Annotated in this window: 38 protein-coding genes and 1 other RNA gene (1 of these 39 running past the window's edge); 13 read left to right on the top strand and 26 right to left on the bottom strand. The window is 35.5% G+C overall.

Annotated elements, in window-relative coordinates; all coding sequences use genetic code 11:
* A partial coding sequence (locus E0946_RS02070) for a T9SS type A sorting domain-containing protein (RefSeq protein WP_133200814.1) occupies positions 1 to 1,489 on the top strand: 1,489 nt, incomplete at its 5' end.
* Positions 1,490 to 1,749: 260 nt separating this feature from the next.
* Here the strand turns inward: E0946_RS02070 and asnB are convergent.
* The gene (asnB, locus tag E0946_RS02075) at positions 1,750 to 3,822 is read right to left on the bottom strand and encodes an asparagine synthase (glutamine-hydrolyzing) (protein WP_133200815.1); all 2,073 of its coding nucleotides are present in this window, start codon (positions 3,820 to 3,822) and stop codon (positions 1,750 to 1,752) included.
* 72 nt (positions 3,823 to 3,894) lie between these two features.
* Entirely contained in the window at positions 3,895 to 6,150 is a 2,256-nt protein-coding gene (locus tag E0946_RS02080) for a hypothetical protein (RefSeq protein WP_207930810.1), read from the bottom strand.
* A gap of 434 nt (positions 6,151 to 6,584) precedes the next feature.
* On the opposite strand from E0946_RS02080, the gene E0946_RS07215 reads away from it, so the two are divergent.
* From E0946_RS07215 to lpxK, 10 genes are all read left to right on the top strand, one after another.
* Positions 6,585 to 6,761 carry a hypothetical protein gene (locus tag E0946_RS07215; RefSeq protein ID WP_165942058.1) on the top strand — a complete coding sequence of 59 codons (177 nt, stop codon included), beginning with the start codon at positions 6,585 to 6,587 and terminating at the stop codon, positions 6,759 to 6,761.
* Between the two features lie 165 nt (positions 6,762 to 6,926).
* Positions 6,927 to 8,009, top strand: a complete 1,083-nt coding sequence (locus E0946_RS02085; protein ID WP_133200817.1) for a hypothetical protein — start codon at positions 6,927 to 6,929, stop codon at positions 8,007 to 8,009.
* Positions 8,010 to 8,328: 319 nt separating this feature from the next.
* Positions 8,329 to 10,248, top strand: a complete 1,920-nt coding sequence (locus tag E0946_RS02090; RefSeq protein ID WP_133200818.1) for an ABC-F family ATP-binding cassette domain-containing protein — start codon at positions 8,329 to 8,331, stop codon at positions 10,246 to 10,248.
* Complete coding sequence (locus tag E0946_RS02095) at positions 10,238 to 11,215, top strand: 2-hydroxyacyl-CoA dehydratase family protein (RefSeq protein ID WP_133200819.1); 978 nt, start codon at positions 10,238 to 10,240, stop codon at positions 11,213 to 11,215. The genes E0946_RS02090 and E0946_RS02095 overlap by 11 nt, the downstream gene beginning before the upstream one ends.
* The gene (gene mnmA, locus E0946_RS02100) at positions 11,212 to 12,291 is read left to right on the top strand and encodes a tRNA 2-thiouridine(34) synthase MnmA (protein WP_133200820.1); all 1,080 of its coding nucleotides are present in this window, start codon (positions 11,212 to 11,214) and stop codon (positions 12,289 to 12,291) included. Before E0946_RS02095 ends, mnmA begins: the two co-directional genes overlap by 4 nt.
* Positions 12,291 to 12,626 (top strand): DUF3147 family protein, encoded by a 336-nt coding sequence (locus E0946_RS02105; RefSeq protein WP_320410561.1) that lies wholly within the window; start codon positions 12,291 to 12,293, stop codon positions 12,624 to 12,626. Before mnmA ends, E0946_RS02105 begins: the two co-directional genes overlap by 1 nt.
* Before the next feature lie 101 nt (positions 12,627 to 12,727).
* Positions 12,728 to 13,675 carry a hypothetical protein gene (locus tag E0946_RS02110; RefSeq protein WP_133200822.1) on the top strand — a complete coding sequence of 316 codons (948 nt, stop codon included), beginning with the start codon at positions 12,728 to 12,730 and terminating at the stop codon, positions 13,673 to 13,675.
* A gap of 3 nt (positions 13,676 to 13,678) precedes the next feature.
* Positions 13,679 to 14,566: a phosphoribosylaminoimidazolesuccinocarboxamide synthase gene (locus E0946_RS02115; RefSeq protein WP_133200823.1), complete on the top strand. Its 888-nt coding sequence runs from the start codon at positions 13,679 to 13,681 to the stop codon at positions 14,564 to 14,566.
* Positions 14,563 to 14,946 (top strand): response regulator, encoded by a 384-nt coding sequence (locus E0946_RS02120; RefSeq protein WP_243713706.1) that lies wholly within the window; start codon positions 14,563 to 14,565, stop codon positions 14,944 to 14,946. The genes E0946_RS02115 and E0946_RS02120 overlap by 4 nt, the downstream gene beginning before the upstream one ends.
* Positions 14,947 to 14,975: 29 nt before the next feature.
* On the top strand, positions 14,976 to 16,010 hold the full coding sequence (gene lpxK / locus E0946_RS02125; protein ID WP_133200825.1) for a tetraacyldisaccharide 4'-kinase: 1,035 nt from the start codon (positions 14,976 to 14,978) through the stop codon (positions 16,008 to 16,010).
* Between the two features lies 1 nt (position 16,011).
* Here the strand turns inward: lpxK and E0946_RS02130 are convergent, their stop codons facing one another.
* The 11 genes from E0946_RS02130 to E0946_RS02180 all read right to left on the bottom strand — a co-directional run bounded on the left by E0946_RS02130 (position 16,012) and on the right by E0946_RS02180 (position 32,894).
* Entirely contained in the window at positions 16,012 to 16,755 is a 744-nt protein-coding gene (locus E0946_RS02130; protein ID WP_133200826.1) for an RsmE family RNA methyltransferase, read from the bottom strand.
* A 12-nt stretch (positions 16,756 to 16,767) separates the two neighbouring features.
* Complete coding sequence (gene dnaJ / locus E0946_RS02135) at positions 16,768 to 17,925, bottom strand: molecular chaperone DnaJ (RefSeq protein ID WP_133200827.1); 1,158 nt, start codon at positions 17,923 to 17,925, stop codon at positions 16,768 to 16,770.
* A gap of 74 nt (positions 17,926 to 17,999) precedes the next feature.
* Positions 18,000 to 19,958 carry a molecular chaperone DnaK gene (gene dnaK / locus E0946_RS02140; protein WP_133200828.1) on the bottom strand — a complete coding sequence of 653 codons (1,959 nt, stop codon included), beginning with the start codon at positions 19,956 to 19,958 and terminating at the stop codon, positions 18,000 to 18,002.
* Positions 19,959 to 19,977: 19 nt separating this feature from the next.
* Positions 19,978 to 20,655, bottom strand: a complete 678-nt coding sequence (grpE, locus tag E0946_RS02145; RefSeq protein ID WP_243713707.1) for a nucleotide exchange factor GrpE — start codon at positions 20,653 to 20,655, stop codon at positions 19,978 to 19,980.
* The gene (gene hrcA, locus E0946_RS02150; RefSeq protein WP_133200829.1) at positions 20,615 to 21,712 is read right to left on the bottom strand and encodes a heat-inducible transcriptional repressor HrcA; all 1,098 of its coding nucleotides are present in this window, start codon (positions 21,710 to 21,712) and stop codon (positions 20,615 to 20,617) included. Before hrcA ends, grpE begins: the two co-directional genes overlap by 41 nt.
* A 73-nt stretch (positions 21,713 to 21,785) precedes the next feature.
* Positions 21,786 to 21,974 carry a DUF2344 domain-containing protein gene (locus tag E0946_RS02155; protein ID WP_133200830.1) on the bottom strand — a complete coding sequence of 63 codons (189 nt, stop codon included), beginning with the start codon at positions 21,972 to 21,974 and terminating at the stop codon, positions 21,786 to 21,788.
* 290 nt (positions 21,975 to 22,264) lie between these two features.
* Positions 22,265 to 26,830, bottom strand: a complete 4,566-nt coding sequence (locus tag E0946_RS02160) for a T9SS type A sorting domain-containing protein (RefSeq protein WP_133200831.1) — start codon at positions 26,828 to 26,830, stop codon at positions 22,265 to 22,267.
* A gap of 191 nt (positions 26,831 to 27,021) precedes the next feature.
* Positions 27,022 to 27,261, bottom strand: coding sequence for a DNA adenine methylase (locus E0946_RS07370; RefSeq protein ID WP_243713708.1), 240 nt, complete (start codon positions 27,259 to 27,261; stop codon positions 27,022 to 27,024).
* Positions 27,262 to 27,587: 326 nt separating this feature from the next.
* Positions 27,588 to 30,032: a TIGR03960 family B12-binding radical SAM protein gene (locus E0946_RS02170; protein WP_133200832.1), complete on the bottom strand. Its 2,445-nt coding sequence runs from the start codon at positions 30,030 to 30,032 to the stop codon at positions 27,588 to 27,590.
* Positions 30,033 to 30,036: 4 nt separating this feature from the next.
* Positions 30,037 to 30,756: an anaerobic ribonucleoside-triphosphate reductase activating protein gene (locus E0946_RS02175; protein WP_133200833.1), complete on the bottom strand. Its 720-nt coding sequence runs from the start codon at positions 30,754 to 30,756 to the stop codon at positions 30,037 to 30,039.
* Between the two features lie 11 nt (positions 30,757 to 30,767).
* Entirely contained in the window at positions 30,768 to 32,894 is a 2,127-nt protein-coding gene (locus E0946_RS02180; protein ID WP_133200834.1) for a ribonucleoside triphosphate reductase, read from the bottom strand.
* A gap of 1,042 nt (positions 32,895 to 33,936) precedes the next feature.
* Here E0946_RS02180 and E0946_RS02185 point away from each other — a divergent pair.
* Positions 33,937 to 34,347: a hypothetical protein gene (locus tag E0946_RS02185; protein ID WP_243713710.1), complete on the top strand. Its 411-nt coding sequence runs from the start codon at positions 33,937 to 33,939 to the stop codon at positions 34,345 to 34,347.
* Between the two features lie 6 nt (positions 34,348 to 34,353).
* The gene (locus E0946_RS02190; protein WP_133200836.1) at positions 34,354 to 34,533 is read left to right on the top strand and encodes a hypothetical protein; all 180 of its coding nucleotides are present in this window, start codon (positions 34,354 to 34,356) and stop codon (positions 34,531 to 34,533) included.
* A gap of 40 nt (positions 34,534 to 34,573) precedes the next feature.
* Here E0946_RS02190 and E0946_RS02195 read toward each other — a convergent pair whose 3' ends face one another.
* The 13 genes from E0946_RS02195 to E0946_RS02255 all read right to left on the bottom strand — a co-directional run.
* A complete protein-coding gene (locus E0946_RS02195; protein ID WP_133200837.1) occupies positions 34,574 to 35,314 on the bottom strand; it encodes a thermonuclease family protein in 741 nt (246 codons plus the stop codon).
* 48 nt (positions 35,315 to 35,362) lie between these two features.
* Positions 35,363 to 35,989 carry an OmpA family protein gene (locus E0946_RS02200; protein WP_133200838.1) on the bottom strand — a complete coding sequence of 209 codons (627 nt, stop codon included), beginning with the start codon at positions 35,987 to 35,989 and terminating at the stop codon, positions 35,363 to 35,365.
* Positions 35,990 to 35,991: 2 nt separating this feature from the next.
* Positions 35,992 to 37,404 (bottom strand): methyl-accepting chemotaxis protein, encoded by a 1,413-nt coding sequence (locus E0946_RS02205; RefSeq protein WP_133200839.1) that lies wholly within the window; start codon positions 37,402 to 37,404, stop codon positions 35,992 to 35,994.
* Positions 37,405 to 37,521: 117 nt separating this feature from the next.
* Positions 37,522 to 38,136 carry a hypothetical protein gene (locus E0946_RS02210; protein WP_133200840.1) on the bottom strand — a complete coding sequence of 205 codons (615 nt, stop codon included), beginning with the start codon at positions 38,134 to 38,136 and terminating at the stop codon, positions 37,522 to 37,524.
* A gap of 19 nt (positions 38,137 to 38,155) precedes the next feature.
* On the bottom strand, positions 38,156 to 41,434 hold the full coding sequence (locus E0946_RS02215) for a hypothetical protein (protein WP_133200841.1): 3,279 nt from the start codon (positions 41,432 to 41,434) through the stop codon (positions 38,156 to 38,158).
* 3 nt (positions 41,435 to 41,437) lie between these two features.
* On the bottom strand, positions 41,438 to 42,901 hold the full coding sequence (locus E0946_RS02220) for an FtsZ/tubulin family protein (RefSeq protein ID WP_133200842.1): 1,464 nt from the start codon (positions 42,899 to 42,901) through the stop codon (positions 41,438 to 41,440).
* 407 nt (positions 42,902 to 43,308) lie between these two features.
* Positions 43,309 to 44,550 carry a hypothetical protein gene (locus E0946_RS02225; protein ID WP_133200843.1) on the bottom strand — a complete coding sequence of 414 codons (1,242 nt, stop codon included), beginning with the start codon at positions 44,548 to 44,550 and terminating at the stop codon, positions 43,309 to 43,311.
* 178 nt (positions 44,551 to 44,728) lie between these two features.
* Positions 44,729 to 47,488, bottom strand: coding sequence for a M14 family zinc carboxypeptidase (locus E0946_RS02230; RefSeq protein WP_133200844.1), 2,760 nt, complete (start codon positions 47,486 to 47,488; stop codon positions 44,729 to 44,731).
* Positions 47,489 to 47,686: 198 nt separating this feature from the next.
* Complete coding sequence (locus E0946_RS02235) at positions 47,687 to 48,619, bottom strand: divergent polysaccharide deacetylase family protein (protein WP_133200845.1); 933 nt, start codon at positions 48,617 to 48,619, stop codon at positions 47,687 to 47,689.
* Entirely contained in the window at positions 48,610 to 49,095 is a 486-nt protein-coding gene (locus tag E0946_RS02240; RefSeq protein WP_133200846.1) for a DUF192 domain-containing protein, read from the bottom strand. The genes E0946_RS02235 and E0946_RS02240 overlap by 10 nt, the downstream gene beginning before the upstream one ends.
* Positions 49,096 to 49,098: 3 nt before the next feature.
* Positions 49,099 to 52,008, bottom strand: a complete 2,910-nt coding sequence (locus E0946_RS02245; RefSeq protein ID WP_133200847.1) for a M14 family zinc carboxypeptidase — start codon at positions 52,006 to 52,008, stop codon at positions 49,099 to 49,101.
* A 67-nt stretch (positions 52,009 to 52,075) separates the two neighbouring features.
* An RNA gene (ffs, locus tag E0946_RS02250) (signal recognition particle sRNA small type) lies at positions 52,076 to 52,174 on the bottom strand.
* A 514-nt stretch (positions 52,175 to 52,688) separates the two neighbouring features.
* Positions 52,689 to 57,671 carry the 3' portion of a hypothetical protein gene (locus E0946_RS02255; RefSeq protein WP_133200848.1) on the bottom strand. 1,116 nt of this gene lie beyond the right edge of the window, so only the last 4,983 of its 6,099 coding nucleotides appear in the window; the start codon falls outside the window, past its right edge — the gene reads right to left on this strand; the stop codon is at positions 52,689 to 52,691.

Here is a 57,671-nt window from a genome sequence, read left to right on the forward strand (position 1 = left end):
GGGGACCTATAATGAAGATGAGAGTTTTTATCTTTTCCCCATCCCTTTAAAATCTTATGTCAATATTATAGGTGCTGGTTCCGATAAGACTATTTTACATTCCGATATAGCTTCTCCTACCGGGAATACCCTTTTTTGGGGAGGACAAAATCTTCAGCATATTACTATTCATGGTTTTACTACCAGTGCGGAAATAAATCAGAACTGTCGTCCTATGATTAGCTTCTATATCAGTCATCTTACAATATCTGATATGATATTAGAAGATTTTCCTATTTATGATTATAGAGATGCTGCTATATTCTTATATGAACCTACTTCTTTGTCTATTGATTCTCTGGTAATCAGGAACATAACTGTCCCTGAACATGCTGTCTATATCGAAGATACTCTTCAAGATTGTAGCATAACTAATTCCACCTTTGAGAACATCCATTCTACTTATACCTCACCTGATACTCCAGGAGATGATAGCTGGGGTCCAACTGTTGTTGACATTATAACCTTAGATACTTTGACGGTAGATAATTGTATTTTCCGGAATATCTCTGTGCAGAATAATCAAGCGACGCTGTATATAAGTAATGAGGTTTATTTTCCTGGCAATGTAGGCAATATAAAGGTCACTAACTGTCTTTTTGATAATATAAGGACTAATTACCATAGTGCAGTATGTTTTGTCACTAATGTCTATGGCAGTTTTAAAGTATCTAACTGTACCTTCTACAACAATTTTGGGACTCTAGGGGCAGTTATGGCTGTAGGTAAGATAGATATACGAAATAATATCTTTTATAATCCTGATGCTCAGTATGAGCTTTATATGCCTGCCCCAGAGCTGGATTTATACTGCGTAACCCGACTGGATTTTGATTACAATGATATCCGCAACGGATACAATGGGATTAGAAATAGCAGTCCTACCAATGACCTTTACTATAGAGAGCATAACCTTAGCAGTGAACCCTTATTTGCCAGCCTCACTTATGGAGATTCTCTGTATCTGCGTCTGGGGGAGGGTTCACCCTGTATCAATGCTGGGACACCAGATACAACCGGTCTCGGACTTTTACCTTATGATCTGGCAGGAAACTGGAGAATATGGGATGGATGTATTGATATGGGATGTTATGAGTATGGTTCTGAGCCTTATGTAGGAGTAGAGGATCCGGTGCTACCTTCAGTTCCTGGATATAATATCTTAGCCTATCCCAATCCTTTCAATGCCCTTACCAATCTGAAGGTTAAACTTCCCTCTGACTCAAATAATACATTCAATAAGGTTAATTCTGCCAGTATAGAGGTCTATAATATCAGGGGCGAGAAAGTGAAGACTATCAATCTTGATGTTAGTAAAGGGACTGAACAATGGACTTACTGGGATGGTAGAGACCAGCATAGTAAGCTCTGTCCTTCAGGAATCTATCTTCTTAATCTCAAGTTAAATGGTAAATCAGTCCTGACCAGAAAGGTCACTCTAATTAGATAAGCATTATAAGCCTAAATAAATTCTCAGAAAAGAGAACATCTTTCCTGAAGATATTTGAATGTACGCGACAAAGGAGCTTAATTATGAGAAAGAGAATATGGTTAGTCTTGTGCATATTGGTTATGATAGTTACCTTTTCTATCCATACTTTTTCATAATTTTTATAATTTACTCATCCTAATGAAAATAGTCTATATCTCAAAATAGGTGAGAAATATAATAATTGAATTATCTTTTAAAATTCTGATATTTTAGGATTATTATATAACAGCCTTTTGACTGAATCTTCTGAACCACATCTCCAAAGCATATATATTATAGAGCATTTCTGCCTGAGAATTATTGCCTTTAAGATATTTTTGCCAGTTATCCATTATGAGAGGAAGGTTCCAGATTCCACGATTACGGAAGGTGCTGGAGGTTATGAGAGATTCATAGGAAGTTTTCATTGGACCTCTTAGCCAGAGAGAAATAAAGGGAGAGCCAAAGACAGATTTTTCTTTGCGGTTAAAGATGGCAGTGGGAACGAGAGGTTTTATAGCTTGGCGATGGATATATTTACCCTGAGCATTATGAATTTTATATTCGGAGGGAAGAGAGAAGGCAAGCTCTACCAAATTATGGTCCAGAAAAGGAACACGGCTTTCTATGGAAGCAGACATAGACATACGGTCTTCCCAGTGCAGTAAAGTTGGTAAAGAGGTGGTATAGACAGCATTATAGAGAAAGTTGGAAAGTTTATCGCAGGTTGGTTTAGAAAAGTTATCTGAGGTAAGAGTGCGGGTATTATTCAGTTTAATGGGATGTTGAGAAAAGAATTTTGAAACACTTTTACTGGAAAAATCGGAAATCTGAGCCAGAATAGGTTCGGAAAGAGATTTTTTACATTGTTGAAGGAAATCCTGATTGAATGGCTCAAAGCGAAGGAAGCGGAACTCAAAGTTATAGAGTTGAGGTTCAGATAAAAAGATAGAGAGTAGAGCTTTTGCCAGTCCAGAAAGACCTTTAATACAGCCATATTTCTTGAGCCAGGCAAGAGCTTCTTTCAAGGCTTTATGGAATTTAGTCTGAAGAATTAAATCTGCCAGAAAACGATAGAAAGAATGACGATAACCTGCTGTGAGTTCATCACTTCCTTGTCCATCCAGAAGAACTTTGATACCATTTTCCTGAGCAAGTTTCATAACTGCATATTGTGCAGTAAAACCAGAGCCAAGAGGAAGGTCATTGAACCAAGTAGCATCATTAAACCAAGCCATAGCATCTTCTGCTTGAGGGGCAGTTAGATAGGAAATACAGCCACTGTAATGGACTACCTCTGCAATCCATTTTCGTTCATCCAGTGGAGGATATTCCGGAAAATAGGCAGAGAAGGTCTGTAATGGTCTATCCGTTAACCGTGAAGCAGTGCAGACAATAGCGGAAGAATCCAGACCTCCACTGAGACAAGAACCTACTTCCACATCGGAACGCATCTGCAATTGAACCGCTTTTTCAAAAGTTTCTCTATAAATTTCTATTGCTTCCGGCAAAGAAAGAGAACTTTTTCCAAAGCTTGCAGGATTCAATTTATAATACTCTTTTAGCGTGATTCCGTGCTGATCAACGATAAGGTTATAGCCAGGTTGGAGAGCTTTGATTTCTTGCCAGAAAGTTTCCTCTCCATAGACCTCAAGAGAGTTAATCTTCATTGAGCGCCAGATCATCGGCAGATTAAGGCTTTTATCCACTGGAGTGAGAAGTAGCTGTTTGATTTCCGAAGCGAAATACAAAAAATCTCTATTCCTACAATAATAGAAAGGTTTAACGCCAAAGCGGTCACGGGAGCAGAAAAGCAGGCTTTTATTTGCGTCCCAGAGAGCAAAAGCCCAGATACCATTGAAATGCAGGACACAATTTTCCCCCCAGAAATCATAGGCTTTTAAAATAACTTCCGTATCAGATTCAGAATTAAAAGAATATCCCTGAGCGATGAGTTCTTGTCTAAGCTCAATATAGTTATATATTTCCCCATTAAAAACTATTAGCAGATTAAGCTGAGGGTCAAGCATAGGTTGATGCCCTTTCATGCTAAGGTCAAGGATAGCTAAACGACGAAATCCCAATCCAAGAGAAGCTCTGGCAGAAAGATTTAAGGATGGATAGAGCTGACGAATATCTTCTTTTGAACCATCACCACTGAAAGGAAGAATCTTATGACTATTTTTTTCTATCAAACAAAATCCTTCATCATCTGGACCGCGATGTTCAATGAGAGCATTCATAGCCTTCAATAGGTTGATATCTATAACCTTTTGGGAATCAAAAGAATATATACCACTTATACCACACATCTAAAACTCCACTTTGCAAGCTCGTTAAAGAGGATAAAAAGTCAAGTGATTTCTCCCTATAAGTGCCATAAATTAACGGTCATTTGAAGTCCTATTGACCAATTTTAGCAGTCTACCCTCTCCTGCAGGGAGTTCTATCTCAATGTTGCCATTATGATAGGGATAAAATTTATCCTCGTAGGGATCATAGAAAGCATAATTTTGATAGGGATTTTTTCTCCCACTATCTTTAAAAGTCAGAAGGAGTTTTTGGGGAGGAGCCTCAGGAAAGTAAATATCAAATTCTTCAGGGGGAACGAATTGTGGTTCTGTGATTATGCCAGGGAGAAAAAAATTGGCTCTACGATTAACCACCATTAACCAGAGATTTTCCTCTTTATCAAGGTAGGTGGCACATTGAATATAGCCCTCATATTCACCTATCCCCTGCTTCTGAACCTGAATATATTGAATGGGATTATCTTTCTCTGCTTTCTTAAATTTTTTGCGAGAAGTGCCAATGCACTCTGAATTTTGCCAGTTCAAATCCTTGATTATAACTCCGTAAGCTTTTATGCGGGGATTGGATAAACTAACCGCTCTCCAGGTTATAGGATCGGGCACCAGCAAAGGATAATCAGGCATTCCGACACGAGAAAAAGCAATAGACCTTTGTCCATAACCTTTAATATCCTGATAAGACCTCAGACAATAGTGAAAGATGCCGTCAGGTTTAAAACATAGAGGCAGATAGAGCAGCACCTTTTGAGCTGCAGTAGTGGGTTGTATCCAATCTACCCATTGTTCTTGCCCTTGATATAAAGTCCATTTACCGAGAACCTGGACGATGGGATAAAACTTCCCTTCCTCTTTTTTATCTCTATATTCCATACAATCTTGATATACACTCAAAAGTTTTTGGTCCAGTATATACTGAATAAATTTTCCTTTCTCTCCTTCAGTGGCATTCCATATTAAATCTGGCTTTAAAGGATAGATATCAGGAGCTATAATTTGCGGTTGGGCAATTTTGCTAAAGGCATCTATATGGTCGTAATATATTCCCTGTTCTTTATTTAAAGTAATATTGGTAACTTGAAAATCATAGACCGCAGTGAAAACAGGAATATCTTCCTGAGAAGCAATCTCCTGCATCAATTTAAAGGAATCAAATTGCCCTTGATAGGGCTCATCAAAGGTATAAAAACCTTTTACATTACCTTCACCTTGAGAAATAACATTATCCATCCGTTGGAGAATTTTATCTTGCCAATAATTTTTATCGTGACTGATTTTATGATGTAGCTCATCTTCTATTTCCACATAATCCAGTTCTACATCACAATTTCCATACCAATATACTCTGGGATTGAGATTAACCAAGCGGAGGAACTCTCTGGAATCAGGGGTTGCAGGATTATGGTCAATATCAGCAGTCAAGAGATTAGCGTCTATAAGGTCTTTATAAGGTATCTTTAGTTCCAGCTCTAAGAATTCATTACCTCTGCGATTTAATAGATAGTCATGCACTGTAAAAATAGTCTCACTTCTTTGCTGATTATCTATCCAGTGATTCAGAATCTTCATTTGGCTGGAAAATCCTGTTCCATAAAGTTCAAAACCGGTTACATAAAATCGCAAGAGAGGCGTATTAGAACTAATTCCTGATTGAAGATTGCTTATTTTAAAACGGAATTTCACCCAAATATAGTCATCTGGATAGTCTGGTGGATTAGTCTGATAGAGGATAAATTCACTGCCAAAACGAACATAGAATCCATTTCTATTTTGCCAGCGATAACGAAGGTCAGTAAAGATATGTCCAGGTTGGTCTTTACCTTTTTCTGCTTTCCAGACATAACCATATGAAGCGTCAGGAGCCATATCTTCTTTTCCTGTTCTATAAAGATTTTTTTCACTTTGGGCAGCATACCAGTATTGATTATCCATTCCATCTCCAATGCGGACATCCTTTTCACTGGAAAATTCTGCTTCAAAACGGAAATAGCTGGACGCAGAAAGTGGATAGGAAGCATAATGTAAATCACTTTCAGGGTCTTTATCCCAGCCCCAATCTAATACCCAGGCATCAATTTGAGAGTTATCCAGGTCCTTTAATAAACCAGGCAGGTCAGGATCTCCCTTTTGTGTCCCCATTATAGTGGCGTTATACCCCAAAGTTTTCATCAAATTGATAGTGGCATAACGAGAAGGATAATCCACCTTGTCTCCATTTCTCAAGTTTGCATAAATGCCATAAGGAAACTCATCTGAATATTTAGCATATAAAGAAGGTAGCATTAGCAATAGGAGGAAAAGAGTAAACAGACTTAATTTTTTCTCTTTCATTGAACTATCTTTTTTAAACTTAATCTTCATATATCTCTTTTTAGTCCAGATAAGTTCTGAGGTCAAGTAAATTATATAAATTTTAATAGATAATTAAATTAAAAAAGTAGAGTAGTTGTCTATTTAGTAACAAACTCTTTAATAATACTTTGTCCTCTGCTTTGTAGCATATAATAAAATCAGGTTTCCGACATACAGACTGATAGGCAAGCCATATTCCCATAAATAAAGATAAAATATTTTACTATATACTATTCCCTATCTCCTACTTGCCTCTCCCTTATCAACTTAGCTAAAAAAGAGCTAAGAGAGAGCTAAGGGAGAGGAAAAAAGGTTGTAAGAATAAAGATAATATATGCAAGTAAATATCTAAATTACACCTTTATAAATATAACTGAATAACAGATAGATAACATTAATCATAAGGAAAACTTATGGATATAATCTCTGATATCCTTAATATCAAGCAATCATTATTTTCTATGACGAGTAGTAATCTTACCAATCAATTAGCTTCTACCACTATTGTTCCCGTTATTGCACCCCTATGGAATGACAACAGCTTAATAGGAGGTTCTTGTCAATATCTGCTTTCAAGTACGGTGCTGTGAAATTGTCAATGGCAACTTGATGGTTTTGCTGATTTATTTAGTAAACCACCTCCCCTCGTTTAGCCTTAATAAATCCGTTAATATTGGTTAATTCTAAAAATTAGATGCGCTAGTTAAAATAATTTATATATTATATTATAGCATAATTATATAAGAGAAAAGAAGATGAATGAAATACATAAATCTGATTTATATATTGATGATTATCTGGATAAAATTTTTTTATTAGAAAAAAGTATTGGTGCAAAAACTACTTATAAAATTTTAGAACCTTTTCCTGTAGATACCGAAGACAGCTTATCCATTCAAAAAGCTGCTAAAACAATTGCTGATTTTGTGGGACTAAATAATTTAGTATTCATAGTTGCAAAAACTAAACAAAAATCCAATGTCGGTGGTTATATAGAACTTAATAATAATGAGAATGAAGTTTTTATTGAAATATCAGATAATATTTCAAAATCTCAAAATGCTGTTTTAGCAGTTTTAGCTCATGAAATTACTCATAAATATATGCAGATTAATGCTATTTCTTGCGGTACAGGACCCCTTCTTGAATACGAAAATGAAATACTAACTGATATTACATCCATCTTTCTTGGATTTGGAAAATTAATGTTAAATGGATATGAAATTGTTAAGGAATCAGTGAACATAGTTAATTATACCAGAGAGACTATCAAAATTGGATATCTTAATAAAAAACAAATTGCTTTTGTTTATCGTTTAATTTGCGCAATGAGAAAAATACCCAAAAATGATATGTTATCAGGTCTTTCTTCCGAAGCTATCTCTGAAATTAGTGATTGTTATTGTTATGAAGAGGATTATTTTAATCAAGAATTTCATAATAACAAGTTTCAAAATGAATTAGTTGAATCTTTAATTAATTATATTCAAACCTTGCAAGATGAACTAAATCAAATAAATAGACATTTAGAACTTATTAAGACCGAATATATAAATAAAACCGAAACTTTTCTGGATATAAAACAACAAAATCTTAAAAATTTTTATAATGATCTAAGGACCTTGAATCAATATGATACTTATGACCCCTGCCTTATTTATTTAATTACTATTAAGAACAGAAGAAAAATTGAACAAATGAAAATAAAATTATCTCAAGAGATTAGTGATGCAAAAGAGGTAAAACAAAATTTAAATACTATTACAAAATTAGATGAGAAAAAAAGAACAAAAAAGTCATTTTTAAAGAAAATCTTTAATAAAGTCCTTAGAAATTAACCGGTGATATTTGACGCATTAACTTAACTAATTCCTCATAATTATCTTTCTTTCTCTTGGATTGAGCTATGTCTCTTCTCCTTGTTTTATTTTATTAGTTCCCAACAAAACAATGAGTTGATTTTGGCTCAACCTTTTTTTCCTTCAGCCTTACCAATTTTACTCCACTAATGAAGGCATAACCTCCAAAATCAAATCGGGATTTAAATATAAATTGACAATGAGAGAATAGCTGGAAAATGGTTAAATAACATTATGATAAATAAAATAAATAGATTATATAATCATATTTTGATAATTTTAAAGCCGGGGAACAATTATGAGTCTTATTCGCGCTATAGATGTATCTGTAGAATTCAGTGGTAAATCTATTCTTAGGAACATTAATTGCAGCCTGGAGCATAATAGCAAGATAGGTTTGATTGGAGCGAATGGTTCCGGTAAAAGCACATTACTCAAAGTGTTATATGGAATGCAAACGCCCAATTCTGGAAAGGTGCAAAAAGCTAAATATTGTAATATTGCATACCTTCCTCAGGACTATCATCCCTTATCCAATCGGGTTCTTATAGAATATATTCGCTCTGCCCGTCCCGAACTTCTGAGATTGGAAAGAGAGATAGAAAGATTATCCGAGGAATTAAATAAGAATCCTGACGAAGAAATTGAAGCAGAATTAAATAAGGTAATAGAACAATATACCTATTATGGAGGCTATGATTTTGAGAATGAGATTAAATATGTGCTCACTTCACTTAATTTACCTCCGGAAAGCTGGAACCGAAAATGCGGAGAATTCAGTGGAGGAGAACAAACCAGAATTGCTTTAGCAAATGTATTATTGACTAACGGAGACCTGATTATGATGGATGAGCCAACCAATCATCTTGATTTAGAAATGATAACTTGGCTGGAGAAATATCTACAAAATCTGAAAAAACCTTTTATTGTTGTCTCTCACGACCGTCAGTTTCTGGATAATACGGTTAAAACTATATGGTGCTTACGTGATGGTCAATTGACTATCACCAAGGGAAATTATAGTACTTTTCGTAAAGCAGATGAGATTGCTCAACTTTCTCAAGCACGACAATATGAGCAGCAAAAGAAATATATTGAAGAAACAGAGAATTTCATCCGACAAAACATTGCGGGAAATCGTAGCAATTTAGCTAAATCCCGTTTAAAGCAATTAGAACGAATGGAAATAGTAAAAAAACCGTCTGACCAGAAATCTATAAAGCTCTCCATAGAAGCCAATAAGCGCAGCGGAAATGATATCTATATTCTGGAAAATGTCTCTTATGGCATTCCTCCTGATAAAGAACTGGCAAGAGATATCAATCTAACCGTCAACTATAAAGATAGAATCTGCATTTTAGGTCCTAATGGTTGCGGAAAAACTTCTTTATTAAAGGTCCTTTTGCAGGATAGCGACATCTTCAGTGGAACTCTTAAAGTAGGAGCAAGTTTGGATATAGGATATTTTGACCAGCAACAGAATGACTTAGACCCTGAGCTAACCGTGCTGGATACTATCTGGCAAATTATTCCTGAAGCAACTATAGGTTATGTGAGAAGCTGGTTAGCTCGTTTTGGATTTTACGACGATGATATTGATAAAAAGGTGAAGCAATTAAGTGGAGGTGAACAATCCCGGCTTTATCTTTGCCGATTAATTCACACGCAACCTAACCTATTACTTTTGGATGAACCTACCAATCATCTTGACCTGCAGATGACTGAATCATTAATGGAGGCTTTAAAAAACTATAATGGAACTATTATCTTTGTAACTCACGACCGCTGGTTTATGAAAGAACTGACTACCAAATTCTGGGTATTTCGCAAGCTCAAAGCAGAAAATGGTTTCTACACAACCATTCAAGAATACATTGGCAACTGGGAAGAAGCGATGAATCTGGCATTTGAAAAACCAGAAGCAACTAAGACTCCTCCCCCACCCCGTAAACGAAAAAACCGCATCAATCCTTGGCATATGCGCAGCATTCTTGGCGAAATTGAAGAAAGTAGCAGAGAATATGAACTGTTAATAGAAGAGATGCAGGAAATTCAATACGAACTATCTCAATCTACTACCTATTCCTCACCAGAAAAGGTAAAATTATTACAAAAACAACTGAAAGAACTGGAAGAAACAATGACCCAGTTGAAAGAACTGATTGATGAGATGGAAGAAAAATATTTAGAATTATACTATCAATATTATGACAAATAAAAGGATTGGCTTCACTTCTTCCTTCCCCGTAGAAGTTGTCTATGCAGCAGGTTATACACCTGTGGACTTAAATAATATCTTTGTGGAAGGAAATTCTACCGAATATATTCGTAAAGCTGAATTGAAAGGATTTCCCCGCACCATCTGCGCCTGGATTAAAGGCAATTTTGCTGCTGCACTTTCCGCTAATCTGGATGAAGTGATAGGAATTTCCCAGGGAGATTGCTCTAACGGCATTTCTTTAACCGCTATGTTAGCGGAAGAAGGACTTCCTATCTATCATTTTTCCTTCCCTCAAGAACGAACCTATGAAGCTCTAAATGTAGAAATCAGAAAACTGGAAGAACACTTTGAAGTCTCCAGAGATGAGGTGATGAAGGTTAAAAAAAGATTGGATGACATTAGAATTAAATTAATAACTTTGGATGAATGGACCTGGAAAGAAGGATTGATTACAGGAAAAGAAAATCATTACTGGCTGGTTAATTCTTCCGATTTTAGGGGTAATCCCGATAAGTTTGAAGAGGATTTGACCTTATTTATGGAAGAAGCATCCAAACGCAATCCTTCTATGCCTAAACATCGCTGTGCCTATCTGGGTGTTCCTCCCATCTATCGTGACCTCTATGACCGCATTGAAGAACTTGATGGTAGAGTTATCTTTAACGAGGTACAAAGACAATTTTCTATGCCCTACCTCTGTTCCGATATAGTAGAACAATATTTAGTCTACACCTATCCTTATGGAGTTTTTGCTCGCCTGGAAGATATACTCTCACAATTAAATTTAAGAAAAATAGATATGGTGATTAGCTACACTCAATCTTTTTGTCACCTGCAGATTGATAATATCCTTTTGAAAAAACACATAAAGATACCCTTCTTGAACCTGGAAGGTGACCGTCCAGAAGAACTTGATAGCAGAACTCTTTTACAACTGGAAAGCTTTTTTGAGGTTTATGGATGAAAAAGGTAGTGGTAGCACTTAGTGGAGGCATAGATTCTGCTGTCAGTGCTTTTTTATTAAAAGAACAAGGATATGAAGTTATCGGTGCTACAATGTCCTTCTGGGATGATATTGCTTTAGCATCCAGTTGGTGTTCACAAGGTTGCTACGGACCACAAGAAGAAGAAAATATAAAATCAGCTCGCCAGATTGCTTCTCAACTGAATATAGAACATACAGTCATAAACTTAATAAAAGAGTTTAAAGATATAGTGCTAAGTTATTTTATTTCCAGCTATATGAATGGAAAAACACCTAATCCCTGTGTAATCTGCAATGCTCATATAAAGTTTGCTGCTTTCTGTGAAGGAATAAAAAGACAGGGATTGGATTTTGATTATTTTGCTACGGGACATTATGCAAGAAAGAACTATGATAATGAACTCCATCGCTGGCAGCTTCTTAAAGGGAAAGATGCTCTTAAAGACCAATCTTATTTCCTTTGCTTATTAAATCAGGAACAAATAAGTAGAGCTCTTTTTCCTCTCGGTGAAAGAACAAAAGAAGAGATAAAACAAATTGCCACGGATATAGGTTTGGGATTTCTCCGAGAACGAGAAGAAAGTCAGGACTTTATAGATTCCTCTGTTTATCCTTATATCTTTCCCGCTCAGGCTTTTACCGCAGGAGAAATTATAGACAGCACTGGCAAAGTGTTAGGATATCATCAGGGATTGGTAAATTACACTATAGGACAACGGAAACATTTAGGAATCAGCGGAATGACTGAACCTTATTATGTGGTCGGAATTGATGCTAAACATAACAGATTGATTGTAGGACCTATTAAGGAACTTTACAAGGATAGACTTATTGCCCGGGATATAAACTGGGTTTCTATCCCTGATTTAAAAGAAGAAATAAGAGCAGAAACAAAGATAAGATTAGCTCATAATGCAGCTTTAGGAACTTTGCTACCTTTTTCAGAAAATAGAGTAGAAGTTCGGTTTGATGAACCTCAACTATCCATAACTCCAGGACAATTTGCCGTTTTTTATAAGGGTGATTTGCTTCTTGGAGGAGGAGTGATTGAATAATGTATTATTTATTAAAAGTTATTATATCTGCTGGTTTGATTGTTCTGATAAGTGAGGTCTCTAAAAGAAGTAGTTTTATAGGAGCGATTTTTGCCTCTATTCCATTGATCTCCTTTCTCGCTATACTCTGGATGTATTTTGAGACAAAAGATACAGGAAAGATTGCAGAACTTTCTATTGATATTTTCTGGTTGGTTCTGCCTTCTTTACTATTCTTCATTCTATTCCCCATTCTGCTAAAACGAAACTGGAATTTCTTTCTTTCTTTTTTCCTTTCCACTGCAGTAATGGTAGCTGGTTATTTTTTAATGACCTGGCTAATGAAATCTCGTTAAAAATGACAAAAGGGCTAATCCATTTTAGCTTATGAGAGAAGAAAGTCTTTTAAACAGAACTTTCTGATTGACACAAAGACTTTTGCCAAAACTATGTCCGTATGATAAAAGTCAAATGGGAAAATAATCAAATACCAGCGGATATTAAGCTGCCATCTGGATGGGTGTTTTTTTGCTTTAAAAAAGAAGACCTTGCTCTTTGGTGTGGTTTTACTCCAAATATTAGCCAGCGTTTACATAATATAAGCAGAAAAGCTGAACAGGATGAATCTTTTAGAACGGCTTCACTGGCTGCTGAATATATAGAGATAGAACCTTATTCTCGTTCGGTAGATGTCTTATTTCATTACAAAGTCTTTGTTCAGGAATATAATCCTCCTTTTCAAGATGTGACTGCACCCTGGAAAGAATATGTCTATCTCGCTCTTGATGCATACCATTTCCCTTTTGTATCCATCCAATCTGACACCAATGGTGATTGGACTTATGCAGGACCCTGGAGAAGTCGTTTTTTCTTGATGGATATAATGGATAGCATTTCTCGTATACTGAAACTTCCCTTTTGCGAAACTTCCTATTATCCTTGTGACAAATTGGATAAAGGAATCTGTAGAGGTTATTGTGAAGCTTTAGATGAAGAAGGTGAAGTGGAAGATGTGGAAGAATTAAATAAGTTAGAATCTCTCCTCTGGGAAGCCTATCTTCATCCTGACAATAGTATCCTGGAAATGCTTACTAAGGAAAAAGAAAAATATTTCAATGAACTGGAATTTGAAAAGGAAGATCTTATTGCCAGCGAAGTTGAAAACTTTGCAAAATATAGAGACTGGCTAAAATTTCTCTATTTAACCAAGACTTTATCATATCAAACGGAAGATTTTGGTGTGGAAAATGGTCTACTTAACTGGTGTAAATTTAAGGATAAAATCTATAAATTCCCAGTAGAACCAATAAATTATAGACCCAACGAGAGATTAGCCATCAATTTAAATAAAACCGATGAAGCAAGATTACTCTATGAATATTATATTCAAAATTATAAAGGATAAGCAATGTATGAGATATTAAGTGAGTTACCAATTGTAAAGCAAAGTCGTCAGGGAAAAGTGCGAGATATGTATGATCTTGGTGAGACAGTTTTAATGGTGACCAGTGACCGCATTTCTGCTTTTGATGTAGTTTTTCCAGACCCAATTCCTGGCAAAGGAATAATACTCAATCAGATTGCTGCTTATGTTTTTAAAACTACTTCCCATATTGTTCCCAATCATTTTATAAGTGATAAGACAGAAGATTATCCAGAAGAATTTCAACCTTATAAAGATTATCTGGAAGGTAGAAGTATGTTGGTGCAAAAGCTCCGAATGATACCTGTAGAATGCATAGTTAGAGGATACATCAGTGGTTCTGCCTGGAATGAATATTCCCATTCAGGAACTGTTGGAGGTGAAGTTATGCCATCTGGACTGAAAGAAAATCAAAAACTACCTCAACCTATTTTTACACCTTCCGTCAAAATCACTGAGGGCCACGACATAAATATAAGTTATCAAGAGATGCTCAATCATATGGATAAATTTATTGCTGAATTTTTGAGAGATAAATCTCTTGCTCTCTATGATTACGGCTACAACTTTTTACTACCCAAAGGAATCATTTTAGCTGACACCAAATTTGAGTTCGGAACCAAAGAAGGGGAAATACTTTTAGCTGATGAAGCACTTACACCTGATTCTTCTCGTTTTTGGGATTTGGAAGCATATAATTCGGGAAAAGGTCCCGTAAGCTTTGATAAACAGATAGTGCGCGATTATCTGGAAAGTATTGGTTGGAATAAAAAACCTCCTGCTCCGCATTTACCAGAAGAAATAATAGATAAGGCTTTAGCTAAGTATCGTCAAATCCGAGATATCTTTTTAGGAGAGCAATCCAAACAATGAAAAGTATTTGTATTGTTGATGATGAAGAAGATTTAGTAGAAAATTTAAAACTCCAATTGGAACAGATTAAACCCGAGTGGAAGATAATCGGATTCAGCAATGGTATGGATGCTCTGAAAGAAATTATCGCCGGAAATGTTGATTTAGTGATAACTGATATTGCAATGCCCGATATGGATGGCTATGAACTTTTCTGGAGGATTAAAGACCATAATCCCCAAATGCCCGTTATAATGATGACTGGTTTTGGATACGACCCTAATCATGTTTTAGTAAGAGCAAAATCTGATGGATTGCAGGAAATACTCTATAAGCCATTTGAACTTGATAAATTGATAGAACTTATAGATAAACACTTAAAACCTAATAAGAAAAATTGATAAGTCCTTCCTTTATTGATAAGCATTTAATGCAAAAAACCTGGCTCAGCAACCTGATGAATCCAGTAGGTAAATTGTATGAAATCTACCAATCTCAAAGAAGAAAAAAACTCAGTTCCCAAGCCTGGCATTCTGATTGTTTTGTTATCAGTATAGGTAATATAATGAGTGGTGGTAGTGGTAAAACTCCTTTTTGTCTGTATCTGGCTGAATTATTAAAGAAATCAGGGATAAAAATTGGAGTATCTCATAGAGGTTATAAAGGAACTTTAGAGGATACTCCAACAGTTATTTCTGATGGAAAACAGATTTTCTATAAGGCAATGACCTGTGGAGATGAAGCCTATCTTCTTGCCTCCCGCTTGCCTGAAATTCCAGTAGTGGTAGGAAAACAACGCTGTGCTGCTGTTTCACTCTTACTGGCAGCATTTCCAGATACTGAAATAGTTATCTTAGATGATGCTTTTCAACATCTCAGTATTGCACGAGACCTGGATTTTATTTGCTTTGATGCTAAATGGGGCATTGGAAATGGAAGAGTGATTCCGGCAGGATATTTAAGAGAACCAGTAAAAAATATACCTCTTTCCTCTATAATTATAATCAATCATAAAGAAGGTAAAGAGGAAGTTCCTGAGGAAAAAGAGTGGTGGTCTTCTTTTCCCCAAACTTCCTTTCATTGCTGGATAAGAGGAAAAGGTTATGTAGATACGAGGGATAATCTCTATACGGCTAAAGATATTAAAGGGAAAAGATGCATACTGGTAAGTGGAATCGCTCATCCTGAATCCTTTGAACATAATATTGAAAAAGATGGAATCTCCTGGCTACACCACTTTCGTTATCCAGACCATTATGCTTTTTCTGATATCAAAGAAATAAATAAACTTTCCAGTTTATGCAGTAAATATCAGATAGATTATATTCTTTGTACGGAAAAGGACCTGGTCAAATTACAGATTTATGCACCACTGAAGAATAAATTACGGGCACTTCGTCTGCAAACTGAATGTCAAGATGAAGAAACTTTGTTGGGTCTAATTAAAGAAAGAATGGAATATTAATTTAACCGGCTTTTGTATTTATTTTCAGTCTTTGAGCTAAAGCTAACCATTGCGCTGAAGCAACAATGGCAGCAGTCTCCGCTCTGGTAATCTGATGAGCTAAACAAATTTCCGGTAAATCCTGCATAAGATTAAATTCCTCTGCACTCCAACCACCCTCTGCTCCTATCATAAAACAAGGTTTTCCTGCCTGCTCAGCTGATAAATCAAACATCCATTGCTCTGGTTTGCGCTCTGAACAAAGAATAGGATTATAACTTTGAGCTTTAATGTTTGCTAAAGCACTTCTTAAATCCTGCGGAGAAAATATTTCCGGTAACCAGGGATTGTCACATTGTTTAATGGCTGAGATAGCTATTTTTTGAAAACGAGATAAGGTGTTTGCAGACGGTTTTCTTACAGATAAATCTGTAATTAAGGGGAAAAGAGCGCTCACTCCAAGTTCTGTGCACTTTTCTACAATAAGTTCATCATTACGGTTCTTCAGTAAGGCAAAAGCTATGGCAAAAGGATAGTCTGGATAGGGATAATCTATAATGTCAGTAAGTTCTAATAAAGCAGAAGCAGTCTCAATTTTAACCGCTTCAGCTTTAGCCATAATCCCCTTACCAGAATTTAATATAACAGTTTCCTTGATACGCCTATGAGCCACATAAGCCCAGTGATGAAACTCTTCGCCAGCCAAGCGAATTTGCTCACCTGGCTTCATATTGGCATCTAAGAAAGGATAAAATATTGAAGGCATCTTCGTTTTTAATTAGAAAAAGAAGCCTCTCAATTTCTCTTTAAAGCTCTTACCAGGCTTCAATTCTCGCTTCTTATCAAACTCTTTTAGACGGTTATAAAGTTCCATCTCTTCTCGGGAAAGCTTAGTGGGCACTACAACTTTGATTTTGACCAACAAATCTCCCCGACTGTAGGAATTTAGTCCTTTAATACCCTGTCCTCTTAAGCGAAAGATTCTTCCACTTTGAGTTCCAGGTGGAATCTTCATTTTTGCTGTGCCAGTTAAGGTTGGCACTATCACTTCATCACCCAGAACAGCTTGAGTAACAGTTATAGGAAGTTCCAGGATAATGTTATTTCCATCCCTTTCAAAAAGCTCATCCGGTTTTTCATGAATGACAACCAGGATATCACCATAACTTCCATTTCTGGGACCTACATTGCCCTGACCTCTAAGTCGGATAACCTGATTTTCTTCCACTCCTGCAGGAATCTTGACATTAATTTCCTTATTTTTACTAATTCTACCCTCTCCCATACACTTGGGACATTTATTGCGGATAATTTTACCTTCTCCCCTGCAAGAAGGACATTCTGATATGGACTGCATTTGACCGAAGAGCGATTGACGCACGGTTCGCACCTGTCCAGTTCCGTGACATTGAGGACAGGTCTCCGCTTTCCCATCAGCACTTCCAGTTCCTCTGCATTGGTCACAGATATCTTTGACTGTAATTCTTACCTTTTTCTCCGTCCCTAAAGCAATCTCCTTAAGGGTTAAAGCTAAATCTATCTGAATATTTTCACCCTGATTGGAATACCTTTGACTTTCTCTGTTACGAGAACTAAATCCACCACCAAAGAGGGTATCAAAAATAGAACTGAACCCTCCACCAAAAAGGTCACTGATATCATCAAAGTGGCTGAAATCATTCCAGCTAAATCCGCCGTTACCAAATTGCTGGTCTATTCCTGCATGACCATATTGGTCATATAATTGACGTTTTTCTTTGTCTGAGAGAACTTCATAGGCTTCGGAAGCTTCTTTGAACTTCTCTTCTGCTTCTTTATTATCCGGATTTTTATCCGGATGATATTTCATTGCCAGTTTGCGATAAGCTTTTTTTATCTCATCTTCACTGGCATCCCTTGAGACACCGAGCACTTCATAGTAATCTCTTTTTGCCATCTATTTAAACTCCAGAAAATATCAAATTAGTACTCCGACAGGATAAAAATCCTGCCGGAGTGCGATTATATCTATTATTTATCGTCCATTACCTCAAAATCAGCATCTATTGGTCCTTCGGATTGATTAGATCCCTGTTCTTCATTGGAACTTTGACCATAATCTTGCTGTTCATAGGTTCCAGTATCAGCATTATTAGCTCCAGCTCCTCTCTGTTGCTGAGCTTGAGAATAGATGATTTCACCTAAGCGTTGAGCCTTTTTTAAGAGTTCATCTTTAACTGCGTTAAGCTCATTAGCATCAGTTGCCTTTTCTAATACATCTTTAGCATGCTTTATTTCGGCTTCCAGTTCGCTTCTTTCCTCTGCAGGAAGTTTATCACCGTATTCATTCAGGTTCTTTTCTGTGCTGAATATCAAGTTGTCAAGCTCATTTCTGGCAGTGACATATTCCTGACGCTTTCTATCTTCTTCAGCATGCAATTCAGCATCTCTAATCATCCTATCAATATCATCTTTACTGATATCTCCCGTGCGGTCAATACGGATAGATTGTTCTTTACCCGTGGCTAAATCCTTAGCTGAAACATGAAGAATACCATTAGCATCAATATCAAAGGTAACTTCAATCTGGGGTACTCCTCTGGGAGCGGGTGGAATTCCAACGAGGTCAAAGCGACCAAGAGATTTATTATCAGCTGCCATTGGTCTTTCACCTTGCAATACATGGATAGTGACGGCAGTCTGATTATCTGCTGCAGTTGAGAATATCTGACTCTTTTTAGTAGGAATGGTTGTATTTCTGGGAATGAGAGGAGTCATAACACCACCGAGAGTTTCAATTCCTAAGGTTAAGGGTGTTACATCCAGCAACAGCACATCACTAACCTTCTCATCTCCAGAAAGAATAGCACCCTGAATAGCTGCACCTATAGCAACTACTTCATCAGGATTCAGACTGTGGTTCAGCTTTTTACCAAAGAATTTTTCAACTGCTTCTTGAACAGCTGGAATTCTTGTGCTTCCACCAACCATAAGAACTTCCTGAATATCATCTACCGTCAATTTTGCATCACTTAGAGCTTGTTTACAAGGACCAAGGGTACGCTCTACTAAATCAGATGTTAAACGGTTGAATTCCGCACGAGTTAAATCATAATTTAGATGTTTTGGACCGGTTGCATCTGCAGTGATGAAAGGCAAATTTATATTAGTAGTTGGAGTTCCAGATAGTTCCACTTTAGCTTTTTCTGCAGCTTCACGTAAACGCTGCATTGCCATAGGGTCCTTAGACAAATCTATTCCTTCTTCTTTTTTAAATCTATCCAGAATCCAATCTACGATTCTTTTGTCAAAATCATCTCCACCTAAATGAGTGTCCCCATTGGTGGAAAGAACTTCAACCACACCTTGAGAAATATCAAGAATAGAGATATCAAAGGTACCTCCACCCAGGTCATAGACTGCAACTTTCTCTTCCTTTTTAGTATCCATTCCGTAAGCTAAAGCTGCAGCAGTAGGTTCATTTATGATTCTCTTAACATCCAGACCTGCAATAGTGCCCGCATCTTTAGTTGCTTGACGCTGACTATCATTAAAATAGGCAGGAACGGTGATTACTGCTTCAGTCACCTTTTGACCTAAATAGGCTTCTGCTGTTTCCTTCATCTTAGTGAGAATCATTGCTGAAATCTCTTGAGGGGTGTAATCTCTATTTTCTACTTCAATATGGACAACTGCTTGCCCTTTCAAGCCTTCTTTAACAGTGAAAGGCACCTGTTTTATTTCATTTTGTACTTCACTAAAATGACGGCCCATAAAACGTTTTATGGAATACACTGTATTTTTAGGATTAGTGATTGCTTGTCTTTTGGCTAATTGTCCCACTAAACGTTGACCATCCTTAGTAAACGCTACGACGGAAGGTGTGGTGCGACTTCCTTCTGCATTGGTTATAACAACTGGTTTGCCGCCTTCTACGACAGCAACACAAGAGTTAGTTGTTCCCAAATCTATACCGATTATTTTTCCCATTTTTCCTCCTTAAGGTTATTTAATCTGTAATTTTTATATCAAGGTCATTAGAATCTTCACCCTTAGACTCTGTAGCTTCATTTATTTCTTTGGGTTCTGATTCTGCTGTTTTTTGTTCTAATTTCCCAGATGATACTGCTACTCGTGCAGGACGGAGTAACTTATCATACATCATATATCCGTTCTGGATAATAGCAGCAACCGTATTTTCCTCATATTCACTGGGAATATGAGCAAGGGCATCGTGAATGACAGGATCAAAAGGTTTGCCTAAAGCATCAATTTTAGTAATACCTTCCTTTTCCATCACTCTTTTCAATTGTTCTGCTATCATCATCATACCTTTTACAAAGCTATCATCCTTTTTATCCTCACTAACCTGCTTCAACGCCCTTTCAAAATTATCCGCCACTTCACAGATTTCCAGCGCAAATTTCTGGGTTGCCATCTTTATCCAGTCCGCTTTTTCCTCATTACTGCGACGACGATAATTTTCAAATTCCGCTATACTTCTAAGATACTTATCTTTCCATTCGGCACATTCTTTATCCAGTTCAGCAATTCTTTTCATCAATTCCTGCTCCTTAGTATTTAGTTCCTCATCCTTTTCTTCTCTATGGGTCTGTTGTGTATCTTGAGATTTTTTTTCTTTATTTTCATCTGAAATTATATCTGCTTTTTTCTTCTGTGTTGCCAATTTGTTCCTCCTTTGTTGATACTACTAATCCTTTATGAGTTGTTTCGGTTATAGTAACAGTTATATCACGGATTAAGGGAATAAGATGTCTATATGCAGTCCTGATGGGTGCTATCACACCTAAATAACCAGGAATTCCAAAAACTTCATAGCGCCCGTAAATCAAGCTAAAATTGCTCCATTCAGGAATATTAAAATCTTCTCCCATTAAAACCTTAACACCTGCGCCATCATCCGAACGACGCATCAGATTAATCAATATATCCTGACGCTGTATCATACTCATAAAGTTAAGTATATTTTGCTTTGAATCAAATTCTGGTTGTTCCAGAAAATTAATACTACCATCATAGTGAATATAAAAATCGCTAATTTCAATAAAAGCTTTATGTAACTGCTTCAAGAAAGTGCTGACCAGAACATTATCCTGATACATATCTTCCTGCATTTCCAATATAATGCGATTGGCAATATCGTAAATACGTTCACCAATCAATTCTTCATTCAGATATTGCACTAATTTCTTTAACTGACTTTCCGTAAAATCATAATCAATCTTCATTACAACCGTTTTGTCCAAGCCAGAATCCAGACTCATCACAAAGATATATTTCTGATTGCCAATAGGAAATACTTCCAGATTTTGCAGATAGCCACTGGAAACTTCTGGCTCAGCTACAAAACTAAGCTGGTCAGTCTCTTTAGCCAGCAGTTTCATTATATAATGCAAAGCTAATGGAGTATCTTTATAATGTCTGATTAGCAGATTACGTAATAAATCCATATCCTCAAACTTTACTTTTGCGTGATCCGGTTCTATAAGCTGAAGATAAGTTCTAAAACCCTTTATAGTAGGAATTCTGCCTGCAGAAGTATAGGGTTGTTGTATTTTGTTTTCTGCTTCCAGCTTCATCAAATCCAGACGCAAAGTAGCAGAACTTACCTCCTGAAGATACTTTTCATTCAGGATACGAGATGAGACCGGCTCACAGGTCTGGATATATTCATCTACTAAAGCCTTTAAGGTTTTTTGTAATCTAAGCTGGTTTTTCTTCATTGTTGAACTAAAAACTCCTTTTTGATTTTTTAGCACTCACTTAGTCAATCTGCTAATCTTAATGACATATTAATCAAAATCCAGAAATTGTCAATTGAAAAGTGAGACTGCTAATTATATCTTCCTGAGTGTAAGGGGAATATAAGGATATATCAAAATATTCGCAGATACTTTCTACACCAAGAGGAAGTGTATTCCAGATATAGCGTACTCTGATCCGAGCTTTGTTCTTGAAATAGAAGTCCAGATCAAAGGCATCCATTGGCTACAACTCCGGATAGTCGATAATTAGCCTTTTATCCTGCTCTGAAGTTGATTGGTATCCCCTGCCAGGACATCAACGGTCTTGATATCGGGTTTCTCCTTATTACCCCGCTTGCTGCTAAAGCTGATAACATCATCGTCTGCTATATCTATTATAGTAGAGGAATAGGCATCCTTGTTCTTGAGGATAATCCTGTAAGCGGTTTCAGTTTTGATAGATGCATGGTTGATTGAAAAGGAAAGGCTGCCAATTTTTTAGGCAGCCTTTTTATGCACTATCATTCGATACTATTTCATAAGCATCATTTTACTAATTTTGGTTACTCCACTTTGCTCTAATCGAACAAAATATATGCCAGATGCAACAGGTCGATTGCCATCATCCCGACCATTCCAGACTACGCTGTGACTACCACACTCTAGTGACTCGTTCAAGAGGTCTTTAACCTTTTGACCTCTGATATTGTAAATGACCAGTTTGACAGGTGCTGTTTTTGGCAAAGAGAAATTGATAGTAGTTGAAGGATTAAACGGATTTGGATAAATTGAATGCAGAGCAAGCACTGAGGGCATCAGTTGGTCGCTGGTCTTTAGTGTTAACACACGAAAGCCATATAATTCAGGCTCAATAGTTGGCTCATTAACGATGTAATTGCCAGGGTGAATAGTAGCCGGACTAACTGATACAGCGCTTTTACCTTCCGAGTACAGCATAAAGCTCAACGGTCCTCCACCTTCTTCTTCAGGAGTAGAATAGGCCAGTATCTGGATGGGATATGCTTCGTTAACTCTAGCTCCTATACACAAATCATCTTGAAAAACTCCTATCTCAGTATAATCCGGATTGCCTTCGATTGATTCAATCATAATTGTTTCGTAATTTGGTTTGTCTTCATAAACGAAGTATGAAGGTTTACGAGGATCAACAATTATTGGTGTAGTGAGTGGATTGTTCCAAACAAATTCGCAATCTCTAACGGTTCGTATCATGATAGAATCACCATATTTCAAATGAGGACGAGAAACCCCATCATAAACCCAGACATCGCCATCTTTCTTCATACTCCAATCTTCTGCCATGATGTAATCTATCCTATCTATGACTCCAGACAATGCCTCCCAGGGATAGACCGTCTCATAGCAAGGATATGTAACCCAGTTCCAATGCCCCTCGTATAATTGATGCACCATCAGAGTATCAATGATAGTGCCAAGCTCGAACAGCCTTATGTTGTCGATATCATTAATTCGCAATTTATAACCATCATTGCTATTAAGCGAATTCAATCCATAATAGCACCAGTGATTGTTACGATATTCTGCTATTCCATCTGATGAGACAATATCTGTAAGAAAAGGCAACAAAGAAACATTAGCATAATCAATTGATGTTCCTACCTCATCTCTTTGTAGACGAGGGTACCCAACCCAGTTCCACCCTTTATGTAGATTGCGTGTAACTTGAGGATATGGGTTTGGTTGAGTGGGACTTAAGTATAGATTCTGATTGACAACCCGTCGCCCATTTATCGAAGGAATATCTACAATAATTGACAAATCGAAGTCCCCATATTGCTGATAGGATGGGAATACATTAACTATCTCTGCGTAGGCATACAAATAATTTCCATACACGCCGTCACCAGCGATCCCATCATTGTGGCTGCCATCATCATAAAGATCAACCGAAAACTGCCATTCACCTCTCTTAAGTAGAGCACTAACTACAGCGCTAGTAATAGGTGTAATATAATCTGAAACTGAAACTTGCAATAACAAAGGACAATCTACCGGATACACTGCAGGGATTTCCTCAACCGAAACAGTTAAATCAGAATCAACCTCGCTTATTATGCTGTACGTTTGTGCTGTCGAGTAGTTGTTAGTAATGCTTGCACACCAGATTCCACTCTCTGGTGCATCAATGGCATATTTTTGTGTTGTAGTACCAAAACACTCTGGCTGATTATAAATAATCCCCGATGGTGAAGTCAAAGTAAACAAATTAGCGCTAGGGTTACCGGATGTACTCCAAATCAAAGTAGTTCTTAGATTATCAGCCAGATCATCAACAACGATTTGTAAGGTTTGGATGGAGTTTGGCGGAATGGAGTGATTATTCTCGTATGATGGGGGATTGCCTCTCAAACGATTGAGCAGACGGCTTACAATCAATGACATATTTGATAATTGTGGCACCTGATAAGCCACCCCATGCCCCCAAGATGCTATATTACTCATATTCACAATGCCACTGGATATATTACCGAACCGCATGGTATAGCATTCAATATTTCTGGGAATATAATATAAATTGATGCTATTGCTAACATGATACATACTATGTGGGTTGCTGTAATAGGGGTTATATTGATTATCGAGGTCTATTGTTGGATGATGCTCTCCATCTGATAACAGTACCATCCCCTTTTTTCTTTCTGTTGGCGCGCCAAATCTATAGTATCCATAAGTAAAAGGGACAAGTAAATCTGTATTACCTCCTGCACTTGGTAAGCCTACACTATTGATATAAGAGTTTTGATTTGATGAAGTAATAGAGTATAATTCCGCTGTTAGTGTTGGGGATAAATTTGTAAATCCTCCGCTCCAGTTCGGAGGAGTTCCTTCATTAAAACCAAAAATATTAATCTTATCCCCAGGTAGCATAGCACTTATAAAACTTCTTGTTAGTTGTTGAAGGTTTGCGCATTCCTCTACCATACTCTGTGAAAGATCAAGGGCTAACACTACATCTATCCCATCGTCATAAACAGTGAAACCGGGACCATTGAGACCATCAAAACCATCCCGGATATTTGCTCCAACATAGGCGAAATGCAGCACCCCATTATTGCCAATATCAACAAGGATGTCGTAATCTCCTACATCTGAAGCAGTCATTACAGGAGTGCTGGAATACCACACTCCATCATTATCTGAAGTACCAGATACCTGACAGATGATTGCATTCAAAGCTGATATATTCATCCCATCAGTATAATCCTGATCCTCAACAACATAAACCGTAAGAGGAGTATTCTGGGGACAGTTTGTGACCTTCACATGAACCGGATCACCGATCCGAAACATGTTCTTGTCCCGACCATCTGGTGGATTGGATACTCCGGCACTGATTGCCTGGGGTGTAAAATGAAGACCCCTGTCTGAATAGGCTTTATCTATTATTAACTGATTCGATGTTGTTGATTTCCTCATGAGTATATTGTAGAAATAACGAGGCTTGTACCTTAGGGGTTCAGTATATGATACACCGTAAATTAGTGCATTAATGAGAAACTGGTCAAAAACTGTGTTGCCAAGGAGGTTTCTAATCTCCCACCATGCGGAGGCAATGGGATAACGACAGAAATACTCTTGATAAAACTCTTCATTCATAATTGAATTAGGATACATGCTAGAGTAGTTTACCAATACATCAGATACCGTATAAAATGTAATATCATTGACATTATTAGGTGAGTTTATGTATAAGCTGGAGCCCAATACTGAACATGGTAAGTATACTGCAAATGCCTCATCCATTGCTCTCTTGGATAAATCAGTGTTATGAAAAAAAGCACCGTTCAGTTTATCATAGACAAAAGCATGACTGAGTTCATGTCGAGATACATGGGAATATCGCCCAATGTCTTGACGTATTCGAATTGCATTATATACTGGATCAAATTCTCCATAATTGTTCATTGTTAATGGCATATTACCGATAATCCTAATTCCAAATGTGTTGGCTGAAAACGGTGATAAACTATCCAATGAATGAAACTGGGCTAATGTGTGATAATATATATTTAACCCATTACATGGATTATCGTCGAACCTCGCAAAAATGCTATCTTGAACAGTATTTATACTATCGGAGATTTTCACTCGTATTGTATCAGGATACTCACATAAGCTTAACAAACCTTGATAGCTCAGTTTGATTTTAAGATTGTTTAAAGTAGAATCTTCTACGGCAACATATCCATTACTATTTGTATACCCAGAAAAATTATCGGTCGATACCATAACATAGGGAATGGGGACATAACCCAATGAATTCACATAAGATCCTGAATAAGTAGATTCATACACTTCACCATCAATGTTGCATTGATAGTCCTCCATAATCAATGTCCTTGTGTGAATAATATCTCCTGAGCTGGGATCAATAAAAACGGTCAGCCCCCAAAATGCTATCATATAGCATAACTTACACTGATACGAGTTATTTTCGCCTGGGATGGGAAAATAGACTAATTTTGATCTAGGATGGGTTAACTCATTATTTGGATCATAGTTATAATTGGGGTCGTAGCGTTGAATGGCAATTTGAACAGCCTGGTTTAAGCTAATATTAATCGGTATAATGTCAGAGCTTATGTCTGCTGTATCATCGACAATACTCAGCTCAAATGTGGCAAAATTATAATACATCTTAAGATATCCAAAACCTCCTTCGATCCTGTATCCATTTACAATTTGTTCATATCTGACCCCGGTTCCATAAGTGTTGCTTGATATCTTTCCTCTGAACAGCTGTCCTTCTTGTGCAGAGATATAGGGCTTTACTTTGGCAAGAACCCGATCAAAGACCTGCTTCATATAAACGGTATCTTGCGGAGCTGTTATAACTATGTCTCTAAAATTTCCAATTATGTGGGAGAACTTCATATACTGGTAATTATAAGTGATATCTCCCTCAAAACCAGTTTCGGCTTTGAATCTTGCCGCCCTTTCGTTTAAGATTGCTTGCTTTTGGATGTATTCCTCTGTTTGCTCATAGGGTACTCCCATCAAAGTGACTACCATAAGCAATAGAAAGAATAGGCAAAACAAATACTTTTTCATCATTCCTCCTTCCTGATTTTGTTTTTTATTTATCTGAGTTCTTCATATCTCATTTTCAGCAAGCAATCTAACAAAAACATACTCAGATGTCAAATAAGTAATCTGCTGATTCTTGTCAATATAGAAGTTGATTACTTGCGAGAAACCCTGAGAGATACTGATCCTACGACTTCACTTTAGAATAAAAAACCATCTCATAGCTTGGAAGACAGATAGCCGATTGCCGTTAATGACTCTGCTACTGCCCGCTGTATCTCGGTAAGGCCTTCCTGCTTGAGGATATCGCCAAAGATTTTGCGGCTGGCTATGAGACAGTCCAGCTCCTTGATCAGCTCATCAGGATGATACTTGACCTGCAGGAAGAGATTGACCAGACGATGGTCAAGATCGTTATAGACTTCCAAATAACCCCACTTCTCCTTGTAGAGGAGCATCCAGGCAGCCTCACCAAAGGGCTCTATGAATCCGGTGATATCCTTGGAAACATAGATTGTGATAATCTCTCAGGAGGCGTTTACCGTATATCCAGCCGCTAATGGCATCCATTAGACATCTCCTTTCGGATCGGTAATACAGAGTTTAAGATACAGCTCCGGTAGAGCGAGAGACTGAGAAAACTCTTAAAATTATGCATTTAGAGAACTACAAGTGAATTGTTCAGGGAAAAGATATATCAAAAAAGGAATATTATTAAAATAGGAAAAGATAAGGGAAACCTGAATAAAGTTTTGTTCTGCTGAGCTTAACAGAATCTGTATAATTAAAGGAAGGACCAGCCACTTCGGCAAAGGGATAATGTATAGAGAATGGTTTTATCCAGTCTTAACACTTCTGCCAGTATATCATATAGCGCTGGGCTTTCTAAGGACTTCAGGATAAAGAGCTGGTGGTTTTTCCCATAGGTCTTTAAAATTATCTTCTTGAGGTCATAGGTAGTGGTTTTATTTTCTTTGATTTTGATAAAAGGATGAGAAACTTCTTTTTCAAAGGTAGAAAGAGAGCTTTCTATATGATTAATGTATTCTTGCGGTATTTTTATAGAAATCCATTCTGCAAAAGGGACTCTGGGTTTTATAATTAATCTTTCTGCTTTATTGATTTTATAACCTGGAATATTTTCTAAAGATAGAGCGTTAATTATATCTTCCTGAGTGTAAGGTGAATAAAAGGATATATCAAAATATTCGCTGATACTTTCTACACCAAGAGGCAGTGGAGGACAGAGACTAATTTTGGGATGAGGTGAAAAGCCCTGAGTAAAAACGGTTTCCAGAGGAGCTTTAGAAACGAGACGAAACAGCATTCGCATCCAATCCAGGTGTGAAATAAAACGTTGAATATCTGTACGCACATAAAAGACCCGATAGCGATATTGAATGTCAGATTTGCTTTTTTGGGAAAGAAAAGACTCTGAGATAAGCGTTCGCCCAGTTTCCGGTAGAGGCGGAGAGATTACATTTTTGATTTCATCAGTACAAACACCACACTGAGAGCAGGTCTGACGGCAATCTGGAGTAGTTATAGCTTCTTGTGCCTTTCTCCATTCTTCCAATAAAAATTCTTTATTTATTCCTAAGTCAATAAAATCCCAGGATAGGACTTCATTGAGATTCTTCGCTTGCAAATATTCTTCAGGAGAAAGTCCATTTTCCTGAAAAGCTTTCTCCCAGAGTTCATATTTAAAACATTCATTCCAGCCATCAAAGAAGGCACCAGATTTCCAGGCATCAAAGATAACTTTATCTATTTTTTCATCACCGCGAGCAAAAATAGCTTCCAGGATGGAAGATTCTATGGTGTGATATTTAATTTTGATATTGCCAGAGCGTTTCAGAGTCTGTTTAATTTTAATGCATCTTTTTAAAAGCTCTTCTCGTGGAAGCATTGCTGACCATTGAAAAGCAGTAAACGGTTTAGGAACAAAGGGAGAGAGAGTAACATTTATCTGCATCCTGTTTTTGCTCTGACTCTGGATTTTCTTGATAAGTTCTATTATAGCATCAATATCATCATCCGTTTCTTCGGGTAACCCAATCATAAAATAGAGTTTAACCTTTTGCCAGCCAAGTTGTTGAGCCAATTTAACCCCGGTTAAAATCTGTTCTTCCGTAAGGTTTTTATTTATGATATCACGCAAGCGTTGAGAACCTGCTTCGGGAGCAATAGTTAAACCTTCCCTACCTAATTGTCTCATCAAATCAATTGTCTGGCTATCTAAAGCATCCACTCGTAAAGAAGGAAGAGAGATATGAGTTCTATCGGTATCTATTGAATTCAGTAAGGTGCGCAAAACCTCTTTCAATTGACTGTAATCGCTACTGGAAAGAGAAAGTAATCCAGCTTCATCCCATCCGCTTTCTTTAATTTCAGAAAGAATATCTTCAATGAGAATATCAGCAGAGCGTTCACGGACAGGCCGATAAAAATAACCTGCCTGACAAAAACGACAACCCCGAGAGCAGCCTCGCATTAGTTCTGCAACACAGCGATGATGAGTAGCTATTTGCCAGGGTAAGATTTGTGGTTTATGAATCAAATCCGATTGAGAAAACTCCTTAAATTTTCTTGCTTTCACCTTCCAGCCTTGAGAAATAAGAGGAGAATGAATTTCAGGAACATAGCAGCCTTCAATGTTCGCCAGTTCTTGAAGTTTTATTCCCTTTTGTGTACAGCTCTTAAAAATTTCAGCTATTTCACATATGGCTTTTTCCGCTTCTCCAACAAAGAAAACATCTATAAAATCCTGTAGAGGCAAGGGATTGATTGCACAGGGACCACCTGCCATTATAATAGGATATTCCTCTCCCCTATCTTTGGCTAAAACAGGGATTCCTGCTAAATCTAAAGCTTCAAGAACATTGCTATAGGTAATCTCACTTTGTAAAGTGAAGCCCAAAAGGTCAAAATCCCTTAGTGCTTTTCTGCTTTCCAGTGCAAAAAGAGGTATTTTCTCAAGATGCATAATTTCTATCATATCAATCCAGGGAAGATAGCATCTATCAGCCATCACTCCTTCAATACGATTGACTATAGAATAGAGTATTTTTAGCCCGAGATTGGAAATGCCCACTTCATATACATCAGGATAAACAAAGCAAAAATTGACTTTCTGCCAGGGTTTGTGAACAGCATTAATTTCCTCATCAATATAGCGGGAAGGTTTGCTTACCTGAAGTAGCCAGGGTTCAATCTGAATTTTTTCCATTTCTTTAAAGTGTGCGAATCTCTATTTTGACCTGATTTTTAGTTCCCCATTCAATTAGAGACTGGAAAACAGGATGATTTTGCATATTAATATAGGCGGTATTATCCCTAGTTGCAGGATTAGAAAGATTATCTAAGGTCTTGCTATACTGGCATTCTTGTAGATAGAATTTATCGCCAGGACGAAGAAGATTCTGGATTTTCTCTAAATCTTCCAAATGCAAAAGTTTATCAAAAAAGGTAGTGCGAAATTCATAACTTTTGCTGCTTTCTCTAATAATTTCCATACTTTTCAAGATACTGGAAAAAGGAATATCAGCTCGTGTGACTAAAGGATAGAGTGATTCTGGTGCTTTAAGGTCCATTGCCCAGTAATCAACTAAGTCTTTGTTTACAAGATTTTCTATGCTTTCAGGGATAGAACCATTGGTATCTACTTTGATGAGATAATTCATAGCCTTTAATTTGTATAAGAAATCCTCTAAATCTTCTTGAAGTGTAGGTTCACCACCCCCGATAACGACAGCATTGAGTTTTCCTATTCTTCTTTTCAGAAAATCAAGAATCTGGTCTTCTGGATAAAGAGAATCAGATTTTGCTGCATCTACCAGTTCTGGATTTTGACAGTAAGAACAGCGGAAATTGCAACCTTGAGTGAATATAATAGCTGCCAGTTCTCCTGGATAATCCAGCAAAGAGAATTTTTGAAAACCCCCAATTTTCATCTTTTATGACCTCAAGAAAGGTGAGTTTTCTCCTGATGCTGTTCTTTAGTTTCCATATTCTTGACTGGATTAAAGGATTTTCGCAGTTTAAATTCTGCTTTTTTCCCTTCATTCCATTGTGAAACGGGACGCAAATAGCCAACTATCCGAGAGAAAACTTCAGTCGGTTGATGACATTGGGGACAGATTGGTTGTTCACCTATCAAATAACCATGCTGAGGACAGATACTGAAAGTAGGAGAAAAAGTGAAATAAGGTAGACGGTAGTTTTCACAAACTGTTTTCACCAGTTTCTTAATGCTTTCTCCTTGTTCCACTCTTTCACCAGCATAGATATGAAGGACAGTTCCACCAGTATATTTAGTTTGAAGTTCATCCTGCAAATCCAGGACTTCAAAGATATCATCAGAATAGTTCACGGGAAGATGTGTGCTATTAGTATAAAAAGGAGCTTCATCATCGCAATTAGCGGTTAAAATAGCGGGAAAATGCTTTTTATCCAGCAAAGCTAAACGGTAGCTTGCCCCTTCAGCCGGTGTTGCTTCCAGATTGTAGTTGCATTCTGTTTCTTCCTGAAAATCAATCAATCTCTGACGTAGATAATCCATCACTTTTAGAGCAAATTCTCTTCCTTCAGTGGTGGCAATGCTTTTACCAAAAAGATTTAAGCAGGCTTCATTCATACCAATAATTCCGATAGTAGAAAAATGATTCTTCCAGTATTCTCCAAAGCGCTCATAGATATTTCTGAGGTAAAAACGAGTGTAGGGATAAAGACCGTTTTCTGTATAGCGTTCAAGCACTTTTCTCTTGATTTCCAGACTATTTTTAGCAATAATTAATACAGATTCCAGATATTCAAAAAACTCCTTTTCATTTTCAGCTTTAAAACCTATTCTGGGCAAATTTATAGTTACTACTCCAATAGAGCCAGTTAATGGATTGGCACCAAAAAGTCCTCCTCCCCGGGAAGCTAATTTTCTGGTATCCAATCTTAAACGACAGCACATTGAACGAGCGTCATCAGGATTCATATCTGAATTGATAAAATTAGAAAAATAAGGAATACCATATTTGGATGTGGCTTCCCAGAGATAATTCAATTGAGGTGCATCCCAATCAAAATCCCTGGTAATATTATAAGTTGGAATAGGAAAAGTGAAAACTCTTCCTTTGGCATCTCCTTCAATCATCACTTCCAGAAAAGCCTGGTTAAGCATATCCATTTCTTTTTGGAATTCGCCATAGGTCTCAGCTTGAGGTTTTCCTCCGATGATTACAGGCATATCTTTAAATAGAGAAGAGGGCTTTAAATCAAGCGTAATATTGGTAAAGGGAGTTTGAAATCCCACCCGGGTTGGAACATTGATATTGAAAATAAATTCCTGTAATGCCTGCTTAACTTCTTTATAATCCAGGTGGTCATAACGAATAAATGGAGCTAATAAGGTGTCAAAATTGGAAAAAGCCTGAGCTCCAGCAGCTTCTCCTTGAAGAGTATAGAAAAAGTTAACCATCTGACCCAGAGCACTACGAAAATGCTTTGCAGGCGAACTTTCCACTTTTCCTTCGGCTCCAGAAAAGCCAGTGGTCAATAAATCCATCAAATCCCATCCTACACAATAAACTGAAAGTAGACCGAGATCGTGAATATGAATATCTCCTTCTAGATGTGCCTGACGAATTTCTGGCGGATAAATCTTATTTAGCCAGTAAGTCTTGCTAATTTCACTGGCAATATAATTATTCAACCCCTGTAAAGAATATGCCATATTGGAATTCTCATTCACCTGCCAATCAAGTTTCTCCAGATACTTATCAATCAATTGTACTCCACCGGTATTAAACATTTCTCGTAGACGGGCATGCTGATCACGGTAAATAATATAGGCTTTAGCGGTCTTTTTATAGGGAGAAGCGAGTAATACCTCTTCTACTATATCCTGAATGCGTTCCACTTCAGGAATTTCAGTATTTATGATTTGTGCAGCTAAATTGAGCACACGATTAGCAAGAAGCTCTGCGGTATCTTCCTGGAATTCTCCTGTAGCTTCACCAGCTTTTTGAATTGCTCGCACAATCTTTTGCTGGTCAAAATCAACAATTGAACCATTCCTTTTTCTAATCTTTTTGAACATACACTACTCCCAAAATCATTTATTTATTATTTATCAATATATTATAACTTAATAAGGCATTTTCCAAAGATCTAAGATTACTTTCGCTATTATTTCTTATTCTTAGGATTATGATTTTGTCAAGATAAATAAACTTATCCATTTTTCTAATTTCACCCTCCTGAATTTAAATTAAATCAATAATTATAAAGGAATAGACCCCATATTTTATTAGCTTAAGAGTAAGAAAAATATTTTTATGGGCTCTCCTTAACTATCACTCATTTAATGGTTTAGCCATTCTTGCTTGTCACCTAACTCCTACTTGCTTCTCTCTTAAGGAATTAGCTAAGTAAGAGCTAAGAGAGAGCTAAGGGAGAATTGTTAACAGGGTAGCAAAATTAATCCAGATTAGCTGGAAATAATGCGAGTAGATAAAGGAGATTAATTATAATAAATATATAGAATTCAGGATGAAAAGTGGTATTGATATTATATTTGCTTTAATAGATAAGGGTTCTGCCCAATTTTCCTTATTGCTTTTTCAAGTAAAAGTAGGAAAATAAGCTATTGAGTCATTTCTTAATTGATATAAGTTTGTGCGGTAAAGTATTAACCAGATTCCGATTTTCTCATCTTTTGCTTGAGCCGCTAATTTCCTAAAATAATGCAACTGCTCAAAGGCATACCTTATTGATATATGACACATTTAGATAACCTAACTATGGTCAAGAAACTGAATCTCACGATTCTTCTACAAGATAATGTATTTAATGATAAATAGTTATACAAAATCAACTATATAACCATAGATTTATTGAAAAAAAACTCGTTGACAGATAATGTGTGAATTTTATAATATTTTTAAGTGAATGAGATTCAAGTGGGAGAAATGGAACGATTAGTGAAAACCCATTATTAAGTTAGCATAAAGGAGTAAGAAATGTCTTTAAAACGTAATCTTCGTGTCACCTTTGTCTTGGTTTTATTAATAATGAGCCTAATAATATCGTGCTCTGAAAGTCCAACACAAGTTACGATCAGGGACGATAATCAGGATCATGTGGCTCATCTGGCACCTGATCCTAATATATTAGGGAACACTGAAATGTTCTTTATCCCTGAAACCATTCAAGGCTCTGCAATCTGGATCATCAATGGACCCAGTGCAAATGTTGGTGTAGATATCAGAGATAAGTCCAACAGCGCATTTATATACTATGCCGATAGTTACATTGGAGCTGGTTCAAATTCTGCACAGACTGGGACACAAATACCCTGGAATAGGTGGATGAGAGTAAGGTTAGTTGTCTATAAATCAGGACTATCTGGCGCAATTGTCAACTTCATTCAATTCCTTGGTTTAGACTTCTTTGATAGCTTGGAAGACTATATGATTGAGCAAATCTATGAGAATGATGTGTTTCTAAGCTCGGATGGTATTTACAAAACAATACCAGTTACTTACAAGTGAGGAAATATGATTACTGTTCAAGTGATTTCAAAAGCTACAGGAAAGCTCTTGAGTGGAAAGAGAGTATATGTTGCTTTTTCTGGTCTTAGAAGAGGACTGGAAGGATACACCAATAGCAATGGTGATGTTCACCTTAATGCAGACCCTTTTCAAATGGATGATTTTGGATATATGAAAGTGAAATGATATAAATCAATCATTATAAAGAAATAGAACCAATATTTTGTTAGCTAAAAAGTAAGAAAAATTTTAAATGGCTTACTCCATTAATATTGATGAAATTTATTGTATAAGAAGAGAAACAAACTCCAGAATTATATTTAACATCATACAATTTTGTGCTATTCTTAAGAGCCCAGATTCCAAGTTTCTCAGCTTTTGCTTGAGCTGCTAATTTCCTAAAATAAAGCAACTGTTCAAAGGCATATTTTTCATACTCCTGACTGAAACCCATTCTTATCATCTGAGCATTAACAAAGAGATTATCAGAAAAACGGTAAATATAGGCTAATAATCTGCCGAATTTATCCAGATGCATAGACTTTTCATTAAAATGATCCAATTGCAGATAGATAAATTGATCTAGGATTAAAGAGCTAAGATAATCTTTTGCTTGATCGGCAAGATTTCTTAAAACAGGATTTTTTTCATTCATTTCAGGAGTATCTATTCCAATTAATCGCACTCTAATTTCGTGAAAACCGTCAGAAATAGTTATAGTATCCCCATCATAGACTTTTACCACTTGAAATTTTGCCTTCTGAAGTTCAGTATTATTTAAAACAAAAATCTGATTTAAGGAATAGCTGCCACTTTTAATCACTCTTTGAGAATCAAGAATTGATGGTGTTTGAGGTTGTCTATAGATAGCAATATTATTCTGTTCAGAAGAGTTATCGGTTTTACAAGAAAAAACCAGCAAAAGGGAAAAAATTAAAAATAGTTCAATTAATCTTATGTGATTCATAAAGATATTAAAGTTAAAGGGACATTTAGGTCTATATCATTATCCATTTTATTGGGGCATTATCTGTTGCATTGTTCCGATAAATTTGGGGACAATTCTTATTACTACTCGCCTATTTTCCATATTACGGGTATTATCAGGTGTATGCACTGCCAATTTTGATTCTCCAAAAGCAGCTGGAATCAAATCTATATCTGGATCTCTAAAGAAAGGGTCTTTTTTAAACTCCTCAATCAAACTCAGTGAACGAGCTAAAGATAAATTATAATTATAATCTTCTTCTCCAACGGTATCGGTATGTCCTTCAATAATTATACAATATCTTTTTTTCCTATCCTCTTTCTCCATATAATTTTTAATCTCTTTTCTCCAATCCAAAATTGTAGGAAGATTTTCACTTTTTAGTTCGCTTTTATCAAAGTCAAAAAGAATATCGGATTTTATAATTATTTCATTACTGTCTTTATTGAATTTCAAACCAAGAGAGTCAACCATTTCTTTGAAATCATCAATATCTTTTTGATCTGCCTCTGCTTTTTTACTATAATTAAAATAGAAGATAGAAAATAAAATAAAGAAGATAGAAAATAAAATGAAGAAGATAAAGAATAAAGAAGAAAAAATATCAGCAAAACTGGGCCAATAATTAAGCTCATCCCGATTATCTGATTTCATCTTTAATGTTTCCTGTTGTTTTTCTTCTTTCTAATGAAGCCAAAAACTCTAAGGGAATCAATTTCTTGATTTAACCGATTAAGATTTTCTTCCAGAGAACGAGTATACTTTGTCATAGAATCAATCATAGCATTATTCTTCTCAGCAATAGCGTTAAGTTGCGATATAGATTCCGGGTCATAATAATAAAAATCTATCTTTTCTTTTTTAGGGATTGTCTGACCAAAAAGAGTTCTTAATTCCCGGTCATAATCTTTAAAACTTGTTGCCATAGTTTCACTAAATCTCTGAGAGCTACTTATAAACTCAGTTAAAAGTTTATCTAAGTTCTCTTTAAAATTATCAAACTCTCGGGTTACAGTATGCACTTTATCACCTACAGAACTAAAAGTATCAAGCTTATTATTCAAGGCAGTTAGATAATTCTGGACTGAACTGGTATAGGAAGGAAGAATATTAATGTTTTCCAAAAGCTTTTTCATCTCATTAATGATACTTTCATTCACCCTGGTAATTTCCTCTTGCTTTTTAATGATATTATTCAAGGGTTCATTCATCTCACTTATATTACTCTTCATTTCAGAACCCAATTTAACAAATTCATTTAAGTTTTCCGTAGCAAATTTTATGCTTTGTTCCATAGAAGAACTTGCATCTTTTAACTTTTCTGTGATATCGGAAAAAGAATTTATTTGTTGTGCTTGTTGATTTGATATTAGTTTAATTGTTTCATAATCTTGATTTAACCGAGTAGCAATATCTTCCATAGATTTAAGGGTTTCTTCATTTGTTTGCTTCTGATTTTCAATGAGAGGTTGAAAATTGGTGATAAAACCATTTAGCTTCTCATCTAAACTGTTAACAAAATTATTTATGGTATTATTTAGTCTCATTACTGTTTTAGCAAAACGGTCTTCTGTGGATTTAGGTGAAATATAAGGAATATAATCTACTACCAGAGCTTTCATTGTATCATCAATTAATTCATCCGATATATTTCTTTCCTTTCCAAAATACCATTTTAATAAAGAAGCACAGATTAAAGCACATAAACTACTGCAAAAAGCAAGACCAGCAGAATAAAGGAGGGGATTAATATTGTCAGCTAAATTAAAAATATCTGGATTAATATTCTTTAATTGATTTTTAGTTGCAAATATCCCTATTATAATACCAAGAAAAGTTCCCATCAGTCCTATTATGGGTAATTGATTCATTGCGGAGTTTACATTATAAAAAGCAGCGTTAGTCTTTGCAATTAGTAATTCTTTAAAGTTTTCTACATCTATTTGTTGACCAGTTTGAGCACAGGTAGCAAGATAATCTAAAGCAGGATATTTTCTTTCTTTTTCACTCAGATCAAGTAATAAATCCTCATTTTTTGCTTGGATAACTTCTCTTGTACTATCTATCAATTTATTCTCAGATCTTATGATCTGAGATGTTTTATATCCCCTATATATAGATAGTCCGATTTCAAAAATAATAAAAACTATTATAATAAATAATATTAAAGAATCCATTATTACTCCTTATTTTATTGATACTTCGCCTTTCTCACGAAAGATATAATAATTTCCCTGTTTTTCATATATAGGATTTTTATTCATTACTATCTGGTCGGTTAGCTGAATATTGGCAGGAAAATCAATAATCTCCCTGTATAATCTCATTATATCATTAATTCTTTCCTTAGAAAAATTATCCAGATATAGAAGATATTTTGCTCCATCTTTGATTAGATAAAGACCTTGGGGATTACTAACTGGTTCAAGTTTTTTTAATCCTTCTTCAGACCTCCAGACCCAGATTTTGTTATCGTTATTTGTTTCTTCTTTTGTTTTTGGAGGAAGAATTTCAATTGGCGGATTAATCGTATTCTCTAGTTCAGGTATTTTGATAGAGTTTAAATACTCCAATTTATTTTGCAGTTGCTTAATTCGTTCATCCATTTCCTCTAATTTCGCCAGTTTTGTATTATGTGAATTGAGAATGGTATAAAGTTTTTGGATTTGTGCATCATCTCTACTATGCCTATGAGGTTCTTTAGCAGTTTCCATTTTCTCCAATTTTTTACAGATTATAATAATAAGCAAAGCCAAAACAGCAACTTCTAAAATTACTAAACCTAAAATTAACCGGCTCATTTTATATTAAATACTGATTCTATTGATTTTCTGAAAGATAACGATGTAATCTATTAATCGTAATCTGCATTTCAAGAGTAAAAACTGAGCTGGAAATAGAATTATAATTTTTAATATTATCTTCTATAACTCCTCTCAATTCACCAACGAACTTACCCCAATCGCCAATTAATATATTTTTTATACTTTCAAGATTAGATAAAGCCCTATCATTTTTCAGTCTATCCCTATAGAGATTACTTTTTGCGAGTACCTCAAAGAAGGTGTTATGGAACTTAACTATTTCAGAGTTATTTTGGTCCAGATGTATATTATGTCCATTCTGTAAAATTAGTTCATTAAATTCATCTATTGTCATATTAGATAGGTCAGAGTTCGCTTCAATAAATACTTTTTCTGCAATTAATTGTCTTTTACTTGCTTCTTTTGCTCTGAGTTCTTCATTACCTCTACAAAGTCCTATAGCCACTTCTCTTTTCTTATCCTGAGCAGCAGAAGTGTGAATCTCTACCTCATTCTTAAAAGGAATGGTTTCTTTAATTATTTTTTGATAAATCTCTTGTTCCTGTTCATCCATTTTATCCACTGCTCCACTGCTCCAGCAGGCAAATCGTGAACCATTACCAGCCAGGAATAGGTTGATTTTTTTGATATTATCCATATCAATTGCTCTGCACTGGATTCCAATTTCATACAGTAGAGCACTCCAGAAATAGAGAATTATAAAGCGAATTTTATAGAAAGAATCTGACCTTGCCAGATTACTCAATGTGGTTTCATCTAAAGAATATAGAATATAATTCAATTGATTTTGAAAGCCTTTAATATTTTGGAAAATATCTCTCTTAGTAGAAGGTAAATTAATGATGGCGTCATAAATTATTGAATATATTTTATTATCTTTTTCAAAACCAACCAGATTCTTTCCAGCCCAGAGAGAACTGTAAAGCATATGGATTTGACCATCTTGCCAGATAGAAATATCGGATGAACCGCCTCCTGTATCAATAATTATTGCTATATCTGGTGTGTTACGAGGTAGAATTCCTTTATGGTCAAAATATAGTAAAGCAGCTTTACTTTCATCCGTAATTTTATATACATCTCCAACTAATTCACGCCACATTTTTTTATAATCACTGATTAAGGTTTCAGAAAAAGATTTAGGAAAAGCCCAGTGATATTCTACTTTTTTTAAATCAACTCCTCGTTTAATTAATTCATACTTTAACAAGAGCAGTAATATCCTGAGATATTCTTTTGATGCTTGTTGTTTTATTAATTGAGGTTCCCATTTTAAATTGGTTTGTTGCACATAAGTTTTTTTAATTGTCATTCCATCTAAATCATAATTGAACAATCCTACATCATCCTTAGAGAAAGCAATAGAGGTATTTAATAATGCTTCATAAGAATCAGTATCACCTTCCATTAATATCATAGAAGGAAGAGGCATATCAACAGATTGATTATTATGAATCTCACTTAATGAATTAGGTAAGAAATATTGTTTTAAATAATTATAAATCAAATTAGGAATTTGTTCTCTTCCTAATTCTGGTTCAGAAAATCTTATGAGGGTGATAAAATCATTATCATTCAGGTTTTTACCTAAAAATCCAGAACTATATTTCAGCACTTCTGGCTCAGAATTATCAATTGTAATAGCAATATTAGTATGGGAAGTACCAAAATCAATACCAACTTTTGCCGATTTTTCCGGATTCATTATTGTTGTCAGGGATTTATGATTGAGAATTAATAAACCCTTACCATTGGAAGCAATATCAGAAATCACAATATAAGTAGGAAGTGTTTCTAATCGGAATATTTCTATTTTATCAGCTTTGCGAGATCTCTCATAATTTATATCTTTAAAATCCTGGTCTTTAAACTCCAGAGGCACCATTTCTTCCTGATTTATAGCATCTTTATATCTTTTCCCATAAACAAAAGCATAATAGCTATCTTTCCAGTTATCAGGATGTAGAGGGGGCCAAATCATTATATGTGGAAGAGGTGTATCAATATCCCGGTCATCATAATTGATAATACGATTTTCTTTGCTATTAGTTAAGTCTTGAAAATAATCCCGTTTAATTTCTATATAATCCCCATTCTGGATAGGAATTTTTAAGGTAACTCTAACTGTTTTATCACTTATTTCTTGGATGCTTAACATATCCTGTACATCATCATAGTTAAAATAGTTGAAAAATGTATCAGTTAGAGGAAGTGCATATTTCATATCGCTGCTATCTTTGTAAGAACCGAGTATAAGTCTATTATTGTTGAGACGATATTTATACTTAATCAGAACCGGTTGGAAAAAATCTTCTTGAGGTAATATCCAGGGATATTTAATGTTTTCACCTGGCAGAAAATCTCTGTTGCTATTTTTTAATTCTTCATATTTGAAATCTTGTAGATAGTTATAACCATTGTAATACTCACTGGCATATAAACTTTTGGAGGGGTCAATAACCAGTGGGGGTATTTCATTTTCCTTTCGAGGTTTTAACAGATAAGAGCTGGATATTTTTTTGGTATTAATTTTTTCCAACAGATTTCCCAGAGAGGATTCCAAGAGAAAATCACAAGGAAGTAAAATTTCCTGCGTTAATGGTTCTTTTAAGCTTTCTGCACATATACCTTCCTCATCAGATAAAGCTTTAACTAAATCAGGATAGTTTCCATCTTTTCGTAGTTTAGTGAGAAAGTTAGAATTTATCCATTTTTGGAAATCTTTTGGACGTTCTTTAAGAGGGACAGGTCTTTCTCTAAAATATCTTGGGAAGACTGTATTACCCTCTTTATGTTTTAAATTCATAGGTGTGAATAAGAGAGAAAATGGACTGGTTCCTGCTAAAACGAATTTATCATTTGAATCTCTGCTGGCAATTAGTAAACCAATGCTGACAATATCATCCTTCTTTATTTCCTCTGGACTGAGGTCATACAGTATTTTTAGAAACTTATTTTTCTCGTCATTCTTTATTTTAATCTCTTTATACTCAATATTAATATTCATCAATTCATAATAGAAGATTATCTCCAGAACATCCAGGATATTGGACATAACTTCTTTATGTATTAGATGATTAGTAGATTTAATAGCTTCTTTAAAAAGAAGCATTCTTGCCCAAGGTGAAGGAATGGAAGTAACATTAATCTTGGAATCCGGTGAAACTTCCATTTCATTAACAAAGGTAGTAAAATCGGTTATGGTTAATTCTTTCCATTGACCTGGTGTAGTCTGAGGTAAAGATTTATGTTTTGGCAGTAAATAGCGTGGCATTTTTTACCTTCCTTCAGTTATTTTTGCCAAGGACATTGCTTCTAACATATCACCTAATAAGTCATTTTGATTGGTTTTCTTACCATAAAACTTGGTATCCAGATGGCTTATATGATAGCCTTTATATTTATTAGGATTGTTGGTTAGAAGATTATCCAGTTTGAGTTCATAATCCAGTATATTTAATTTTGCATAATTATTATGATTTTGATAAATCCATTCTTGGAAGGAATCCATTAATTCTTTAAGAGAAGAAAGTTCAGTTTTTTTATCAATTATATCTCTTGCTCTAACTTTTTTATCATCAATCTTAAGGTCCCTTAGCCAAGCAATTTTATCTAAAAGTTTAGCATTGTCTTTATCAATAAGTTCAAATAATTCATTGATATAATGATAGAGTAGTGCAAACCTTTCAAATGGTTTTTCTTTATCTTGATGAGGAATATCTTCAGCAACTACATCGGTAATATCAGCATTTTTATCAGGATTTTTCACCTGTATTACATAGAATGGTTTGAAGTTGCCGCTTTCTCTATGGAAGAAATCTATAGCGGCATAAGCTGCCATTAGTTCCAGCATATGAGCATCATTTTTTTGCTCAGCACTGCCTATAGCATAATTTTCGTACTGTTTACAGTGTTCAAAGTCATCTCCCAGAAAATAATTAGAGTCAATCTGAGAATAATTATTTTTATAAAATTCACAAGCAGTTTTAGCATTAATCATAAAACTTTTTGAATTTGGCATTATCTTTTCTTTTTTGAGGCTTTCTTGATATTTTTGCAGGTTTTCAGGGTCTTTAAGCTTAAAATAGGGAAGCATTAAAACACCACCAACCTTAGTAGTTGGAGAGGCATTTTTGATTAATTTACTGATAACTGGATATCCTGAAGCTCCAGTACCTCCAAATAACGAGGCAAAAATAAAAACTCGAGAAGCAGTATCTTCTTCCAATCTTCCTCTTAATTCTGTCCAGAAAGCTTGATTTTGAATATCGGTCATTAAGATAGAACCAATAGAAGGGATACCTCTGTATCCAGCACTCATATCCATATTCAATTCTTCTTTACTGAATAAAAGGTCAGCCAGGAATTTATAATCTGTCCCCTGAAGTTTCGTTTCATATTCAATAAAATGGGAAAGTTTATTTTGAGCAGGGTCTAAACCAGAGTTTGGATTGTATAAATTAGGAATTTTAACTGTTGTATTAGGTGAATTTTCTTTGTCGCTGTATATAATCTCTGTATTGAATAAATAATCTTTGGATGGTCTGGGTAAATGTTCTCTAATCAGTTTATACTTTTGAATTAATTTAATGGTTCTGGTGATATTCCCATTACTCTGGTCAGGATCAACAAATATAGGAAATAAAGGCTGGTCTAAATGAATTCCCATAGCACATAAATAAATAAGCGATTCCAGGCATCTTGCACCTGTTCCCCCGACAGAAAATACATAGTAAGGCACTGTTCTTCCTCCTATTTAGCTTTTAGTATATGTTCATGAATTCTGCAAAAATATTTTTTTGCTCTAAGAAAAAAACTTACCAGGTAAAACAGTAAAAAGTCACACAATACCATAACAAGCATAAAATTGAGGATATAGAGAAACCTGTAACTATCCGTTACCATCTCACTATCTATCTTAATCGCAGTATATATGATATAAATTAGGTTAATAACCATAGAGAATAAAAAGGCCATCCAGAATCTTTGGCTTTCTTTTTCTCTACGGTAACGCAAAGCAGCATAGATAGCTATAAAAATTATATTAACCATCAACCCAATAAAAACGCTTTGGTTCATTTCATTATGCCAATTTTCAATGTAAATTTTGGGTCTGAAAATCCAAAAAAATGAGATATTAGGTAACATTTATTTCCTCTCTATTTGTAGATAATAACGAGTCGTAGTTAAAAATTTATAGTCTTCAAAGTTATCCAGAATGAATTGCATCCAGTTAGCCAGATGATAGGTTTTAGTCTGGAATTCAGGCTTTGAATCATCATCCGTGCTCCATTCTTTTATCCAGGAGGGTAAGGTTTTACGAAAAGATAAGAGGATACGATAGGTGCCTGGATTATCTTCTTCAAAAGGAATTTTAAAAGTTATTTTATCTGTTCCTGCGAGTTTATTTGCTTTAATATTTCCTCTTTTGTCCTGCAGTTCAACGAAATTAGGGTTCTTTTTCGCTTGATAAGCAATTGCATAATCTATGGTAGTACCGAATCTATCTTCATAACCCTTTAAATTAAATTTTAGATATTGAAAATGACCTTTATCTAATGTAAAATATGCTACTGGTAACTTTTCATCATTGCCAATATGATTAAGCTCTTCTGGAACATTCTTCCCTTCTTCATCTTCTGTATATTTTAGATGATTTGGTAGAATGACTCCAAAATCAAAACAATTCTCAAAAAGGTCTCTAATTTTCTTCTGGACAAAATCCGCATATTTACGATTTCCGAAGGCAAGGCAATATATAGGACGTTTCCCTCCTGGTTCAATATCAATATATTTTCTGGCATATTCAGAATAATAGGACCCTTCAAAAGACACTAGTTTCCCCATCAAAGCGAAGAAACCATTACCTTCCAGATATGAATTCAGTTCTTTAGCAAATATGACATAATCCTGTTGTGAATGTTGAGTAGATTGCACACCATCGGTAAGAATTAAATTAACGGAATTTTTGTCCTCTCTAATCAGGTTAAATGGTTTGGTAAGGTCAGTTCTTGGTTCTTTATAAAAATCCCGTCGGGATAATTTATATAGATTGGCTCTTAAGTCACCCTCCATCTTGAGCGAGCCCTGACCAAAGCTATAGAAATTGATTTTAGCGTCCTGAGGAATCTTTGCTATAATGGTATTAAGAAGATTGAGATATTCACTATTTTCACCTGTAAAACCATACATACTTGCACTGGCATCAACTATAATATTGAAACTTTTAGGATTAGCAGGTTTCTCGGAAGGGGGAATGCCAAAAGGTTTTTCCAATTCTTCCAGAGTACGCGGTTTAGAAACTTCACTACTGCAAGAAAAAAGACCTAAAAAAATAATAAAACATACAAGAGTAAATATAAAACAATACAGCCATTTTACATTATACATATTAACCTCAACCGTTTAAATTTTAGATCATACACAGTAAAAAGACTATGGTAATATAATTTAATTTATGTCAAGAAAAATATCTGGATTTAAAAAAATTTCTATGCAATCGCACTTTCCCCAATATTCCCTAAAGATTTTTACTCACCCGATTATTAAATATTTCCAGCCATCAGGTCTATTTAATTAAAATCATTTTGCGAGTTTTAAATCTATCTCCACTTTTCAAAATACAAAAATATATACCACTGCTTACTGATTGTCCATAATTGTCCCGTCCATCCCAGAGAATATTATACTCACCTGAACTTTTAACTTCGTTAATCAGAGTCTTTACCAGTTGACCTCTTATGTTATAAACTCCCAGGAAGGTTTTTTTCTCTTCAGGTAGAGAAAACTTGATACAGGTGATAGAGTTGAATGGATTGGGATAATTTTGATTAAGTGCAAAAGATATTTCAGGGGTTAAAGAATCGTTAAGATTTGTACCTGTAGGAAGGTGAATAACTCCAATTTGTCCATTGAGATTATATAGAAAATCAATATCAGTGAGATTGGTATTGAAATGAAGAGAAAAACTTGCCAGAGGCGCTTTTTCGGGGTTTATAAGGGCAAATTTTGCTTGTTCAGAATTAAAAGCATATAAAAAAGTTTGCTCTGGAATGAGCCCTATTCCTAAATTTTGGATAGAATCAGCTTGAGTCAATTCCCAGTTTAAGCAATTTAAAGCATTTGGTGGATTCAGATGAAATAATACTTCTGTTTCTGCTGGATTTTCTATGAGTTCAAATGAAATATTCATTTGAGGTAGCTCAAGTTCTTCCCCATTCTGGACTTCATAACGATACTTGGGATTCTGAATGTAGTGGCTGATTAGATAGGCATCCACAGAATCCAAAGCTTCATTATCATCCACATCTGCAGAATGGATACGATACTCACTCCAGGGAATAGGATCAATCAAGGGCACCGGATCAAATCCTACCAGATATTGAAGCATAACCTGGACATCATTCATAGTGATTAAATCATCACTATCTACATCACCATAAATAACCTGACTATAGTCAATTCCTGTAATCTTGATTTCATCTATATAAATCCCATCATAACCATAATTATTCCTGGACTGGAGAACAAAGCGTAAATAAAAATTATGTCCTGAGAACTGATTCAGAGGATAATAGATTTCTTCCCATGCATATCCATATCCCGTTAAAATTCCTAAATCTATCCAGTTTTCTGCATGGGTTGAGCCCTGAATATAGACATTATCCCATCTCATTCTCAGAAAAAACTGAGCTTTAATCATCAATACTGGTTTCTTTATAAATTCCAGAGAGATAGGATTAGCCAGAGTTAAAGTATAAGTTCCCCCAGGAGCATAATTACCCGAAGGAGAATCGGTAATAACTGTTTCTCCTTGATAATTGGTTACTCCCCAAGGACCTATAGTACTCCAGTTGGACAAATCTTCACAGGGATCGTAAAATATAAGGGAAGATTCTACAGGAGTAAAAACTGCTTCATTTTTCTCTTTGGTGAGCAAGAAATTAGTTTCATAGATGTCCTCATTATTGTTACTGAAATGGATATTGTAATAGCCTTCCATAAGGTCATTAAAAGTAAAGAACCCCTTGGAATTAAAATTAGTATTGGTAGCTGGAATGGTGTTCAGGTTAACTGCGGTATAGGGAATAAGATCACCCTCAAAATCTCTGAATTGTCCTTTAAAATCCACGGTTATTGCAGGATTAAGGGCAAAATTATATTCAATAGAACCAGATAGTGGAACGGTTACTTGCACTGTTTGGGGTTCATAACCTTCCGCATAAGCTGTGATATTATAGGTTCCAGGCAGCAGTAAACGATAATAATCACCCACCTCAGGGTCTGAATACACAATTTTATTACAATCTTGAACAGAGATGGAAGCTTTCAGGGGTCTTCCAGTATTAGAAGTCACCAATCCATAAACTCCACGATGCACCGATTCCAGAAAGTAAAGCATTGCTTCTTTATTATCATTCCACAAGCCAGGCAGTTCTGAAGCAGGTGGTGATTTAACCTCGTATATTTCAAAGGTAATTTGAGTACTGCTGGTGAAAGCATAGCCCCAATCATTCAAAGTTCCCAGAAGAGGGTAGGAAGTGGAGCCCCAAAAAATATTATTCGGATAAAAGAAACTATTCCCTAAAAAGGGATTATGGATTGAATAATCCGAAGCAATGTGGTACAAAAGCTCATTTTCACCAGTGGAGGAACGAGTGTATGACCAGGGACAATAGACTATACATTCGCCACCATGAAATTCACCCCCAAGCACAAAATTATGTTCGTTAAAAAGATTCATTATAGCAATCGTTTCTGGAGCCCAGGGATTACTATCAGGATGCAATTCCCCGTTCGGTAAAGGAAAATTACGATTAAGGTCAATATTACTGGCATTGTTTCTTCTGTTTAGCACATAACCATCAGGATTAAGCAAAGGACAAATCCACATTTCGGTGGTGTTCACTATATTGGCAATACGGGGATTGGTCTCATATTCAGAAGTTAATAACTGGATTAATCTGATGCATAAATCATAACCTACAATTTCATCTCCATGAATGGTGGAGATATAGTTAAACTCGGGTTCAGCTTCTTCTATATCTGGATTATCAGTTATTTTTAAAAAGTAAATAGGTCTCCCCTGAACGGATGTTCCTGCTATAATCAAACGACAAATATTAGCATAATTAGTAGCGGTTTCTTCCATAAATTGATAGTATTGTGTGATGGTTAAATAGTTATCTCTATTTTGATAAGCAATTTTGTCATTTAAATATTGTTCGTAGTTGGGAGTTTCTTCTATTTTAGTATCAGCAAGAGTTGAAAAAAGATACATTGCAGGAGTGAAAATCAATAATAGAAAAACAAGACTTACTTTCTTCATTTTTTCCAACTCCTCAATTGCTCTTCATTTTATTAAAGCAATTATTATACCATAATATCAATAAAATATATATAATTAATAAATTTTCTCGTTTAATCTCTTTTTAATGATTATAAAGAGACTTTAGCTGATTAAAAATTGCATTTATAATCAGTTAAGGTCTGTTTCGGTTATATGGAATGCTAAAGAGTTTGAGTTCTAAGCGGCTATATTTTTAGCGTTGATTATGTTGGTTAAATGTAGACCCTGACTTCTGATTTCACGAATGAAACTCTGGAGATTGGATAGTTTTTTCTCGTTATGGCAATGAGTTATGATTATTATTGGTTCTCTTCTTCCCTGATATTTATTTAGAGAAGAGATTTTATTAGCTAAGGTCTGTTCCGTATCATCGGGAACATCAAGAAAGATATCTCGTTTCAGAGCTGGATAACCACGAGAATAAGCTAAACTTTGAGCTAAAGAATTTTTACTGGTAGCGCTATCCACAAAAAAGAGATTATGCTTATTTAACCAGTCTAAAATTATGGTCATCATTTCTCTATTTTCTGTTACACTGCTTCCTTGATGATTATTAGCTCCAACTGCCATAGGAAGTTGGGCATAGAAATCATCCAGCAGTGCGGTTATTTCATCCGCGGAACTATTATTTTTAATACATTGCTTTTCCTGAACTCCAGTTCCTTCCATAGGAATATGAATCAAAACGGGATGACCATATTGGGAAGCAATTTCACCTGCTTTTCTGGTGTAAGGAAGATTGGGCAGGACAGCAAAAGCAACTTCTGCAGGTAATTCTTGAGCAAACCTTTCCAGAAGTTTTCCATTATAGCCAAAGTCATCAACAATAATGACCACATCAGGAAGTTCAGAACTGTTTAATTTAGTATAGGGATAAGGAGTTAAAGGGACATTAGCGATTGTTTTAGAACCATTATTCTCTGAATTTAAATCAGTTAAGGAATCTCTGGAATTGAGTGAAGATTCCGATGAGGCAAGCTCAGTTTCTTCACTTTTTCCCCTGTTTATATTCTCTTTTTGAGAGAAGGACTTATCACAAGAACAAAGTGTAAAAATCAGCATCAGAAGAAGAACGAGAGGTATAAAACGAGATAGATTTTTCATTCCCATTGAACCAGGTCTCCAATTTTTAAATTATGTTTTTCTGCTTGTCCAGCATTGAGCTCCAGAACATATCTATAGATTCCATTTGGTGCTATTGTTTCTTCGCTGAAAGGAGTATTGTTTTTTGCAATATGCATAATTTTTTTATCTTTATCAATGAAAATGATATCCAGAGGAATATAGGTATTTTTCATCCAGAAAGGAGTTTCGGAAGGACCTTTAGGGTCAAAGAGCATTCCCCTATTTTCAGCCATAGATTCACGATACATCAAACCTTGAGTACAAGCAGCTTCTGTAGCAGCAATTTCTATTTCATAGATGGCTTTAACTTCTCCCGTAGGTGAGGTAATGGTTAAGGTTGCATCTTTTCTAAATTCTGTTCCTTTAATGCTATCAAACGATTTTTCTTCTGGTTTAGACTTGCATCCATTAAAGCCTAAAACCAGACAGAAGACCACGATAAAAAGAATACCCTTTCGCATTGATTATTTAAGAAGTAACATCTTATGAGAGATAGTTTTGTTTCCACTTTGCAAGGTATAGAAATAGACTCCACTGCTAACAGGTTTTCCAGCCTCATCCAAGCCATTCCATTGCACTCTATGAATTCCAGAATTCATTTCACCATTGATTAAAGTTTTTACCAGCTGACCTTTTAGGTTATAAATTCCCAGAAAAGCTTTTGCTCTTTCGGGCAAGGAAAAAGTGATGTAAGTTATAGGATTAAAAGGATTAGGATAATTTTGGGAAAGATTGAAAGGTATAACAGGATTGAGAGGGTCGTTAGCATTGGTATCAGAAAGAATAGTGAATGAACTATCTCTACCATTTACACTATAAAAGAAGTCAATACTGACAGCTGGGGTCTGATAACTGATAGTGAAACCTTCGGTTATAGGTGAACCAAGATTGATATAAGCATATTTACCCTGTTCAGGATTGAAGGCACTGCGATAGATTAATCCCAGATTTTCCTCAATGGTTAAATTGGATAAGGAATCAGAAGGAACAAGTCCCCAATCTAAACACTTTAAATTATTCTCTGGAAGGATTTGAAAGACAGCTTCTACGGTGTTATTTTCTCCTGTCTCATCCATAGTTAAAGTGACTTCTGGCAGGTTATCCAGTTGTGCACCTTGAACATAAAAACGAAATTGAGGATTCTGAATATATTGAGCAATAAAATAGGCATCAACCGAGTTCAAAATATCATTTCCATCCACATCCGCAGCAGCAATACGATTATTTTCCCAGGGAAGAGGATCAATTTCAGGTAGAGAATCATAACCAACTATATAATCCAGAAGCAGTTGTACATCATTCATTGATACCATACGATCTCCATCCACATCACCATATACAATTAAATTGGCATCTATTCCAGAAATCTTTATATCATCAAGATAGATACCATCTGCAGTAATCCCATAATCAGAGGTAAGCTTAAACCGGATATAAACATTTTGTCCAATAAACTGAGAAAGAGAATAAGAAAGAGTGGTCCAGCTACTTTGTGTACCAGTTAAGCAACCAAGATCAATCCAGTTAGAGGCATTATTTGAAGCTTGCACATAGACAAAGTCATATCCATTTTCCAGGGCATAGATAGTTTTAAAACTTAAAATTGGATTTAATATATTTTCCAGTGAGATAGGATTATTTAATTGAAGTATTCTGGTAACATTATTTCCATAATTCCCATTTGGAGAATCAGTAATAACAGATTCACCCTGATAGGTAACTACCCCCCAAGGTCCTGAAGCAGTCCAATTAGATAAGCTTTCACAGGGGTCATAGAACAGCACTAATGGCTCAATAAAATTAAAGACGCAGTTATTATTTTCTGTGGTAAGCAAAAAATCAGTTTCATATAAGGTTGTATTAGCATTACTAAATATTATATGATAATAGCCTTCAGGAATTTGCATAAACATAAAGCTTCCATTAGTATCAGCGGTAGAACTGCGTGGAGGGACCGTATTCAAAGTGACAGTTAAATTTGGAATTCCATAACCTTCCACATCACGAATTTGACCCATTAAATCTACGGTTGCAGCAGGAGAAAGGATAAAGTTGTATTCAGTAGAACCAGAGGCAGGTACAGTAATTTGAGCAGTTTGAGGAATATAGCCATAGGCAGATGCAGTGAGAGTATAATTTCCTGGGAGCAATAAACGATGATAATCTCCCACATCGGGGTCAGTATGTATAGCTTTATCGTTGCCCTGGACAGTAATTACGGCATTTAAGGGTTGCCCTGCAGTTGAGGTGACCAAACCATGAATTCCTTTATGCACAAATTCCAGATAGGAAAGCATAGATTCTTGATTCAATGCCCAGAAAGAAGGAAGTTGTGAAGCTGGAGGCCATTTGTTTTCCCCAATTTCCATCGTAATATCCATATCATCAGTGTAACCATAATTCCAGTCCTGCATTGAGCCAGTGATAACATACCAGGCGGCACCATTAGTGATACCATGCGGAAATTCTGTGCTATTATACATAGAAGAATTGTGACTGGTATAGGTTAAAGCAGCCTGAATAAATATATCATTATCAGGTGTGAGAGTATAAGTATAATCCCAAGGATAATTTGCTACCAAGGCACCACCGTGAAAATTAGCAGAAAGCACAAAATGGTGTGCATTGGAGAAATCCATTATAGCAATAGTTTCTGGAGCCCATTGATTACCATCTGGATGCTGAATACCAGTAGGCATAGGAAAATTCCGATTAAGGTCAACACCGTTAGCATTATAACGTTGCCCCAGAACATAGCCATCAGGATTCATCATTGGGCAGATATAAATTTCAGTGCTATTGACTAAATTGGTTATACGAGGATCAATTCTATACTGAGTGGTGAGCAATTGAATCAAACGTATGCACATATCATAACCCACAACTTCGTCTCCATGTATGGAAGAAACATATTTGAATTCTGGTTCAGCTTCTTCTATATCTGGGTTATCAGTTATCTTTAAAAAGTAAATAGGTCTGCCTTGAACTGAGGTGCCCGCTTGAATCAAAGAGCAGATATTAGAATATTGATTTTCCGTATCTATCATAAATTGATGGTATTGAGTGATAGTGTAGTAGGTATCTTTAGTATGTTCCAGAGAATCTATCTTCTGCAATTCCAGTGCATTCCGTCTGGCTAAATCAGGAAGTTTTTCTGCTTTAAATCCATTATTCAGCAATTTATTAAATTCATTATCATCTCTCACATAGACAATAATAGTGCCAGTATTACGATTAACATTATCTACGCTAATTTGTAAGGAATTCAGTATTTTAACATCAGAATCTATATCCCAGCTGGTAATATGCACAGGATATGAAAATGCTATAGCTGAACTCACGAGGAATAATGCTATAACTAATATTTTTTTCATTTATGTGTCCTATTCTTATATACATATAAGGTTCAAAAACTATGCAATATATTGACCTTTACTTTGAAAATGCCAGGCTTACAGTTGCACATAACCTGCCTTGCTTAATGCTGCTTCATTCCTGACCTGACATATTTCACAAGCGGTTATTGCACTGTGCCTGGCATTATTCATAAAAAAATATATCCTTTTTTTGTCAATTCTTTTGATTCAATTTTCTTTTATTCAGAAAGATATTCATCGCATAATACGGATAAATATAGAAATTGATTATAAGAAAGATATATTGTCTTCAATTATGGATATTATAACTTACTGATGAATAAGTTATGTCCATATTCGGACATGAGTTGGACATGAGCTGGACATAAGCTACACATTAACTGGAAGGGAGGTAATAATTGTAAGACAAGATGGATATAGGAGATTTGAAAGAATTGTAGCTGCGGGATAATTTATGTAACTGCATTGAATTGCGATTTAAATAAATTCATTAATAAGGAGGTAAAATTCCCTTTTTTATTTCAGCTAAAGAACCCATAATAGGGAAATAATTATATAATTATCTAACGGATATACAATAAGTTATGGATATTAAAATAATGTATAAGGTGAAATCATTATATATAATTATTAGGATATCTTATTAATATATTTATCTCAGGTTTATAAGTTTTTCTTTAAAGGTTGAGTTCTATCCATATACCCAGACTGAAAGTACGAACACCTGTATCTCGTTTATTATCTGATGATTGATCCCAGGTTCCGGTTAAACCCCCGCGAATATCAGGATTAAATTGATAGGTAGCAGAAGGACTGATAGCAAAATGCGTATAGTCACGGTCTACTTGAGAGCTTTCTCTTCCTTTAGTTTTATCATAATTTTTTTCATAAAGAATAGATAAGCTGGAAACAAGTTCATTATTAATATGAATTTTCTTGTGGGTAAAGGGAACAGTAAATCCTTTTCCCTGAGTGAAAGAATAAGAAATATTGCCATTTACAGCATGGGTAAGATTGGTTTTTACTATATCATAAGTGTCCATATCCGTGGTATTTGTTCCGGAAGTAATAGAATAACTGATATTAGTATTGACTTTTCTAAAGAAAGTGCCGGTAAAACCAACGAGTGGATTTAAAGCTAAGGAAACAGATTCTTGTTTAGGTTCTATCCAATCCAAATCTCCAGTTGCTCTGGTAGTATATTGCAGTCCCGTGTTTAATCTTGCTCCACTAAGGAATTTATTCATCCCGAACCAATTTTCAAAATTGATAAAAGATAGGGTTAAATCTGGAAAAGTGATAACTTCAGTTTGATTTGAAGCATTTGCTCGGTTTTTTTGTAAACTATACGAATAGGAGATAATGCTATCAAAATTACGGGAAAAAGTGATGCCACTTCCGATAGAAATAGTGTTATCATCGCTAACAGAATCCAGATATCCTGCAGGAGTAGTATGAGGTAATCCAAGTTGAAAGAGGAAAGGTGGTCTATCATCTTTTCTTGAATAGGATTGTATATATGAGTTTTGATAGGTCATTGTGATATTTTTGACTTTAGAAAAAAGGTTTAAAAGAGTGACAGGAAAATAGGTTTCCTCTTTTCCTTTATCTTTATCTTTATCTTTGGGGGGTTGAGTTAAATCATTATTATCTTTAAAGCCTGGTTCTTCGGTTGGGATGTCTTCTTTTCCAAAATAGATTTCTTCTTTAAATCCATTTTCATAACCTTTTCCACTATCCCCATATTTTTCGGCTTCTTCTTGTTGTTTTTTCCATTCTTCTTCTTTCTTCTTTTTATCTTCATCCGAAGGAGATTTTGGTTCTTTATCAGAGTCCTTTATTTCATCCTGCTTTTTCATACCTTCTTTGCGAGAATGAGAAGAACTAAGATTAACTGCCCAAGATGATAATAAACTGGAATTTAGCAGTGTCAAATTAGTTCTGATAGTTCTATTAGAGTTTCCATCACTCTGATACATTGTAATTTGTCCCTCATCAGTATTCTGGAAATATTTCCTTTGTGAATCGGAATAACGCGCACTAGCACTGGCAGTTAAATTAATATAATTCCTGAGATAATTTGGATTGTAGTTCAAGCCTAAATCTTGCACATAACGAGTCATCTTCCCGATATTAATATCTTGCCAATAAATCTTCTGTTTGAGGTCTCGTTCGGTATTTATTCTTGCTGAAAGAGAAATGTCAGAAGTTAGCCCCCAGCTGATATTATTGTCAGAAGTAAAAGTCTTGGTGGGAACTGTTTGAGTTCGCGGATACCAATCATAAACCCCTTCTCTTTTTTCCCAGTTATAACTTTGCGGTTCCGAACTACTCAGGGTAAAGCTATTATTAAAAGTACTGGGAAACCACCCTATACGGTAGTTTTTAAAGAGAATAAAACTGACTTTATCACTAGGAATTCCAAGATTGTAGTTTAAAGTTCCGCGCCAATTGAAAGTGGTATCCACTGTTGTAGGAGTGTATCGGTATGATTTCTCAATACGACCACTGATAGAAGTTCTATAAATAGTATAGAATAAAAAAGGAGATTTAGGAGCGGTACGTTGACTGAACCCGAAATCAGCAGCATAAACTAAGTTTTCTGTTCTTTGTCTATCTTTTTCCACGGGGTCTAAAATATTATCATATAGAAGGTCTGAATTGGCAAGGAATCTTGGTATACCCAAATTATAATTACGAGATAAACTTAAAGGAATATCTAAACCCCAGGCATTAGGAAATAATTTATTCAGGAAAAATTTATTCATGATATTAAGAGTTTTAGTGCTGGTAAAAGTATTGGTTCTACCTCGTTGTATAATAGTATTAAAGTTTTCACTTTTATCTTCATAATCTATATCCAGTGTAATTACATCGGCAAAGGCAGAATTCAGTGAGAGTCTTTTTGCCACACCGATATCTTCATAGGGTTCTGCAACTCGCATATCATTAAAATAGATGGTCCCATTATAAGGCTGTGGAATAGTTAAATCATCTGGAACATACAGTCCCAAATAAATATCGCGCACATTTGTTAAAGTAGGTGTTCCTTTAAACGAATAGATTTTATTATCTTCTCTGTATTCTCCTGAATTAACATCAGGGAACATTTCTTTAAGTTTTGTGAAATCCTGCAGTTCATAAGTAAATTGAGTCCAGTAATTACGATTCATTTTGGGTAGATAGTTAACTACATGAATACGTTCTCTTACCTGATAAAAATTCAGGCTATCAGCTCCAATCCTGAAGATTATATCCAGAGAATCTGGATTAATAGGAGAGGATGAAGATAATTCTGGATACACCCAGAATTTTATTTTATTATAGGAAAGCAGACTATAAGGTTCAAATAAACGCTGTCTTAAAAGGACCTGTTGTCCAGGTTGTAAGTTTTGAATATCCAGAGATAGAGCAGATTCACTTGATTCTCTTCGTTCTTCAATATAATAAGTTCCCGGAGGTGAAGTGTAATGAGCACTATTTCTTTGATTATTAACGATACCAGAAAGATAGGAGATATTATAGGTATTGATAATATTATCCGGTACTATATATCCGTTAATATCGCGCACATAGAAATCTTCCCATTTATTTCCGACCACATTAATATCGTATAATAGAACCTTTACTGGCTGATCTGTTTCAATAACTATTCTGCCATAGGAAATTTTCTTTAGTGTAGGAGCAGCTCCAGAAGGGGCATTATTAACAATTTCATATACTAAAGGATCAGTTAAGGGAATACGATAAAGACGCCATCCATATTCATTTTCACTTTCCAGATATTGTGAATCAGTAAGAGAAATGGAGTAGCTAAAATACCTATCTAAAGTATTAAGAACACCATCATTATTCAAATCTTCGGTATCCAGCACCTTATTTCCTTCCGTTCCATTAATAAAAGGATAATCTCCGAACTGGTCAATGCTGTTGTCTGCATGGTCATTAGGGTCGTCTCCTGGATGACCATCTGGAATTCCATCCAAACCCGTATCTTCCTCTAAAGTTAGAACACCATCATGGTTTTTATCTTCCGTATTGAGAACATTTAAGCCACCATATTCAGTGTAAAAATCTTCATTGATATCTCCTAAATCAATACGCAAAATAGGATGAGCAACTGGGTCATTAGCTTTCCTATCAATTTTAACCATTAATTCAATATATTTTTTTTGAGAAAAATCCAGCTGATTACCCAGATATTTCATAACCCCACCCCAACTCCACACTTCAGAGCCCTCAATACCTAAATTTGCAGGAAAAACCTTAATAGCAAGAGCTGTAACAGATTCCTTTTTTTCCCTATCTGTTAAAGTAGCAGGATCTTCCACTTGTTCTCTATGAATATTTTTAGGATTATACCAGATAGTCCTTCCTTTGGCAAGACTTGTATTCCAGGGTTTACTTGCCATTGACCAAGAACCTATAGTTACTCCTAATGGATAAGAATCAATTATTGCTTCCATATCGTCTATATAGGCTTCATTTTTCTTTCCATGAGGGTCACCATAGATATTAGGTATGGTATAAGCTATTTCACCTGAAAGGGTAATGCGTGAATCAGCAGTGGTATTTATCAAGGGTAAAGCATTTAACATTCTTGTAATAAATGTAGGTTTAACAGTTAAGCTCCCATCAATATCTGTCATATACATTTCAATGTTTTCATTACCAATTCGGGGACGTCTATCGGCAACATTTTCAGAACGATAAATAAAAGTTCCCCCAAGTTTTGCCCAATCAGTTAGATTCCAATCTGCTCTGACTCCGGTTAAGGTCTTACTGGAAATATCAAAAGTGCTTCTATATTCATAATCAATTTCAATTTTAGCATCGGGATCTTTTCCCGCAGAAGTCAAAAAAGTGATTCTACCAAAATCATAATCTACTAGATAATCCACATTCTCTTTCTGCTTTATGCCGTTCACTTTAACGGAAACACTGCCTTTAAGTATACCTCCCTGGGATAAATCTACATATTCTCGTCCTATTTTACCCTTAACTGACATATAAAATGATATATCCAGGTAATTGATACTTTCACCTTCATCCGTGTAAATGATACCATCACCCAGCGGGTCAAAAGGTTGAATGAAAGGTATAGTAATGAGACCGGTAGATAAATTGACCGTATTGTCATCACCATTAATTAAGCCGTCGCCATTGCTATCCATTCGTAAATAATCCGTATAAGTGGTAATATAACTGGTAGCAAGAGAATCTGGAACCAGATAATTACGGGTCAAGTCCACATTTAAGGTGTAAATATCTAAGGTAAAGCCATCACTTTTAATGTTATTCTTGTGCATATCATAGACATTACGCATCTGATAGTGCCAGACATTATTTGGGTCATGGGGATCATATTCTTGATTACGTCTTCTTAGGACTTTAACATGTAGAATCCCATCCTGAGCTTCACTATTTGCCGGAACAGGAATACCATCTTTTTGAGTATATTTTACAGCAATAGTAGCTCTCCGGTCAACATTACTATTAATGCGAATAATACCAGCAGAATAATCCGTGATAAAATCGGTTCCTTCAATTAATTCATCATAATAGGGCACATAATAGTTTGTAGGGCTGAAAAATATAGTATCCCCAATTGCTGCTGCCACATTATTATTTGCATTGCCATCATCAATAAAAAGCCTAAC

The sequence above is a fragment of the Candidatus Syntrophosphaera thermopropionivorans genome (assembly GCF_004353895.1).
Taxonomy (GTDB): Bacteria; Cloacimonadota; Cloacimonadia; order Cloacimonadales; family Cloacimonadaceae; genus Syntrophosphaera; species Syntrophosphaera thermopropionivorans.

What these genes read in the sequence shown, in the direction of transcription:
- asnB (WP_133200815.1), bottom strand. Translation starts at nt 3,822, where the DNA reads ATGTGTGGTATAAGTGGTATATATTCTTTTGATTCCCAAAAGGTTATA.
- E0946_RS02080 (WP_207930810.1), bottom strand. Translation starts at nt 6,150, where the DNA reads ATGAAAGAGAAAAAATTAAGTCTGTTTACTCTTTTCCTCCTATTGCTA.
- E0946_RS07215 (WP_165942058.1), top strand. Translation starts at nt 6,585, where the DNA reads ATGGATATAATCTCTGATATCCTTAATATCAAGCAATCATTATTTTCT.
- E0946_RS02085 (WP_133200817.1), top strand. Translation starts at nt 6,927, where the DNA reads ATGAATGAAATACATAAATCTGATTTATATATTGATGATTATCTGGAT.
- E0946_RS02090 (WP_133200818.1), top strand. Translation starts at nt 8,329, where the DNA reads ATGAGTCTTATTCGCGCTATAGATGTATCTGTAGAATTCAGTGGTAAA.
- E0946_RS02095 (WP_133200819.1), top strand. Translation starts at nt 10,238, where the DNA reads ATGACAAATAAAAGGATTGGCTTCACTTCTTCCTTCCCCGTAGAAGTT.
- mnmA (WP_133200820.1), top strand. Translation starts at nt 11,212, where the DNA reads ATGAAAAAGGTAGTGGTAGCACTTAGTGGAGGCATAGATTCTGCTGTC.
- E0946_RS02105 (WP_320410561.1), top strand. Translation starts at nt 12,291, where the DNA reads ATGTATTATTTATTAAAAGTTATTATATCTGCTGGTTTGATTGTTCTG.
- E0946_RS02110 (WP_133200822.1), top strand. Translation starts at nt 12,728, where the DNA reads ATGATAAAAGTCAAATGGGAAAATAATCAAATACCAGCGGATATTAAG.
- E0946_RS02115 (WP_133200823.1), top strand. Translation starts at nt 13,679, where the DNA reads ATGTATGAGATATTAAGTGAGTTACCAATTGTAAAGCAAAGTCGTCAG.
- E0946_RS02120 (WP_243713706.1), top strand. Translation starts at nt 14,563, where the DNA reads ATGAAAAGTATTTGTATTGTTGATGATGAAGAAGATTTAGTAGAAAAT.
- lpxK (WP_133200825.1), top strand. Translation starts at nt 14,976, where the DNA reads ATGCAAAAAACCTGGCTCAGCAACCTGATGAATCCAGTAGGTAAATTG.
- E0946_RS02130 (WP_133200826.1), bottom strand. Translation starts at nt 16,755, where the DNA reads ATGCCTTCAATATTTTATCCTTTCTTAGATGCCAATATGAAGCCAGGT.
- dnaJ (WP_133200827.1), bottom strand. Translation starts at nt 17,925, where the DNA reads ATGGCAAAAAGAGATTACTATGAAGTGCTCGGTGTCTCAAGGGATGCC.
- dnaK (WP_133200828.1), bottom strand. Translation starts at nt 19,958, where the DNA reads ATGGGAAAAATAATCGGTATAGATTTGGGAACAACTAACTCTTGTGTT.
- hrcA (WP_133200829.1), bottom strand. Translation starts at nt 21,712, where the DNA reads ATGAAGAAAAACCAGCTTAGATTACAAAAAACCTTAAAGGCTTTAGTA.
- E0946_RS02155 (WP_133200830.1), bottom strand. Translation starts at nt 21,974, where the DNA reads ATGGATGCCTTTGATCTGGACTTCTATTTCAAGAACAAAGCTCGGATC.
- E0946_RS02160 (WP_133200831.1), bottom strand. Translation starts at nt 26,830, where the DNA reads ATGATGAAAAAGTATTTGTTTTGCCTATTCTTTCTATTGCTTATGGTA.
- E0946_RS07370 (WP_243713708.1), bottom strand. Translation starts at nt 27,261, where the DNA reads ATGCTCCTCTACAAGGAGAAGTGGGGTTATTTGGAAGTCTATAACGAT.
- E0946_RS02170 (WP_133200832.1), bottom strand. Translation starts at nt 30,032, where the DNA reads ATGGAAAAAATTCAGATTGAACCCTGGCTACTTCAGGTAAGCAAACCT.
- E0946_RS02175 (WP_133200833.1), bottom strand. Translation starts at nt 30,756, where the DNA reads ATGAAAATTGGGGGTTTTCAAAAATTCTCTTTGCTGGATTATCCAGGA.
- E0946_RS02180 (WP_133200834.1), bottom strand. Translation starts at nt 32,894, where the DNA reads ATGTTCAAAAAGATTAGAAAAAGGAATGGTTCAATTGTTGATTTTGAC.
- E0946_RS02190 (WP_133200836.1), top strand. Translation starts at nt 34,354, where the DNA reads ATGATTACTGTTCAAGTGATTTCAAAAGCTACAGGAAAGCTCTTGAGT.
- E0946_RS02195 (WP_133200837.1), bottom strand. Translation starts at nt 35,314, where the DNA reads ATGAATCACATAAGATTAATTGAACTATTTTTAATTTTTTCCCTTTTG.
- E0946_RS02200 (WP_133200838.1), bottom strand. Translation starts at nt 35,989, where the DNA reads ATGAAATCAGATAATCGGGATGAGCTTAATTATTGGCCCAGTTTTGCT.
- E0946_RS02210 (WP_133200840.1), bottom strand. Translation starts at nt 38,136, where the DNA reads ATGAGCCGGTTAATTTTAGGTTTAGTAATTTTAGAAGTTGCTGTTTTG.
- E0946_RS02215 (WP_133200841.1), bottom strand. Translation starts at nt 41,434, where the DNA reads ATGCCACGCTATTTACTGCCAAAACATAAATCTTTACCTCAGACTACA.
- E0946_RS02225 (WP_133200843.1), bottom strand. Translation starts at nt 44,550, where the DNA reads ATGTATAATGTAAAATGGCTGTATTGTTTTATATTTACTCTTGTATGT.
- E0946_RS02230 (WP_133200844.1), bottom strand. Translation starts at nt 47,488, where the DNA reads ATGAAGAAAGTAAGTCTTGTTTTTCTATTATTGATTTTCACTCCTGCA.
- E0946_RS02235 (WP_133200845.1), bottom strand. Translation starts at nt 48,619, where the DNA reads ATGGGAATGAAAAATCTATCTCGTTTTATACCTCTCGTTCTTCTTCTG.
- E0946_RS02240 (WP_133200846.1), bottom strand. Translation starts at nt 49,095, where the DNA reads ATGCGAAAGGGTATTCTTTTTATCGTGGTCTTCTGTCTGGTTTTAGGC.
- E0946_RS02245 (WP_133200847.1), bottom strand. Translation starts at nt 52,008, where the DNA reads ATGAAAAAAATATTAGTTATAGCATTATTCCTCGTGAGTTCAGCTATA.